The organism is Streptomyces sp. NPDC001401, from assembly GCF_042895385.1.
Taxonomy (GTDB): Bacteria; Actinomycetota; Actinomycetes; order Streptomycetales; family Streptomycetaceae; genus Streptomyces.
Genome location: NZ_JBIAWI010000020.1, coordinates 54296 through 109428, shown reverse-complemented (window position 1 = coordinate 109428; position 55133 = coordinate 54296). Strand labels below are relative to the sequence as shown.

Sequence of the window (55133 nt, the reverse complement as noted above, 5' to 3'; positions counted from 1 at the left end):
GGCGGGCTGAGCGGCCGTGACCACGCGACTGGACCACGTGGGCGTCAACGTCCGTGACCTCGCCGCCCAAACCGCCTGGTACACCAAGGCGTTCGGGCTGACGACCGTCTTCGAGTTCCACCTCGAAGGCCCCGGCCTGAGCGGCATCGTCCTGGCACACCCGCACGGCTGGCGCATCGAACTGCTCGCCAGACCCGGCTCCGCGCCCGGCCTCAGGGCGCCGGACCCGCTGACCGCCGCCCTCACCGAGGGATACGGGCACTTCGCGGTCACCACCCCCGAACTCGACCCCGTCTACCAGGCCCTGGTGGCCCATGGAGCGGGCGAGGCCGTACCGCCGGGGCCGTCCCCCGAGCCCGGTATCCGTATGGCCTGGGTCACCGACCCCGAGGGAAATCTCATCGAACTCATAGAGAAAAACGCAGAGTGAGGGCACGCGCGATGACGGATTCGATTTCCTTGAAGAAACTCGACACAGGGACGCTCATAGCGTGCTGTCTCGCGGTGGCCGCGGCACAGCTGTGCATTACGGTGCCCTCGCCGATCAACGGCAATATTCAGGCCGCTTTCGGTGCCTCCGGTTCCCAGGTGGCCTGGGTGACCTCCGCCTTCATTCTCCCCACCGCCATTCTCGAGCTGAATTTCGGCGTGGTCGGCGACCTGTTCGGCCGTAAGCGGCTGCTGGTGTTCGGCGGATTCGTTCTCGCGCTCGGCGAACTCCTCAACGCCACCTCCCAGAACGTCACCATGCTGTGGATCGGCCAGGCCCTGGCCGGTGTCGGCGCCGCCGCGCTCTTCCCCAGCTCCCTCGCGGTGATCGCGGCCGCCACCCCCGGGGAGAAGGACCGCGCCAAAGCCGTCTCGACCTGGGCGCTGAGCATCTCCCTCGCCTCGGCCGCGGGCCCGCTGTCCTCCGGCATCCTGGCCACCGTCGCCGACTTCCGCTGGGCGTTCGTGCCGCCGGTCGTCCTCGGACTGGCCGTCGGTGTCACCTGCTGGATCCTGGTCACCGACTCCAAGGCGCCCGAGGGCCGCACCCTGGACTGGCCTGGCCAGATCACCATCGCCGTCGGTCTGACCGCCCTGCTGTGGGGCATCATCGAGGGCGGTGACCGCGGCTGGAGCAGCCCCGCGATCGTCGGCTCGCTCTCCCTGGCCGCCGTCGCCCTGATCGGCTTCTTCCTTGCGGAGAAGCGGTCCGCGTCCCCGATGTTCAACCTGGATCTGCTGAAGATCCCGTCGTTCGCCGCCGCGGCCGTCGTCGCCCTGGCCGGCATGTTCGGGTTCATCGGCACCGCCTACTGCGTCTCCATCCGCCTCGGCGCCGTGATGCACCTGAGTGCGCTCAGGGCGGGCATGCCGTTCGTGATCCTGCAGCTGATCCCGCTCCTTCTGGCACCGGTGCTGAGCAAGATGCTCACCCGGGTCGAGCCGCGCTGGCTGCTGATGGGAGGGCTGCTGCCCATGGCCGCGGGCCAGTTCTGGATCGCCGCGCTGCCCATCACCACCACCTCCCTGGCCGCGTTCATCGGCCCGGTGCTGCTGCTCGGCGTCGGCTTCATCTGCGTCGTCTCCTCGCTGACCTCCGCGGCCGTGAACGCCGTGCCGATCAACATGACCGGCATGGCCAGCGGCGCCACCAGCCTGGTCCGCGAGTTCGGCCAGGCCCTCGGCCCCGCCGTGATCAGCACCGTCGCGATGAGCGCCGCCTCCTCGGTCCTGGTCGGCAAGCTCAGCGGAGCGGACGCCGGCATGGAGGCCGCCGCCGGTCCCCTTGCCGTCGTCAACGCCGGCAGCAACAGCGCCCGGGCCGCCGCCCAGACCGCCCTCGGCCATGGCATGGCGGTCGGCGTGGTGATCTGCGGCTGCGCCTCCCTGCTGGGCGCCCTGGTCACGCTCCTGCTGGTCCGCAAGAACACCGCACGCTCGGCGGTGGGTGCGGGCGAGCCGACGGTGCAGACAGCGTCGGCGTAGCGGGAGCGGAGGGGGAGAGGCCGGGGTCCGTGACCCCGGCCTCTTCTCGTGTGTGCGGGACGTTGCGGTCAGCCGCCTTGGCGAGGGAGGTCAACCTGCCGATGACGGCCCCTTGTTGGACAGCCCGGGTCAGCAGTAGAGGTTGTTGTCGGGACTCACGCCGAGGATCGCCGTGAAGCGCTGGTAGGCGTCGACGCGGCTCTGCACCTGCGCCGGATTCTTGCCGTCGCATTCCAGGGAGCCGTTGATGGAGCGGATGGTCTGGCCGAAGCCGGCGTTGTTGACCATGGCGTTGTGCGGGGTCATGGTGCCGGGGCCGGACTGGGTGTTCCAGTACCACAGGCCGGTCTTCCAGGCCACGGACGCGTCGTTCTGTACCAGGTAGGGGTTGTCGAGCAGGTCGATGCCGAGGGCGTCGCCCGCGGCCTTGTAGTTGAAGTTCCAGGACAGCTGGATCGGGCCGCGGCCGTAGTAGGCGGCCTGGCCGGCCGGGCAGCCGTAGGGCTGGCTGGCGTCGCAGTAGTGGGGGTAGTTGGAGGTGTCCTGCTCGACCACGTAGACCAGCCCGCCGGTCTCGTGGCTGACGTTGGCCAGGAAGGCAGCGGCCTCCTGCTTCTGGACCGTGTCGCTGCCGGTGGTGGCGAAGCCGGGGTAGGCACTGAGGGCGGCCGTGAGCCCGCTGTAGGTGTAGAACGAATTCCGGCTCGGGAACATCTGGTTGAACTGCGACTCGCTGACGACGAAGCCCGACGGATTGCCTCCGCCTCCGCCGCTCGCGGGCGCGTTCCACTTCTGGTTCGCGGTGCCCGCGCAGGTCCAGATCTGCAGACGCGTGCCGTTGGCGCTGGTGTTGTCGCGTACGTCCAGGCACTTGTTCGCGGCCGGGTTCACGATGTCGTGGGCGCCGGTGACCACCCACTGCTGGTTGGCGCCGCCCGAGCAGTCCCAGAGCTGGACGGCGGCCCCGTCGGCGGTGCTCCGGTCGACCACGTCGAGGCACTTGCCGAGCGCCCGCAGGGTGCCGTCGCCGGGGTTGGACCAGTTCTGGGCGCTGGTCCCATTGCAGTCGTAGAGCTGTACGGCGGTTCCGTTGGCGCTGTTGGCTCCGGCCACGTCGACGCACTTTCCGGCCAGGCCGGTGATCTGACCGTCCGCCGCCAGGGCGGGCGTGACGTTCAGCAACGCGGTGAGGAGGGCGGCGAGAGCGGCGACGAGGGTGAAGCGTCTGAGGCGGAACCAACCGAGGTGGGGGGTGGGCATGAGGGACCTCGCTCCTTGGCAGTGCTGCGGAAGGTGAGGGTGATGCAAGTTGGTCCAGACCATGGCAGGTGCTGTCGACTACCGTCAAGGCTTAAGGAAAGAAGTGAAGTTGATGGCCGAAACCGGGGCGGCCGGTCCGGCCCGGTCCCGCTTGCCGCCGCAGTTCACCAGCTGGGTCTCAATACCGGACTGGCTATGGTGAGGGCATGAAACGGACGTCGTTCTCGAACTGGCCGTGCTCGATAGCCAGAACCATGGACCTGGTGGGTGACGCCTGGACGCCCCTCGTGCTGCGCGAGGCCTTCTACGGGATCAGCCGTTTCGACGAGTTCCAGAAGGAGTTGGGCATCGCCCGCAACACGCTGGCCGACCGGCTGCGCCTCCTCGTGGACGAAGGCCTGCTCGACAAGCGGCTCTACCAGGACGAACCCCGCCGCCACGACTACGTGCTGACCGAGAAGGGACGGGACTTCTTCGGTGTGCTCGCCGCGATGTCCCGGTGGGGCGACCGGTGGCTGGCGGAGGAGGCGGGCGCCCCGGTCGTCTTCCACCACGACGCATGCGGCCACGACACCGAGGCCGAGGTGGTCTGCGCCGGGTGCCGGGAGCCACTGCGGGCCGAGGACACCTCCATGCGGATGGGCCCCGGCTACCCGGAGCGGTTGCGGCAACGGCCGGACATTCAGCGCCGGTTCGGTGCGGTCTGACGATCGCCGGCAGCGCCGCGCCGGGCGCCCCGGCCCCCTTGACACGTTGAGTCCTATAAAGCAACTCTGATGGTCAGACCCCTTAATGGCGAGGAGGCTGACCGGTGTGAAGTGGACCGGCGCGCACTACACGGACAAACCCACCGTCGAGGTCCGGACCTGGATCGACGCCCCGCCGGAGCGCGTGTGGGCACTGGTCTCCGACATCGGGCTGATGCCGAGTCTGAGCGACGAACTCCAGTCGGTCGAATGGCTCGACGGCGCCACCGGACCGGCGCTCGGCGCCCGGTTCCTCGGCCGCAGCAAGCACGCGGCGTTCGGCGAGTGGGCCACCACCTCGTACGTCATCGAGTACGAGCCGGGGCGCGTCTTCGCCTGGGCGGTGCAGGATCCCGCCGATCCCTCGGCGATCTGGCGCTTCCGGCTGCACGCGGGAGGCGGCGGCACCGAGCTGTCGGAGTGGATGCAGATGGGTCCCGGCCGCTCCGGTCTCTCCGTGGCGATCGACCGGATGCCGGAGAAGGAGCAGAAGATCGTGTTCGTGCGGATGCGGGAGTTCGAGCACAACATGACCGTCACCCTGAAACAGATCAAGAAGCTGGCGGAGGCGGAGTGATGCGTACCGCGACCACGATCGAGGCCTCCGGCGGTGAACACTGGTCGGAGCAGGCCGACTTCGTCGTCGAGGCCGAGAAGCTCGGCCTCGACATCTGCTGGGTCGCCGAGGCCTGGGGCTCCGACGCGCCCTCCGCCCTCGGCTACTACGCGGCCCTCACCGACCGGATGCTGCTGGGATCCGGTGTCATCCAGGTGGGCACCCGCACCCCGGTGGCCGTCGCGCAGACCGCGATCACGCTGTCGAACCTCTCCGGCGGACGGTTCCTGCTGGGCCTCGGGGCCTCCGGACCGCAGGTGATGGAAGGGCTGCACGGGGTCCCGTTCGCCCGGCCGCTGTCCCGGGTGAGGGAGACCGTGGAGATCGTGCGCCGGGTGCTCGACGGCGGCAAACTCGCCTACTCCGGCAGGGAGTTCACCATCCCGCTGCCCGGCGGCGAGGCGATCCCCATGCGCCTGTCGATGCGGGCCGAACACGACATCCCCGTCTACCTCGCCGCACTGTCACCGGCCATGCTCCGGCTGACCGGCGAGCTCGCCGACGGCTGGCTCGGCACCAGCTTCGTCCCCGAGGGCGCGGCGGGGGCGTACTTCGCCCACCTCGACGAAGGTCTGGCCCTCGGCGGCCGCGGCCGTGGCGACCTGGACGTCTGCCAGGGCGCCGAGGTCGCCTTCGCCCCCGACGAGGAGGCACTTGGCGCGATGGTCGCCGGCCGCAAGAAGGAGCTGGCCTTCAGCCTCGGCGGCATGGGCTCGGCGTCGACCAACTTCTACAACCGTGCCTACAGCCGCCAGGGCTGGGCGGAGGCGGCCGCCGAGGTGCGCGAGCGGTGGCAGGCGGGCGACCGGGACGGTGCGGCCGGCCTGGTCACCGACGAAATGGTGCTCGGTACGACACTGATCGGCACCGCGCCGATGGTGCGCGAACGGCTGCGCGTGTGGCGGGAGGCCGGAGTGAACACCGTACGTCTCTATCCGGCCGGGCAGACCCTGGACGACCGGCTCGCCACCCTGAGCCGGGCGATCGAACTCGTGCGGGAGGCCGACGGCCCTGAGTGAGCCCGTCCAGGGGACGGCTCGCCGGGGGTGTCGATTGCGGCGGTTCCCGTTCGTCGGTGGGGTGTAGGAAGCTCATGACGACCGGGAGGACCCATGAAGTACATGCTGCTCGTCTGCGGCGACGACACCAACGACGCCTCGGGCATGGCACCCGTCGAACCCTGGGTGGAGGAACTCGGCGACCGCAGCGTCCGTCTGCACGGCCACCGGCTGGCCCTGCCCTCCGAGGCGGTCACCGTGCGGGTGCGCGGCGGTGAGGTGCTGCGCACCGACGGCCCGTTCGCGGAGACCAAGGAGTACGTCGCCGGATACGACGTCCTCGACTGCGACAGCCTGGAGGAGGCCGTCGAGGCCGCCGCCAGGCACCCCGTGGCCACCATCGGCGCCATGGAGGTGCGCCCCTTCTGGCCCATGTGGGAGGGGGAGGACCCGGAGACCGCCATCCGCGCCCTCGACGCCGACCTCACAGAAGCCGTCCGGGAGCGCGACCTCGACCGGGTACTGGCCTGCTACGCCGCGGACGCGGACGTCTTCCACCTCGCCGACGGCCACGAACGGCAGGGCCTGGACGCCCACCGCAAGGCCCTGCAGGACCTGTTCGCGTCGGTCACCGGACCCGTCACCCGCGAAGTGCTCGACCTCCGTGTCCACGTCGACGAGAGCATCGGCTTCGCCCACTCCCTCGTCCGGCTCACCGGCACCCGCACCGACGGCAGCCCGCTCGACGACACACTGCGCGTAACCACCGGCTACCGCGACATCGGCCTGCGCCGGCTGATCACCCACGAGCACGCCGTGTCCCTCAAGGATCTGAAGGAACTGAAGGTGCCGGGGGAGGCGCGATGAAGTACGCCCTACTGTTCTGCTCCCCGGCCGGAGGCGAGGAGCACAGCCCGGCGCAGCACGCCGCCGACCCGCGGTACGCCGCCTACTTCCAAGAGGTACGGGCGGGCCGGGTCACCGGCGGCGCACGGCTGCGGCCGATCACCGACGCCACCACCGTGCGCGTCCGGGGCGACGAAGTCCTGCTCAGCGACGGCCCGTTCGCGGAGACCAAGGAGTACCTCGCCGGCATCGCCTTCATCGACGTCGCGGACCTCGACGAGGCCATCGCCCTGGCCGCCAGGCATCCGGCCGCCTCCGACGGCGGCTGCGTCGAGGTGCGGCCGGTCTGGGAGTGAACGTGCCCGATGTCGAGGAGGCCGTCGCCGCCGCCTTCCGCGAGGAGTGGGGCCAGGTCGTCGCCACCCTGATCCGGGTGACCGGCGACTGGGACCTCGCCGAGGAGTGCGCGCAGGACGCCTTCGGCCAGGCCCTGGACCGGTGGCGGCGCGACGGAGTGCCGCGCCGCCCCGGAGCCTGGCTGACCACGACCGCCCGCAACCGCGCCCTCGACGTGCTGCGCCGGGAGGCGGTGGGGGCGGCGAAACTGCGGGAGGCGGCAGTGCTCGCGCGCGACGAGGAACCGTACGACCCCGACTACGACGGCGACGACAGCGGTGTCCAGGACGACCGGCTGCGGCTGATCTTCACGTGTTGCCATCCCGCGCTGCCCATCGAGGCGAGGGTCGCCCTGACCCTGCGCACTCTCGCGGGACTGACCACACCGGAGATCGCCCGCGCCTTCCTGGTCCCCGAGGCGACCATGGCGCAGCGCCTGGTGCGCGCCAAGAAGAAGATCCGCAACGCCGGCATCCCCTACCGGGTGCCGCCCGCGCACCTCCTTCCCGAACGCACCACCGGCGTACTGGGCGTCGTCTACCTCCTGTTCAACGAGGGGTACGCCGCCACCTCCGGCGCCGACCTCGTGCGCACCAACCTGTGCGCCGAGGCCATCCGCCTCGCGCGCGTGCTGGCCCGCCTGATGCCCGACGAGCCCGAGACGCTCGGCCTGCTCGCCCTCCTGCTCCTGCACGACGCCCGCCGGCACACGCGCGTGGACGCGGCCGGAGAGCTGGTGACCCTGGAGGACCAGGACCGCAGCGCCTGGGACCGCGCCGAGATCGACGAGGGCGCCACCCTGCTGGAGACGGCACTGCGCCGCGGCAGCCCCGGCCCGTACCAGATCCAGGCCGCCATCGCCGCCTGCCACACCACCGCCGCCACGGCCGAGGACACCGACTGGGCCGATATCGCCGCGCTCTACGGCGAGTTGGCCCGGTTCGTGCCGTCCGCCGTGGTCCGCCTCAACCGCGCCGTGGCCGTCGGCATGTCCGAGGACCCCGACGCGGGACTCGCCCTGGTCGCCGAACTGGAGGCCGAAGGCGACCTGGACGGCTACCACCTGCTGCCCGCCACCCGCGCCGACCTGCTCCGCCGCAGCGGACGTACGACGGAAGCCGCCCTGGCGTACGAGCGGGCGCTGGAACTGGCGGAGAACGACGCCGAGCGGAGGTTTCTGGAAAAGCGGCTCGCGGAGTGTCGATCCACGTAGGGGCCGTTCGTCGGTGGGGTGAAACAACCCCACGACACCGGAGGCCCCGATGACCGCCCACGCCCCCCGCCCCCGCAGGCTCCGCCGGCTCCTGGCCTCGCTGCGGCGGCCGCGTCCGACCATCGGAGCCCCCGGCACGCCCGACTTCTGGCCGGCGGGCCTCCGCCTGGGAGGCTGACCATGATCGCCGACAAGGCCCGCCGCTGGTACGCCCTCGCCCTGCTCTGCGTCGCCGGGTTCATGGTGATCCTCGACGCGCAGATCGTTCTGCTCGCCCTGCCGTCCATCACCCACGGCCTCGGCCTGTCCGCGGACGGCGCCCAGTGGGTGATGAGCGCCTATCTGCTCAGCTTCGGCGGGCTGCTGCTCCTCGGCGGCCGGACCGCCGACCTGCTGGGTCGCCGCCGTGTCTTCATGACCGGAACGCTGCTGTTCGGACTGTCCTCGCTGCTGTGCGGGTGCGCCTGGGCCCCCGGAGTGCTGATTGCGGCACGCGCCGTACAGGGTGTGTCGGCCGCCGTCATGGCGCCCAGCGCGCTCTCCCTGCTGGTGAACACCTTCGAGGAGGGCCACGAACGCAACAAGGCCCTCGCCATCTGGTCCGGCAGCGGCGGCTTCGGAGCCACGGCGGCCCTGCTGATCGGCGGACCCCTGACCGACGTACTCGGCTGGGAATGGGTCTTCTTCCTCAATGTCCCCGTCGCGCTGCTCCTGCTGGTCCTGAGTCCTCTCCTGCTGCGCGAGAGCCGCGCCGGGGCACGCTCTGGCGGCTACGACCCGGCCGGCGCACTCACCGCCACCGCGGCGCTCGTCGTCTGCGTGTACGCCGTCGTCGAGGCGCCCCGCGCCGGATGGCTGTCGGCGCGCACGACCGGCCTGCTGGCCGCGGCCGTGCTGCTCGCCGTGGTCTTCATCCGCATCGAGGCCCGGTCCACGGCACCCCTCGTTCCCCCGCGCCTGCTGAGTGCGCGCACGGTGAGCGGCGGCAACCTGGTCGTCTTCCTGCTCGGCGCCTGCGCCTTCGGGATGTCGTACACCCTGTCCCAGTACGGGCAGGGCGTCCTCGGCTACTCGCCGCTGCAATTCGGCCTCGCCAACGTCGTGATGCCGGTCGGCGCCGTCGTCGGCTCCTACGCCGGGCAGGCCCTGGTCACCCGCATCGGCGCCCGCCCGGTCGCCGTCGGCGGACTGGCCCTGGTCGGCGCGGGCAGCCTGCTGCTGGCCAGGGTGCCGGTGGACGGCGGTTTCGTCCGCGACCTGCTGCCCGGACTGCTGCTGTTCGGACCGGGCCTCGGCGCCTGCGCGGTGGCCGGTTCCATCGCCGCCCTGACCGGCGTGGGGGAGCGGGAGTCCGGGGTGGCCTCCGGCATCAACACCGCGGCCTTCCAGATCGGCGGGGCCTTCGGGGTCGCCGTCGTCACCTCCGTCGCCCTCTCCCACAGCGGCGGCCCGGAACGGCTCGCGGCCCTGACCGAGGGCTACCGGACGGCGTTCACGGCATGCCTCGCTCTCGCGGCGGCCGGGCTGGCCTGCGCGCTCGTCCTGCTCCGCACGCCGCGCGTGCAGCAGACGCAGCCCGCTGCGGCCGCCGAGGTCCGCAGGCCTCGAGTGCGTTCGTGATCGCCTGGCTGGGGCGGAGTGGAACCTTCGCACGGATGCGGGGCGTTGTGGTGCCGGGAGGTGAGCCATGCGGGAGTGGCGGCCGGGCGAGACGGCGGTGCGACGTGATGTGTTCCGTGGCCAGGTGTGGAGCGCGCACGCGCTGCGCGTGGTCGAGGACGGCACCCAAGCGCTCGTCCTGGGGTGTCGGCCGGGCGCGGAAGCGCTGGCGCCGACGACCTGGATCGAGTGGCTGCTGACGGGCGACGAAACCGCACGGGCCCGGGCGCTGCCGCACCTGGCAGGCGGGCACTGGCAGCTCGACCGCTGGTCGTGGCGGAGCACGGCCCTTCTGCAGTGGGTCCCACCGGAGGCCTGGTTCAGCGTGAACGCCTTCTACGATCCGTCCGACGGCCATCAACTGTCGTACTGGTACGTCAACTTCCAGCAGCCGATGCGCCGCACAGCCATCGGGTTCGACACCTTCGATCTCCTCCTGGACCTGGTGATCGCCCCCGACCTCTCGCAGTGGCGATGGAAGGACGAGGACGAGTACGCCCACGGCCGCCGGCTGGGTGTCGTGAGCGAGGCCGATCACCGGGCGGTCGAGAAGGCCCGCGAGGAAGCCACGGCGATGATCGAAGAGAGAACGGGCCCCTTCGCGGCCGACGCGGTCTGGCGGAACTGGCGCTCGGAGCCCCACTGGCCGTCCCCTTCGCTGCCGACAGGCACCCTGACCGTCGGCCTTCCCTGACTACGCGTCGAGTGCGTTCGTGATCGCCTTCACCCCGCCGTGCGCCGCGTACCCGCCGTCGACCGTGATCTCCGCACCGTTGACGTACGACGCCTCGTCGGACAGCAGATAGACCACCAGCGGAGCCACCTCGTCGACGGTGCCGCCGCGGCCCTGGGGCGTCATCGAGAGATGCGCCTGGACGAACACCGGGTTCGCGGAGGCCATCAGCGGGGTCTCGATATAGCCCGGGTGGATCACGTTCGTACGGATGCCGCGCGGCGCCAGCTCCAGCGCCGCGACCTTCGACAGGCCCCGCAGCGCCCACTTGCTGGTCGTGTACGCGACCGCGTGGTGGGCCGTCAGGCCCGCGACCGAGCCGACGTTCACGATGGCCGATCCGGCCGGCATCAGCGGGGCCAGGGCCTGGATGCCGAGCAGGGCGCCCGTCGTGTTCACCGCGAACGCCCGGTTCCAGTCAGCGAGTTCGACCTCGCCGAGGCGGGCCCGCATCGGGATGCCCGCATTGTTGACCAGGCCGTGCACGACCTCCAGATCGCCGGCCAGCGACGCCCAGTCGTCCGGCGACGACACGTCCAGGTGCCGGTAGGCGACGTCGAGGCCGTCGGCGCGCAGGGCCGCGGCGAGCTTCTCGCCCGCCTCGTCCAGGACGTCGGTCGCGATCACCGTCGCGCCCTCCTGGGCTGCCGCCGTCACCTCGGCGGCTCCCTGGCCCTGCGCGGCTCCGGTGACGACGACGGTGCGGCCCGCCAGACGCGTACGGCTCACGGCTCCTCCTGGGGGTACGGGGGTGTCTCCCGTCCACGCTAGGAAGCCGCGGTCAGCTCCGGAAACGCGTGTTCGTCATGGTTGGCATCCACGGCCGCGATCTCCTCGGCCGGGGCGGCCGCGGCGGCCGACGGCTCGTCCAGCGAGGCCCCGACCCGGCGCACGGTCTCGCGCAGCCACCGGTGGGCGGGGTCGGAGTGCCGGTTGTGGTGCCAGTACATGGCCTCCACGAGCGGTACGTCCGGGAACGGCGTGGGTACGACGGCACAGTGCGCGAAGCCCTCGTAGCGCCGTGCGAGCCGCTCGGGCACCATCGCCACCAGGTCCGTGCCGCTGACCAGGAACGGCAGCACGCTGAAGCCGGGCGTGCTGACCTGCACCTTCGGTGTGATGCCGAGGGTTTCGAGCTGGCGCTCGGCGGGTGTGTGGCTCTTGCCGAGGGCGCAGGCGGCGTGCGGCATCTCGGCCAGGTCGCGCAGGCCGAGCCGCCCGTCCACCAGGCGCGGGTTGTCCGGGTCGACCAGACACACGAACCGGTCGTGCATCACGGCCTCGCTGACTCCCGGCAGCTGGTAGCCGAGCGGCACGATCATCAGGTCGTGGCAGCGCAGATGCGTCTCGTTCTCCAGCTGCCCGTCCACGATGGGGTGGAAGTCGATCCGGACCCCGGACGCCTCCTCCGCGATCACCCGCAGCAGCGGCTCCACGAGCACCGTCATCACGTAGTCGGACATCACGACGGAGAAGCGCTGCCGGCTGCGGTGCGGGTCGAAGTGCCGGGTCAGCGACAAAGCCTCCTCCGCCTTGTGCAGCGAGGCCTGCACGACCGGCAGCAGCCGCTCCGCCAGCGGCGTCAGCTCGTACTCCCGGCCCACCCGCACCAGCAGCTCGTCGTTGAAGTGCCGGCGCAGCCGGGCCAGCGAACCGCTCATCGCGGACTGGCTGGTGGACAGCCGCATGCCCGCGTGCGTGACGTTCTTCTCCTCCAGGAGGGCTTCCAGCGCCACCAGAAGATTCAGGTCGATGGCTCCCAGACCCATGGGTGTTTCCTTCCGGCCGCGTCGTTGAAGCTCGGTGAAACCGGAGCGTAACCACGCCCCTCCCGTCGAGGAAGGGCCCTGGAGGCAACTCACAGGGATCCGATAGCAGCCATCGGATCCCTGGATGTGTGCAGGTCAGGAGGGCGGTGGCGCTACGGCCGGGGAGTGCGCCCGCGCTTGCGCGCCCTGGGGAGGTAGGCGTCCGTGCGTCCGGGCACGACGCGGTTGGACAGGCTGCCCAGCCCCTCCACGCTGAGCGTGACCTGGTCGCCCGGCGACAGGGGCGGCGGAGTGCGCTCCCCGAGACGGCCCCAGAACTCCGCCAGCGCTCCCCAGCCGCATGTGCCCGAGCCGAGGATGTCCCCGGGGCGCACCCAGGTGTCGCGGGCGGCGTAGGCGATCATCTCCTCGAAGGTCCATGAGCAGTTGGCGAGCGTGTCGCGGCCGATGAGCTCGCCGTTGAGGGTGACGGTCATTTCCAGGTCGAGGAAGCCGTCCGCGTCCCGCCGGTCCTCGACCTCGTCCGCGGTGACGAGACAGGGGCCGATCGTGTTGGCGAAGTCCTTGCCCTTGGAGAAGCCGAGGCCCAGGTTCTTCTCCGGTTTCTGCAGGTCGCGCGCCGACCAGTCGTTGAAGACCAGGTAGCCGACGATGTGCTCGCGAGCCTGCTCGGGCGTGAGGTCCCGGCCGGCGCGTCCGATCACCGCACCCACCTCCAGCTCGAAGTCGAGCACTGAGCAGCCTGATGGGACGGGTACGTCGTCGTGGGCGCCGTAGGCCGCATGGGGGTTGGTGAAGTAGAAGTTGGGCGCCCGGTACCACTCCTCGGGCACATGCTCCAGCCCGTCCAGGGACTTGGACACCCCCTCGATGTGCGCCTCGAAGCCGACGAAGTCACGGATGGACGGGGGCTTCAGCGGCGGCAGCAGCCGTACCTGATCCACCGTCAAATCACTGGCATTCTGCAGTGCTTCGACTCCGGCGGCGTACAGGACCTCCTGCTCGATGAGCGTCAGGACGGTGACCCCCTCGGGAAACGGATGGATCACTCCGTCCCGCACCACCCCGGCGCGCTCCTCGCCCTCGTACTCGTATGTCGCGAAACGCATGCCTCAGTGCTCCCAGTGGTTGGTGTTGGTGACGGCCCCGGCGCTCAGATAGCCCGCGAACAGGCCCTTGGGATCGCGGGCGGCGCGGATCTCCTGCAGGCGCCGCCACTGCTCCTCGCCCATGAACCTCAGCTGCCGCACGGTGAAGTCGCAGTCCCCGAGGTACTGGCCGGCGGTCACCGGCTGCATCGCCGCCATCGCCTCGTCCAGCCAGGCCCGCAGCTCCGCGTCGCGCCCGGGCTCGTCGTGGACGACGTAGGTGGCGCAGTAGATCTCGGACTGCAACGAGAAGGCCATGTCCGGCAGTTCGCGCAGCGGCGCCATGGAGAACCAGATGGTGAAGGTCTGCCGGGTGGGGTGCTCGGTGAACGCCTTGCGGATGGCCGGCACCACCTGTGACGCCGGCCCGGTCAGCCAGGCGTTGTCGACGAGATAGCGGTGGCCCTCGGGGTTGGCGGTGCGCTGGCCCGCCAACTGTTCGGCGAGCGTGGTGGGTTGGGCCTCGATGCGGAACAGGGCCCGGTCCGCGTACGGGTTGGCGTGCAGCGGGGCCAGCGCCTCGGCCGCCTGCTCCGGGGTGTCGGTCATCGACACGCCCGTGACCAGCAGTACGGGCTCGTCGAGGCCGGGCGGTGTCTGGGTGAGGGCGACGATCTCCACCAGGTCCGAGACCGTGTGGTGCATGCCGTGCAGCCAGGTCATGACCTCGTCGAAGAGGTCGAGCGGATACGCGTGCACCGTGTGGCCCAGGTGCCTGGGCAGCGGGCGGGTGCGCAGGTGGAAGCGGGTGACCACGCCGAAGAAGCCGGGCCCCGCCCCGCGCGCCGCCCAGAACAGATCGCTGTGCTGCGTCTCGTCGGCACGCACCAGCTCGCCCTCGGCGGTGACCACGTCGATCGCCACGATGTTCTCCGCCGCCCACCCCCACCCGCGCGCATTCCAGCCCTGCCCGCCCTGCAGAAGAAAACCGCCGATACCGACGGAGGGACAGTGCCCGCCGTTGAAGAACCGCCCGAACTCACCGAGATACGGGTTGAGTTCGTCGCCGCCCCGCACGCTGGGCGTCGCGGTCACGAGCCCGGTCGCCGGGTCGTACGCCAGCTCACGAAAGCCCCCGAGATCGATCAGCAGCGCGTCCTGGCGCACCGACCAGGCGGCCCAGCTGTGCCCGCCGGAGCGCACGGCGACCTGCCAGCCGCGCTCCAGGGCCAGCCGGACGCCCTCGACCACGTCCTGTTCGGTGATCGCCTCGAGCACGGCGGCCGGTGAACGGTCCGACGGGCGGCGGGCGTTGAAGACCCGCCCGAAGCAGGCCTCCTCGAAGTCCTCGTCGCCGGGGAGGTGGAGGGTGCCGGTGAAGCGGTTGTCGTGCGGGGGTTCGGGGGTCGTCCCCCGATTGATTGCAGTCACAGGCGTACTCACTTGATCGCGATCGGGTTGACGGGCGCGCCCACCGCGCCGGTGACCGGCAGCGGCGCCGCCACCAGCAGGAACTCGTAGACGCCGTCGGCCGCGCAGTCCTCGGCCAGCGCCTCCAGGTCCCACATCTCGCCCAGCGGGAGCCCCATGTTGGGGATCGCGATCTGGTGGAGCGGGGACATCGCGGACTCGGCGAACTCGTACGGGCGTACCTCCAGACCCCAGGTGTCGGAGGCGATCGCCGCGATCTCCGTACGGTGCAGCCAGCCGAGGGTGGTGAAGGAGAGGCCGGGCGCGTCACCGGCGGCGTAGGTGCCCCATGCGCCCAACCGCCGCACCCGGCCGATCTGTCCGGTCCGCACCAGGACGAGGTCGCCGCGGCGGACGCTGGACGTCGCGCCCTGCGCCTCGACGGTGGCCCGCAGGTGCTCCTCCAGGACGGGGAATCCGTCCGGGAGCTCACCCTGCTCGTCGCCGACCGCGCGGCCCACGTCCAGCAGGACCCCGCGCCCGGTGAACGCGTCCCTCATGTGCTCGATCCCCGTGACCGAGTCGCCGTCGCCGTTGACAATGGTGCACGGACGGCCGTTCCAGGCCTGCTTGTTGTCGTAGATGTGGCCCAGCCCGTCCCACTGCGTGGAGGCCTGCAGCGGCATCACGATGTGGTCGTCCGCGCCGCCGAAGCCGTGCGGGAAGCCCTGGGTGCCTGCCGCCGCGTCGGAGCCGGTGTCCTTCATGTAGTGGACGGGGTTGATGCGGCCGCGGAAACCGCGCTGCGGGCCCGACTCGTTGAACTCCAGCGCGAGGGAGAAGGACCGGCCCCGACGGACCAGCCCGGCGGCATGGGCGCGGATCGCGTCGTCGATGAAGTTGAGCGTGCCCAGCACGTCGTCCTCGCCCCAGCGGCCCCAGTTCCGGTACGCGGCACGGGCCTTGGCGAGCTCTTCCTCGATCGGGCCGAGGGGTGTGGGGGTCATCGGGTACGTCCTTTCAGCAGCAGGTCGAGGGCGTTGCCCCCGGCGACGGCGGCACGGTCGGCGGGGGCGAGGCCGGCGGCGTCCAGGCGGGCCAGCGGGTCGTCGACGCCCATGTCGAAGGGGTGGTCGGTGCCGAGTACGACCCGGTCGGCGCCCACCTCCTCGACCAGGTGGCGCAGGGCGCGCGGGGTGTACACCAGCGCGTCGAACCACATGCGCCGCAGATAGCTGCTCGGCACGTCGGCGCAGCCGCGCGCATCCTCGCGCACCCGCCAGGCGTGGTCGGAGCGCCCGATGCAGGTCGGCAGATAGCCGCCGCCGTGTGCGGCCACCAGTTTCAGGCGCGGGTAGCGGTCGAGCACCCCGGTGAAGATCAGGTGGGAGAGGGCGACCGTCGTCTCGACCGGCTGGCCGACGGTGTTGCCGAGGTAGTGGGTCGCCAGCCGCTCGCCGAGCGAGCACCCCCATGGGTGGACGAAGACGACGGCGCCCAACTCCTCGGCCTTCTGCCAGAGTTCGTCGTGGAGCGGGTCGGCCAGTTCCCGCCCTTCGACGGTCGTCGACACGCTGATCCCGTACAGGCCGTACTCGGTGACGGCCTTGTCCAGCAGGGCGACCGCGAGATCGGGATGCTGGATCGGGACCGTGCCCAGCCCGAACAGCCGCTCGGGCGCGCGGGCACAGTGCGTGGCCACCGCCTGGTTCACGGTGCGGGCCAGGCGGACCGCGAGGTCCGGGTCCGCCCAGTAGTGGTGCATCGGCATCGGTCCGACCACCTGGAGGTCGACGCCCATCGCGTCGAGGTCGGCGAGGCGCTCGGTGACATCGGTCAACTTCCCTGCCAGCCGCTGGAGTTGGGCCCGGTTGGCGGCCAGTGACGCGGGGGAGTGGGCGCGCTGTTCGGCCGCCAGCTCGGCGGCCAGTCCGGGTGTGCCGGCCACCAGGGCGTCGGCGGCGGGGACGGCCAGGTGGCCGTGGAAGTCGACGACCGGCGTGCTCATGCCGCCGCCGTCAGCGACTCGAGCGTCTCCGACATGATGCGGGCGGGATCGGCACCCGGCGTCCGGGGGTTGATCTCCCACTCGGCCAGCTGCAGCGAGTTCGCCAGCACCATCCGCACCCGCGGCAGCCGCCGGGACATGAAGTGCTCCAGGGCCTTTTCCAACGGCGCATCGCCCGTGACCAGTTCGGCCAGCAGCACCGCGTCCTCCATGCACATGGCGGCGCCCTGCGCGATCAGCGGCGGACAGGCGTGCGCGGCGTCTCCGATGACCATCGAGCGGCCCCGGTGCCAGGGCTCGTCGACCAGGACCGCCTCGATCCAGCGGTAGTCGACCGCCGTGTCCTCGGGCAGCGAGGCGATGACCTTTCCCCAGGTGCCGGCGTAACCGGCGCCGCGCTCCCGCATCAGCGCCAGCGGGGCGCGCGGGCCGATCAGCGAGGCGTCGAGGTTCTCGTCGAGGAGGTAGGCGTAGCACTGGTCGGCGGAGATCGGGCTGTAGCCGGCCTTGAAGCGGGGACCGCCGTAATACACCTCCGCGCAGTCCATCTCGGCGGGGCGCTGTGCGACCACCCGGAAGATCGACATGCCGACCGGTCGCGGCCTGTCCGTGATGCCGATGAGCCCGCGCATGGCCGAGTTGATGCCGTCGGCGCCGACCACGAGGTCGTAGCGGCCGACGGAGCCGTCGGTGAAGGTCGCGTCCACGTGGGTGGGCGAGTGGTCGAGCCGCTCGGCGGTCAGCCCGAGCCGGACCTGCACCCCTTGCGCGTAGACCGCGTCGCACAGCGCGTTCTGCAGGTCCGAGCGCAGCGCGCCCGCAGTGGACGGCAGGTCCGGCCCGCCGGTGTGCGGGGTGGACAGCTGCGTGATCAGACCGCCGTCGGCCCGGCGCAGCCGCATGAGGTCGAACGGCACTGCCCGGGCGAGCACCCGATCCAGCACCCCCACCGAGCGCAGCGCCTTGAGCGCGTTGCCCTGGAGGGTGATGCCGTGGCCCACACCGAACCACTGGGGGGAGATCTCGACGAGGTCCACTTCGGTGCCGCGCTGGGCGAGCGCGAGGGCGAGCACGCTTCCGGTGATGCCGCCGCCGACGACGAGCACCTTCTGTACGGGCATGGGCGATCCTTGCGAACGTAGAAGAAGAGGGGAGTCAGCCGGCGAAGCGCGGCCCGAGCTCGTGGTAGTGCTCGACGGCCGGCGGCTCGGCGAAGAACGGTCCGACCAGGGCCCGCCAGCGGCTGAAGCGTTCGGACTCCCTGAACCCGACCGTGTGGGCCTCGACCGACTCCCAGCCGACCAGCAGGAGATACGTCCGCGGTCGCTCCTCGCACCGCAGCAGCTCGGCCCAGCGGAACCCGTCGGCCTCCGCGAGCACCTCGCGGGCCTTGCCGAAGACCTCCTCGAACTCCGCTTCCCGGCCGGCCTCGACGGTCAGCTCGGCATGCTCGACGACCACGTGCTACTCCTCGGGTGGTGGGGTGCTCCGAGCCTGATCGGAGGTCGATGCAGGGTCAACGGATCGAGGCATCGGCAAGGGGGACGTCATGCATCCCGTACGGCGATGGAGGCCCAGTTCAGGGCCTGGGCGGGCCGCTGATGGCAGCCATCGTGAACGGCCATTTCCGCCGGCCCGCCCGGCTGCCTAGCGTCGACGGTGAGCCCCCGCATCCGTACGAGGAGAGCCGCCCGTGCCCGATCCACTACCGACCCACGCCGGACCGTTCGCGCTCGGCACCTTCAGCAGCAGCGCCGGCACCTTCCCCGGCCTGGTCAGCGGGGCACGCGTGCGTGGCCTGTCCGACCAGGTGCCCTCCGTGCGCGCGATCGTCGAGGACTGGGACGCCTGGCTGCCCCGCCTCCACGACCTCGCCGCCTCGGCCGACGGCACCTGGCACGACCTGGCCGGACTGCGCGTCCTGATCCCGTTCGAACCGGGCCAGATCCTGCAGAGCGGCGCCAACTACCGCAAACACGTGGTCGATCTGGTCGCCGCAGAGAAAGAGAGCGTGCACGGTGCCACCCCCGAGGAGGCCCGCGCCGACGCCGAGAAGATGATGGACGAGCGGATCCGGGGCGGGGTGCCGTACGTCTTCCTCGGCTCACCGCGCGCGATGACCGGCCCATACGACGACATCGTGCTCCCCGGGCTCGGTGAGCAGCACGACTGGGAACTCGAACTCGCCCTGGTCATCGGCAAGTCGGGCCGGGACATTCCGGTCGAGGACGCGATGTCCCACGTCGCCGCCTACACGATCTGCAATGACCTCACCACCCGCGACCGCCTCTACCGGCCCGATCTGAAGGCCATCGGCACCGACTGGTTCACCGCCAAGAACGCCGACACCTTCCTGCCGACCGGCCCCTTCCTCGTCCCGGCCGCCTTCGTCGGAGACCCGAACGACCTGCGGATCACGCTCCGCCACAACGGCGTCGTCCGCCAGGACGAGTCCACCAAGGACATGATCTTCGACATTCCGCGGCTCATCGCGTACGTCTCCACGACCACCACCCTGCGCCCCGGCGACCTGCTGCTCACCGGCTCCCCGGCCGGAAACGGCGCGCACTGGGGCGTCTTCCTCAAGCCGGGCGACGTCATGGAGTCGCAGATCACCGGTCTGGGCCACCAGCGCAACACCGTCAGGAGCCACGTATGAGCAGCTTCCAGCCCATCACCCATCTGCGCCATGTCGACCTGGCCGTACCGGACTTCGACACCCAGCGCGCCTTCTACGGCAGCACCTGGGGCCTGACGGAGGTCGCGAACGACAGCGGCATCGCGTTCTTCGCCGCCGAGGGCAGCCCCGAGCAGTACATCGTGCGGATCCGCAAGGACGAGCGGAAGCGGATGGACCTGGTGGCCTTCGGGGCCGTCTCCCCGGCCGCGGTGGATGAGCTGGCGGTGAGGCTGGGCCGGGCGGGAGTTCAACTCCTCGGTGAACCAAGGGTGTTGGACACCCCGGGTGGTGGATACGGCTTCCGGTTCTTCGACCCGGACGGACGCGTCGTCGAGGTGTCCGCCGACGTCGCCACCCGCACCCACCGCAGGATCGAGGAGCGCGAGGCCGTCCCGGTCCGGCTCTCGCACTGCGTGGTCAACTCCCAGGACCCGCAGGCGCTTCGCGACTTCTACCTCGAGCATCTGGGCTTCCGGCTCACCGACACCCTGTTCTCCACGCACATGGGCGACCTCATGTACTTCCTGCGGTGCAGCCCGCTGCACCACTCCTTCGCCATCGCGCGCGGCCCCCATGCCTCCCTGCACCACGCGTCGTTCGAGATGCGCGGCGTCGAGGAGTACATGCGCGGCACCGGGCGGGCGCTGCGGGCCGGGACCCGGCTCACCTGGGGTCCGGGTCGCCACCTCGCCGGCGACAACACCTTCTCCTACTTCCACGACCCGCACGGCAACACCGTCGAGTACACCACCGAACTCGCCGTCCTCGAAGAGGACGTGTGGCACCCGGGCCGCCACGACGTCGACGACCCGATCACCCAGGACCAGTGGGGCACCGCCGACCCGATGAGCGAGTCGGTCGCCAAGGAGCAGTTCAACGACCCCGACGTGCTCTTCGAAGCGCCGCCCGTCTGAGCAACCACCCGCAGAAAGGCCGCAGTTGTGGCAGAGATCCTGAAGCACGCCGTACCCAAGGCGGAGGTCACCGCCTCCCTCGGCCAGGTGCGCGAGACCGTCGCCGGCGTCATCGCGGACATCCGCGAGCGCGGCGACGCGGCCGTGCGCGCGTACTCCGAGAAGTTCGACAGGTGGAGCCCCGACTCCTTCCGGCTGTCCGCCGAGGAGGTCGAGAAGATCGTCGCCTCGGTGCCGCAGCAGGTCATCGACGACATCCGCTTCGTCCAGGAACAGGTGCGCACCTTCGCCCGCCATCAGCTCGACTCCCTGCGGGAGTTCGAGGTGGAGACGCTGCCGGGTGTCCGGCTGGGCCAGAAGCACATCCCGGTGCAGGCCACGGGCGCGTACATCCCCGGCGGCCGCTACCCGCTCACCGCCTCCGCCCACATGACCATCGTCACCGCCAACGTCGCGGGCGTGCCGCGCGTGGTCGCCTGCACACCGCCCATCCACGGCGAGATCCCGGCCGCCACCGTGGCCGCCATGCATCTGGCGGGCGCGGACGAGATCTGGCTGCTCGGCGGGGTCCAGGCGGTCGCCGCGATGGCCGTCGGCACCGACTCGATGCAGCCGGTGAACCTGATCGCCGGGCCCGGCAACGCCTACGTCGCCGAGGCCAAGCGGCAGCTCTTCGGCGAGATCGGCATCGACCTGTTCGCCGGACCGACCGAGATCCTCGTCCTCGCCGACGAGCACGCCGACCCCTTCGTCTGCGCCGTCGACCTGCTCTCCCAGGCCGAGCACGGCCCGGACTCCCCGGCGGTACTCATCACCACCTCCCGCGAGGTCGCCGAGAAGACCATCGCCCAGGTCGAGCGGATCCTGCCCGGCATGCCGACCCGCGACTACGCCGAGCCCGCCTGGCGCGACCACGGCCAGGTGCACATCGTCGACACGATCGACGAACTGTACGCACTCGCCGACGAGTTCGCCTTCGAGCACGTCGAGGTGCTCACCGCCGAGCCGCGCCTGGCGCTGGAGAAGATGACCCAGTACGGCGCCCTGTTCCTCGGCGAGGGCACCTGCGTGTCCTTCGGCGACAAGGTCATCGGCACCAACCATGTGCTGCCGACTCGTGGCGCCGCCCGCTACACCGGCGGCCTGTGGGTGGGGAAGTACCTCAAGACCGTGACCTACCAGGAGGTCACCGACACCGAATCGCAGGCCCTGCTCGGCCGGCTGTGCGGGCGCGCCGCCCGCGTCGAGCTGTTCGAGGGCCATGCGCGCTCCGGCGACGTACGCGCCGCCAAGGCCGCCGGGGACGAGCTGCCGTGGAACAAGGCGTGAACCTGGACGGGCGTACGGCGCTCGTCACCGGCGGGGGAGGCCCGCTGGGGCGGGCCTTCGCCCTGGCCCTGGCCGGCGCGGGTGCCCGCGTGATCCTCGTCGGCCGCGGCGAACAGGCCCTCGCGGACGCCTCGGCCCGGGTGGCCGAGGAGGGCGGCAAGGCCCGTACGGCGGTGTGCGACGTCTCCGACCCCGCCTCGGTCGGGCGACTGGCCGCCGAACTGGCCGACGAGGACGTGTCGTTGCTCGTCAACAACGCGGGCATCGCGGGCCCGGTGCGGCCGCTCGTCGACGTCGAACCGGACGAGTGGGACGACGTGTTCGCGATCAACGTCCGCGGCGTCTACCTGATGTGCCGCGCCTTTCTGCCCCCGATGATCGAGGCCGGCCGGGGCGACGTCGTCAACGTCGCCTCGGTCAGCGGCAAGCGCCCGCTGCTTAACCGCACCCCGTACACCGCCTCCAAGATGGCGCTGCTGGGGCTGACCCGGACGCTGGCCGGGGAGGTCGGCCCGCGGGGCGTCGCGGTCAACTCCCTTTCCCCCGGCCCGGTCCGGGGCCCGCGCATGGACCGCAACTTCCGGCTGACCGCCGACCTGACCGGCTGCACGGTCGAGGAGGCCGAACGCGACTTCGCCTCCCGCGCCGCCCTGGGCCGGCTGGTCGAGGAGGACGAGGTGGCGAGCGCATTGCTGGCGATGCTCGCGATGCCCGGGCTGTGCGGTGCGGACATCGACCTGTCGGCGGGGATGATCGCACCGGCGTAGACGGACAGGGCTCTGCTAACGGCGAGGTGGACGGCGTGTCAGCCGCCCGCCTCGCCGTTCTGCATGCCCACGATCAAGCCCTGTGACCACTCTGTGTCATCGCCATGAACCAGGCCGCCCGATCCGAGGCATCGGGTTCCGCAATGCGTGTGTGAACCGCCTATTCCCTGTTCCCCGGGGCTGCTTCACTCCCTCATGTGCACCTCAGGTGCCCAGGCCCGAGCCGTCGCAGCCGCGCATCGGACGGCTGGTTCGTCACACTCCGCAACGGCTCACCCTCTCCGTGGGAAGGCATGCAATGACGCTGATCACCCGACGCTCCCTACTGATCGCCGGTACGGCGACCGCCGGAGCCCTGCTCGTCCCGGTCGGCTCCGCGACCGCCGCTCCGACGGCGTCCGGCACGCAGATCACCGTCGGCTCCGGCGAGACGTACGAGCTCTCCGCGACCACCCGGGTGAGCCGGCTGACCATCGCGGACGGCGGCAGGATCGTCGCCCCGGACGGCCACAGCATCTCCCTGACCGTCGACGGCGTGGAGACCGGCCAGCTCCTGACCGAGACCGGCGGCACCGCGACCCTCATCCGGGCGGGCACCTACCAGGGCGATGTCGTCCTCACCGTCGCCGCGGCGAACGAGGTGACCTATGAGACCCTCACCTTCCCCTTCCGGCAGGCGCTGTACGTCGACGGCGAGGGAGTCGTGCGCGACAAGTCCGTCCTCGCGGCCGTCCTCGGCGGCAAGCTCACCGACACCCTCGCCAGAAACGTGTCGATCACCTCGACCGGCGAGTGCTTCGACGGCGTGTACGTGAAGGACGCCACCTACACCCTCGATCGGCCCGCCATCTCCCTGACCGGCAACGGCCGTTGCGACTTCGCCGGGTACGGTGCCGCGGTGGTCGGCGACGGCTCCTCCACCAGGCTGGTCGTCGACGGCGCCCGCATCAGCAACAAGGGTGTGGTGCGCACCGGAGTCATCTCCAACGACGGCGCGAGCGTCGTCGTGAAGAACTCCTCCGTCCGCTGCCGCAACGGCGTCCTGCCCGCCGACTACCAGGCCACCGTCGAGACCCCGTACATGGAGTCGGTGCCCTGGATGCTCGGCCTGGACGGCACCGTCCGCGCCACCAACCTCATCGGCAAGAACAGCACCGCCACCTATCTCAACTCCACGGTGTTCTCGGAGACTTGGGGTGCCCTGTCGGTCGAGGGCGGCAGCGGCCTCAAGCTGACCGCGGTCAACAGCCACGTCGGCAACACCGGGGAGTACGGCTACGGCACCTACGCCATCGGCGACGCCACCGTCCGCGTCCTGGGCTCCCGCTTCGACGTCGGCAGCTACGCCACCATCATCGCCGGGCCGGCCGCGGTCGTGCACTACGGCGACAGCACCGCCGACGCCGTCGCCGCGCTCGACACCGAGCTGGAACTGGGGCTGACGGCAGGCGAGTTGGCGTCGATCCCGGCCCGAAACACGGTCGTGAACTCCGGCCACTTCGGCTACATGTTCTTCGGCGCCGGCACGCTCACCCTCGACGGCGGCACCGTCATCAATTCCGAACGGGCCACCTTCCTCAACAAGGGCCAGCAGACCGCCATCACCGTCGACGGCTCCAAGGGCGCCCGTCTCAACCCGCGCGACGGGATCATCCTTCAGATGATCGAGCTGGACGACCCGGGCCCGGTCAACGTCAACGGCAAGATGATGAACACCGGCGTCTACACCGAGCCCACCGGCGAGCCCACGAAGGACTCCACCTTCGACACCACCGCCGTCCACACCGCCGACGCGGCCGCCACCTTCGCTTCCATCGCGCTTCGGGGCGACTTCTACAACGGCATGCGCAAGGGCAAGAACATGGTCCTGACCTTCGAGGACGCGACGGTGGAGGGCGTCATCTCGGCGACGAAGGCCAAGCACCGGGTCTCCAGCATCGACTCGTCCACCTTCTACGAGCTGGGCATCGTCACCAACACCGTGCAGGCCGCCGTCAACAACGGCGCCATCGTCAAGCTGAACAGCGGCTCCAAGTGGACGGTCACCGCTACCTCGTACCTGACCGCGCTCACCCTCGCCTCCGACGCCGCCGTGGGGGCGCCGCTCGGCAAGTCGGTGACGATGACCGTGGACGGCACCGAGGTTGCCATCACCGCCGGCAAGACGTACACGGGGGCGATCACGCTGACCGTCGCCTGACCTCGGCGCACCGGCCGGAAACCGTCCCGCCTCGGGCGCCCACGGTTCCGGCCGGTCCCCGGTGCTTGCCGCGGTGGGTTTGCGGCTATATCTCCGGTGCGGGACTCGATCCGAGGAAGGCGGGCAGCATGGATCGCACGGATCCCTTCACCGGTGATGTGGTGGTCAAGGCGACGGTGGCCGGAAAGCTGTGGGAGCTCCAGCAGGAGTTCTCCTACAAGAACCCGGAGGATCTCGAGCACGGGGGCAGGACCGACCCCATTCGGATCCCCGTCCCGCTCGAGACGGACTTCGCGTCGGTGCCGCGTGCCTTCGTCTGGCTGTTTCCGCGCTACGGCGTGTACACCCGATCGGCCATTCTGCACGACTACCTGTGCGGGCAGGACTCGGTGCGGCGGGCCGAGGCCGACACGATCTTCCGCGTCTCGATGAAGGAACTCGACGTGGCGCTGGCCCGCCGCTGGGTGATGTGGGCCGGGGTCCGCGCCGGTGGCATGTGGGAGGCCGTGCGAAACGGCGGGATGTGGCGGGCGGTCCGCTCGCGTGCGGTCTTGCAGAGGGCCGCGGGATGGCTCCTGGTCGCCGTTCCGACCGCCGCGTTCCTGGCCGTGCCGGCCGTCGTGATCAGCGTCTGGCTCGTCCTGTTCTGGCTGATCGAGAAGTTCCTCTACCTGGTGCTGAAGGCCTTCAGGAAGGAACCGAACCACCCCAAGCTGCTCTTCAGGACCGGCTGAGCCGTCAGGACCGCGCCTCCGCCTCCTTGGCGATCCGGTCGAACTGGGCGCCCATGGCCGCCGCCAGGGCCTGCGCACCGGACAACGGGCGCACCATGACGGTCAGTTCGTCGATCAGGCCCTCCTCGTCGAGGTGGATGAAGTCGCAGCCGCTCAGCTCGCGGTCGCCCACCCGCGCCGTGAACACCAGCGCGTGGTCGCGCCCGTCGGCCCCGGCGAGCTCGCGCTCGTAGCGGAAGTCCTCGAAGACCTTCGAGACCGCGCGCAGGATCGCCGCGGTGATCGCCCTGCCCGGGTAGGGCTTGAACACCACCGGGCTGGTGAAGACGACGTCTTCTGCCAGCAGCGCCTCGACGGCGTCGAGATCACCTGCCTCGACCGCCTCGCGGAACGCGCGCATCGGATCACCTCATAGTGAACTAGTGGAGTAGGTGCCGATGAGAATAATCAGCCGTGGGGGGCGTGTCCAGCGGTGCGTTCCCCTAAGCTGGCGCTGATGTTCAGCCCCGAAGGTCCCAGTCTGCGCGAGCTCGCCGTCCAGGCGCTGTCGTCCGTCGAGCACGGCTACGACCTGCTCGCCCCGAAGTTCGACCACACCCCCTTCCGGACGCCCGACTCCGTGCTGGACGCCGTCGCTGCGGCGCTGGCGCGGACCGGGCCCTTCGACGCCGGGCTCGACCTGTGCTGCGGCACTGGTGCGGGAGCTGACGTGCTGGCGCGGGTGTGCCGGCGAAGCGTCACGGGCGTCGACTTCAGTGCGGGCATGCTCGCCGTGGCCCAGCAGGGCGTACGGCCGGCGGGGCCGAGGGTGTCCTGGGTGCGGGGGGACGCCCGCGCGCTCCCCTTCGGTCCCGGCGCCTTCGACCTGGTGGTGAGCTTCGGGGCGTTCGGGCACTTCCTGCCCGGGGAGCTGCCGGGTCTGTTCGCCCAGGTCCACTCCGTGCTGCGGCCCGGAGGCCGCTTCGCCTTCCCCATCCTCGCCCCGCCGAGACTTGCGTCCCCCGCCTTCTGGATGCTGCTCGGCTTCGACGCGGTGATGCGGGTGCGCAATGCCCTGTGGCGGCCGCCGTTCGTCATGTACTACCGGGCCTTCCGGCTCGCGGACGTGCGGCGGGAGCTGGAGTGGGCCGGGTTCCGAGTGGGCCTTCAGACACTGCCGGAGTTCGGGCGGCGCAGTGACGGCAGCCCGCGCGTACGCATGGTCGTGGCCGTCCGCTCCTGACGAGGGCGAAGCCGGCGGTCACGGTCCGGGTACGTCGGCCACGCCGCCCAGCGCCAGCGCGATCGCCGCGTCCGGCCCCAACTCCCGCCCCTCGCGCACCGCTTCGGTGAACCGGGCGTCTCCGAGGGAGGCGCGCAGCCGGCGCTCGTACTCGCGGTGGAAGACCGTCCGGTCGGGTCTGCCGAGCTGCGGCAGGCCGGCCGCGTGCCACAGGCGCCTGCTGATGCCCAGGAGACGGGCGGCGAGTTCCTCCTCGCCGCGCGCAGCCTGTGCGGCCACCAGCAGGTCGGCGACCGCGGCGGCGCCGAGCCGGTCGTGCACCCGCCACTTGGCGGCCAGCGCCTCGCGCGACGAACGCACCGCCTCGTCCAGATGGCCGAGACCGATCGCGGCGAGCGCGAGGAAGAAGTCGCCCCAGGCTCGCATCCACAGCTCCCCGAGCTTGGCGCACTCGGCGCGCAACCGGTCGGCGACCGCCGCGCACCGCTCGAACGCGGCCTGGCTGGCCAGCAGATACGCTTGCAGGGCGAGCGTCAGCAGCTGGAAGAACTCGGCGCCGCCGTCGGCCGCAGGCGCCTGTCCGACCCTCCCGTACAGCACCGCGGACCGTGCCGACTCGCCCCGCACGGCAAGGCTCGCCCCCGTCAACGGCAAAGCGGGCACGGGCAGTCGACGCTCCTCGGCCAGCCAGACATAGGCGGCGCTGACCGACTCGGCGGCCTCCAGATCTTCTGGGACGACCGTGACCAGCCGATGGGCCCAGACCGCGAGTGTGTGCTCGGGCCCCGGGCCGTCGGGGGCGCGGCGCAGCGCCCGCTCCAGATAGCCGCGGCCCTCCTCGGTGAAACCGCAGGCGAACCAGAAGAACCAGAGAGAACCCGTGAGTTCGAGCGCTGTATCGGGTTCCGGCGCCGCAAGACACTCCTCGATCGCCAGACGCAGGTTGGCGCGTTCCGAGGTCAGCCGCTCGGCCCACATCCGCTGGCCGGGCCCGAGCCACTCCGCCTCGCCCTGGCGGGCGATCCAGCGGAAGTAGTCGCGGTGGCGGCGCCGCACCGCCTCCGCCTCGCCCAGTCCGGTCAGCCACTCGGCGCCGAACGAGCGGACCGTGTCCAGCATCCGGTAGCGCACCGCCACCCCCTCACCGTCCCGGGTGACGATGGACTTCTCGGTGAGCGAGGCGAGCAGGGCGAGGATCTCCTCCGCGTCCAGGGGGCCGCCGTGGCACACGAATTCGGCCGCCTCCACGTCCCAGCCACCCGCGAACACCGAGAGCCGGGCCCACAGCAGCCGCTCCAGCGGGGTGCACAGCTCATGGCTCCAGCCGATCGCGGTGCGCAGCGTCTGGTGCCGGGCAAGACGCGGCCGGGCGGGCGAGACCAGCAGGTCGAAGCGGGAGTCCAGGCCCTCCAGGAGCCGGTGCAGCGGGAAGCCGCGCAGCCGTACGGCGGCCAGTTCCAGCGCCAGAGGGATCCCGTCGAGGCGGGCGCAGACCGCGGCCACATGGGCCCGGTTGGCGTCGGTGAGCGCGAACGACGGCACCGCGGCCGCCGCCCGGGTCGTGAACAGCGCCACAGCGTCGTCGCGCTCCCCCAGCGGCAGCGGCGCCACCGTCAGCAGATGCTCGCCCGGCACGCCCAGCGGCTGCCGGCTGGTGGCCAGCACCCGCAGCTCCGGAACATTCGCGAGGAGCTCCTGTACGACTCGTGCGCCCTCGTCCAGGACGTGCTCGCAGGTGTCCAGCACAAGCAGTACCGGCGCCCCCGCCAGGTGCTCGCAGACCGCCTCCAGCAACGGGCGCAGTGTCTGCTCCGTCAGCCGGGTCGCCTGCGCCACCGTGTTCGTCAGCAGCTCCGGGTCGCTGAGCTCCGACAGCTCCACCAGCCATGCCCCGCCCAGGAACCCGGCCTTCGCGGCGTGCGCGGCCCGCAGCGCCAGCCGGGACTTGCCCACACCCCCGGGCCCCGTCAGCGTCACCAGCCGTTCGGTCCCCAACAGCCCCGCGATCTCGGCGAGTTCGAGCTGCCGGCCGACGAAAACGTTCGCCTCGGCGGGAAGGTTGCCGATCCTGCCGCCCTGCACAGAGGCCGCCATCGTCCCCCCTCACCCGGAACCGATGGCGGACACGATAACCCCTCACGGCAGGCCTGCTTCCGGCGTAGCGTGGAAGCGGTCCGTCCACCGAGGGAGGTACGGGGATGGCCGTCACACCCACCCTGAAAACTGTGGGACAGATGCGCCAGGGAGACCACCTGCTCCTCGGCTACGACACGGACGAGGAGCGCGAGACCGTCCTCGTCGCCTTCCTGCTGGACGGCCTGGCCAGCGGGCAGCGCGGACTCCTGCTGCCGCCCGTCGACATCCCGGCCGGCGTCGCCCTGTCCTTCCTGGAGGCGCACGGCTGCCGGGTCGACGAGGAACTCGCGGCCGGTCGGCTGCGCGTCGATCCGCACCTCGCCGGCCCCGAGGGGCTGTGGGACCTGGACGAGGTGATCCGCCGCGAGACCCGCCGCGCCGTCGGCGACGGCTTCCTCGGCCTGCGCGTGTGCACGGAGATCCTGCGCGCCCAGGCAGGAAGGGAACTCAAGACCCTGCACGACAGCGAGCTGTTGCTCGACCCCGTCTTCTCCTCGCTGCCGGTCCTCGGCATCTGCCAGTACGACCGCCGGATCTTCGACGAGACGGAACTCGCCCCGCTCGCCGGGCTGCACCACGGGCGGGTCGGCGCCGACGAGGTGTGGCGCGACGACCTCCTGGCCATCACCCGCACCTTCGCACCCCCGGGCCTCGCCCTCGCCGGAGAGGTGGACGACAGCAACGTCACGGCCGTCGCCCGCGCCCTGCACGCCGAGACCGCCCGCGCCCGGGCCCGTACCGCGGATCGTGGCCACACCCATCTCGACCTGCACGAGCTGCGTTTCATCGACGTCGGCGCGCTGCGCCTGCTCGTGTTCACGGCACTCGGCCTGTATTCGGCGGGCGGCGCCCTCGAACTGGCGGGCGTCGCCCCGCACATCCAGCGGGTGATGCGGGTGACCGGCTGGGACCGGGTCCCGGGCCTGCACATCGAGCCGGAAGGGCAGGAAGGAGGAGGACCCTGACCGACTTCGTCCACCAGGCGCTGCGCTACGCCTCGGACGATCAGTTCCTGGACACGACCACCGGCTTCGTCCGCGACGGCGTGGCGACGTTGACGAGGGATTCGTAGCGCGTCCATTCCCGTACGACACGGTGTCGTACGGCTGTCCTTCCGGCGCCCGGGGCGCGGTCACCCCGCGGCGGGCAGCGTGAACTCGTAGACCAGGGCATCCGGCTGGGCGTCCACCACCAGGTCGGTGATCTCCAACGGCCGTGCGTACTGGTCGTGCACGCGCCGCCTGACCCGCACCGAGGGGGCGTCCGCGAGCGGGGTGATGGAGTCCCGGTGGTGCAGGGCCAGGCCCGCCCTGCGCATCCAGTCGTAGGCGCGGTGCAGCTGGGCAGAGGCGGCGCCGTCGGCGCGGTCGCGGTAGCGGGCCAGTTCCTCGACCTCGGAGAGGGCCACGGCCGAGAACGACGTCACGGCCGTACGGCGTCCGCGGCCGTCGGCGCCGGCCGACTCATAGCGGTGTACGAGGGTCGGGCGGTGCGGGGCCAGTCCGAGGGCCGCGGCGTGCTCCGGCGGGGGAGTCTCCCAGGTGACCGTGGCCCGGTCCACCGTGCCCGGATCCGCGGCGCGGGCGCCGACCGGGAAGGCCAGCGAGGATGCCGTCTCCACCGGCAGGCCGGGCAGCGTGGCGTGGCTGCCCCGCCGGTCGGTGGCGACCAGACCGTCCCGGCGCAGCACCTCCAGCGCCTGCCGGACGGTCTCCCGGCTGACGCCGAAGTGCCCGGCCAACTGCCGCTCGCCCGGCAGGCGTTCACCGGGCGGGACGCTGCCGTCGCGCAGCTCGCCGAGCAGCTGCATGGCGACGCGCCAGTACAGCGGATCCCCTGCGCGTTCGTCTTCGGTGAGGGGAAGGTCGTGCGGGGTGGTGCGGGCCATGCCGCGCCTCCTGTTTTGGTGACATGCCGTAGCCGTGCGGGCTGATTGCGTCACCAGATCTAGCATTGGTCTAAACCACGGGGGAAGACCGGCCTGCCGGTTCGGCCGAAACCGGCCCGCCCCGACTGCCGCTCACAGTGCGCCGTACAGGGCCTCGATCAGGGCCATCTTCCGTGGGTCGTCGGCGATATGAGGCCCCATCCGGTTCATCACATACCCCAGGGACACCCCCGCCTCCGGGTCGGCAAGACCGCAGGAGCCGCCGAAGCCGTCGTGTCCGAAAGCCCGCGGGTTGGGCCCGTACGAGCCGTTCGGGCCGCTCAGCCACAGGCCGAGCCCGATCTCCGTCTCATGACCGAGGCCGGTGCCGAGGACCAGGTCCCGGCAGCTGCCCTGCCCCTCACGCACCCGCTCGGCCGCCTCGGCGGACAGCACGCGGTGGCCGTCGTACGCGCCCCGGCCCGCGAAGATCCCGTACAGTGCGGCCACCGCCCGCGCGGTCCCGTGCCCGTTCGCGGCCGGGATCTCGGCGGCCCGCCACTCGGGCGTGTTGGCCTCGCCCGCGCCCACCAGCGGATTGGCCAGCGCGGCAAGGGCCTCCGGCGTCAACTGGCTGAAGATCGCGGCCTGTTCGCTGCTGGAGGCGGCCGGCGGATGCACCAGCTCGGCCGCTCGGTCGGCCTCCTTCTCCGGCAGTCCGACGGTGAAGTCGATCCCCAGCGGCCCGGTCACCTCCCGCTCCAGAAAAGCCCCCGGCAGCAGCCCCGAGATGCGCCGCACGACCTCACCGACCAGGAAGCCGTAGGTGAGCGCGTGATACCCGGACCGCGTCCCCGGCTCCCACCAGGGCTCCGTCGCCGCGAGCCGCTGCGTGGTCAACTCCCAGTCGTAGAGCTGCTCCAGCGAGTGCGGCTCGCGCAGCCCGGACAGCCCCGCCCGGTGCGACAGCAGATGCCGTACGAGGATCTTGTCCTTGCCGGCCGCGGCGAACTCCGGCCAGTACGCGGCCACCGGCGCGTCGAGGTCCAGCAGCCCCCGGTCGGCGAGGAGGTGCGCGCACAGTGCGACCGGACCCTTCGTCGTCGACCACACATTGACCAGCGTGTCGCGCTCCCAGGGCCGCGTGCGGGCCGCGTCGGCCCAGCCGCCCCACAGATCCACGACCGTCGTGCCGTCGACGGTGACGGCGAGCGCGGCGCCGAGTTCTCCCCGGTCCCGGAAGTTCTCCTCGAACGCCGTCCGCACCGCCGCGAACCGCTCGTCGCAGTGGCCGTGCACCTCTGGCTCGCGCTCCGACATGGGCCCTCCGTCGTCCGCAGGAAGCCCGGGCCGCGACGCTGCGGCCCGGGGTTCCCTGAACGTACCGACTGGTCGGACTGGAGGGAAGGTCAGAGGAGGAACAGCTTCCCGGCGGGCTCCTGGTGACCCTCGGCCGTGTGCCAGTAGTCCCGCGTCTCGGCCGCCAGGCCCGCGCCGTCGAACCGCACGAAGACGCAGCCGGCCAGGGCGGACGCGGCGCCGCCCTCCTCGGCCAGCACCCGGAACTCGGCCACGGCGACGCCGTCCTGGCCGACGACCGGCGGCGAGAACCGCACGTCCGTCACCCGCTCGTGCGCGAACGACCACCGTAGATACTCGGCCAACTCGCCCCGCCCCCGGTGCGGCTCGCGGAACGGCATCGAGCGGTGGACGCACTCCTCGGCATACAGCTGAAGCAGCGCGTCCACATCGTGCGCCGCCCACGCCCGCTCCCAGACCCGGACGAAGCGCTCGGCCGCCTCACGCGTCCCCATACCGCTCGCTCCTCACACGTACGACCGCAGCCACTTCAGCTTGGCCGCCTCCTGGTAAGGCCCGCCACCTTCATGGTCGTTGAAGTCGTACACCTCGATCGCCTTGTCGTCGTGCGCCCAGGCGTTGAAGGCGGCGAAGACGGTCGAGGGCGGGCAGGTCTGGTCCTCCAGGGCTGCCGAGAACAGGGCCGCGGCACGGCCGCGGGAGGCGAAGTGCACGCCGTCGAAGTACGACAGGGTGCGCAGGGCGTCCGCGCTACGGCCGCGGTGGGTCTTGAGGAACAGGCCGATCTCACGGTACGGGTGACGGTCCGTCAGTGTCGCGGCGCGTGGGTAGTCGCACAGGAACGGCACGTCCGGGGCGATCGCGGTCAGATCCGGGACCAGACCGCCCACCGCGATGGTGATGCCGCCGCCCTGGCTGGCGCCGACGGCGACCGTGCGGCTCGCGTCGGTCAGCGGGTGCGAACGGGCCGCCTCCACGGCACGCACCGCATCCGTGAACACCCGCCGGTAGTAGTAGTTCTCGGGCGCGTCGATACCGCGGGTCATGAAACCGGGGAAGGCCGGCGCGCCGCCCACCGGGTCGGCGGTGCCGCCGCCCCCGCCCCACGCGCTGCCCTGCCCGCGCGTGTCCATCACGAAGTGCGCCCGGCCCGTGGACGCCCACAGCAGGTGCTCGTGCGGCAGTCCGCGCCCGCCGCCGTATCCGATGAACTCCACGACCAGCGGTATCGGCTCCTCGGCCGCGGCCGGCAGCGTCAGCCAGCCCTTCACCGGGTGCCCGCCGAACCCCGCGAACGTCACGTCGTACACCCGGACCGTCGTCAGGCCCGTGTCGACCGGTTCGAAACGGGCGTCCAGGTCGTGCTCGCGGGCCTCCTGCAGGGTCTTGGACCAGAACGCGTCGAAGTCCTCGGGCTCGACGGACGTGCTGCGGTACTCGTGGAGCTCGTCGAGGGGGAGGTCGAACAGGGCCATGTAGGACCGCCTTTGCGAAGGGACAGCTACGAACGGAGAGTGCGGATGATCACACCGTACGTGGGTGGTCGGACGACTCGCCAGGTCTTTCCGGTCGTATCTGTCTACGATGGGCGGCATGTCGTCAGCCGTGGATCTGCTGGTCAAGGACGCCGGACAGCTGGTCGTCGACGGGGACCGCGAGATCCCCGGCGGCTGGGTGGCCGTCACCAATGGTCGGGTCACCGCCGTGGGCCCGGCCGGGACCGAGCCCGAGGCCCGCACGACCGTCCCCGCGGCCGGACGGCTGGTCACCCCTGGCCTGATCAACACGCACCACCACATCTACCAGAACCTCACCCGCTCCTACGCCCCCGCGGTCAACGGCACCCTCTTCGACTGGCTGACCACCCTGTACCCCCTCTGGTCCGCCCTCGACGAAGAGGCCGCCTACGTGTCGGCGTACGTCGGCATGGCCGAACTGCTGATGGGCGGCTGCACCACCTCCTCCGACCACCTGTACGTCCACCCCCGCCCGCACCTCGTCGACTCCGAGATCCGCGCCGCCCGCGACATCGGCTTCCGCTTCCACGCGACCCGCGGCTCCATGACCCGCTCCGTCGAGGACGGGGGACTGCCGCCCAGGAGCGTCACCCAGACCACCGACGAGGTGCTCGCCGACAGCGAGCGGCTGATCAAGGCCCACCACGACCCGAGGCCGGGCGCACTGATCCGTGTCGCGCTCGCACCCTGCTCGCCGTTCTCGGTGACCAAGGAGGTCATGACGGCGACCGCCGAACTCGCCGAGCGCCACGACGTACGCCTGCACACCCACCTCGCCGAGGACCACGACGAGGACACCTACTGCCTCGAGACCTACGGCTGCCGGCCCGTCGAGTACTTCGAGGACTGCGGCTGGATGAGCGACCGCACCTGGGTCGCCCACTGCATCTACCCCAACGACGACGAACTGCGCCGCCTCGCCGCCGCCGGTGTCGGCGTGGCCCACTGCCCCAGCTCCAACATGCTCATCGGCGGCGGCACCGCGCGCGTGAAGGAGATGCGCGCGCTCGGACTGCCCGTCGGCATCGGCTGCGACGGCTCCGCCTCCACCGACCACGCCTCCCTCTGGATGGAGACGCGCGGCGCCCTGCTGCTGGGCCGCTACCGCGGCGGACCCGGCGCGATGACCGCCCGCGACGCCCTCGACATCGCCACCCGCGGCTCGGCCCGCTGCCTCGGCCGCGCCGACGAGTTGGGGCATCTGCGCCCGGGCGCCTGCGCCGACCTGGTCGTCTGGGACCTCCACGAGGTCGCCCTCGCGGGGGCGTTGAGCGACCCCGTCGAGGCATGGCTGCGCTGCGGGCCGGCCCGCGCCTGGACGACGGTGGTCGGAGGCCGGGTCCTCGTCGACCGGGGCGAGCCGGCGCTGCCGGGGCTGGCGGAGGCGCTGCGGGATCACGGGCGGATTGCGCGGAGGATGCAGCAGGATGCGTAGCCGCCGAGTCGTGCGTCCGCGCGTGGTCGCATTGAGTTTCAAATGACCTCGCGCGCCCTCCTGGCAAGATGGCGGCATGGAACGTGTGCTTGGAATCGGTGGTTACTTCATGCGGGCCGCCGACCCGGCGGCCCTCAACGCGTGGTATCGCGATTGCCTCGGCCTTGACGCCGATGAGCACGGTCTGTGGCGTCAGGAGGCCGGGCCGACGGTGTTCGCGACGTTCGAGTCCGAGACCGACTACTTCGGGTCCCGCGCCCAGCAGGTCATGCTCAACTTCCGGGTCCGCGACCTGGATGCGATGCTCGCGCAACTGCGCGCCAAGGGAGCGGACGTGGCCAAGGAAACGCAGGACATGGAGGGTATCGGCCGATTCGGCTGGGTCACCGACCCCGAGGGCAATCGCATCGAGCTGTGGCAGCCCGCCTGACCTGGTCTGCACCGGCGGTGACGGACCGGCGGCCCACCGGGCCCTCGGCGGAGCAGGTCCGCGCGTGAATCACGCCCGACGCCGCGTCCACTCCGGCTCGGTCCTTGCCCACTCCCGCTCCCACTCGACCAGTCGGTGCCCGGTCGACACGCGGCGTACGACCGCGTTCGCGATCAGCACCATGGCGACCGCACCGCCCGTGGTGCAGATGCCGACGGTCACGGTGTGCTGCCAGATCTGGGTCTCGCCCGGCGGCGGAGGTACGGTCCTGCCCCGGGCGTCGAACCAGATGTCGACCATGTCCCCGTGCCGGGCGTCCGCCGGGACGCGTGCGTTGGTGGTGTGCAGGCCGGTGGCGGGATCCGTCCAGCGCACATCCACACGGTACGAGTGTTCCCGGCCGCCCTGCACCGAGGGCAGCATGTCGGGGGTCTTGCCGACGACTTCGGCCCGCACGCGGTGGCGATCGGCGCGCTCTGCCGCTACCACGGCCCGCGCCTCGTCATGGGCCCACCAGCCCGCGAGCGCCCCGGCCAGCGGCGCGCCCACGAACAGGAGAAGGGCGACGACCAGCGCCGTCCAGGTCTCGACCACGTCCGACCGACGCCGCAGCGGATTGCGCCGCCAGCGCCAGCCGCGCACCCGGGTTCGCATGTCGACCTCCTCGCCGTCGCCGGAGCCGGAGGGGCCGTACCGTGTTTGCTTCGTATTGTCCCTCCGTACCGCCTATGCGCGCGAGTGCCCAGGAAAATCGGGTACCCAGTGCGCCGGAGATCGCTCATTGCCGACTGCATCCGAACCCGCACGGGCCGGCGGACGTCGAGCGGACCGGAGTGGGGGACGGGTGCTTCCGCCGGGTGACGACGGCACGGTGGGTCGCTTCGTGGGCGAGAGCGCCACTCAGGCGCGATCGGGACGGTCGGCAATTCGGTGCCGACCGGAATCCGCCGCTCACATGGCCACCGCCCTGGGCCGGCGGGCGGGCACCTCGTGGATCAGCCGGACCTCAGGCGGCACCGAACCTGTCCGCGTGACCGGGGCCCCGAAGCGCTCTCCCCGCAGCAGGCCGCCCACCCCGAGGCGGTGTTCGCCGCCGATGGCTCACTGGTCCCGCACACCGTCAAGCCCCGCCCGGCATCCGGGTCCCGGAACCGGCCACGTGGAATAGGCGCCCTTCGAACCGTCAGCCGAAGCGTTCGATCCGGATCCGGGCCACGGGCTGGCCGGCCTCGACGAGCAGCCGTGAGGCGTGCTCGGCGAAGGCGTTCGAGCCGCACACATACGCCTCCCACCCACCCGGAGGCCGCTCGGCCAGGAGCGGGGCCACATGTGCGGCCGCCAGACGTCCCACGGGCACACCGTCCGGCGCGCTCCGGGTGAACACCGGCGTCGTCTCCGCGCCCAACTCCCGCGCGTAGATGAGCTCTTCGGGACTGCGCGCGGACACCAGCAGCCGCAGCGGCACGTCCAGACCGCGCGCCCGGTGGTGCCGCACCATCGACATCAGCGGTACGACGCCGGAGCCGGCCCCGACCAGCAGCGCGGGCCGGTCGCCCGGCCAGGCGAAGAAGCCGCTGAGCGGGCCGCGCACCTCGACCTGGTCGCCCGGCTCGGCCACGGTGTGGAACCAGCCCGAGACCTCGCCGCCCTCCACATGGTCGAGGGTCAGCTCGATGTGCCCCGGGTCGTCGGGCGCGGACGCGATCGAATAGTGGCGCTGGGCCACATAGCCGTCCTGCGCGGTCAGCCGCAGCATCAGATGCTGGCCGGGCAGATGCCCCGCCCAGGCGGGCACCGCGAACCGGAAGGTGGCCGCATGCGGGGTCTCGCGGCGGATCTCGGTGAGCGTCGCGGTCTGCCACACCGCGGCGGCGCGGTTGCTCACCGCGATCCGGCCGGGCACGGCGAAGCGCGTCGGGGGAGTGAAGCCGGGGACAGGGGAGGGCTGCGTCACTTGCTCAGTCACCGGAGTACCGCTGCTCCTGCCAGGGGTTGCCGCGCGCGTGGTAGCCGTTCTGCTCCCAGAAACCCGGCTCGTCGTGGTCGAGGAGCGTGAGGCCCGCGATCCACTTGGCGCTCTTCCAGAAGTACAGGTGCGGCACCAGCAGCCGGGCGGGCCCGCCGTGCTCGGGGGCAAGGGGCTGCCCGTCGTACTCCCAGGCGATCCAGGCGCGCCCGCCGGTCAGGTCCGCGAGGGGGAGGTTGGTGGTGTAGCCGGTGTGCGAGTAGGCGACGGCATGGGTGGCGGACCCATGGGGCCGCACCGCATCGAGGAAGGCGTCCAGGGACACGCCCCCGAACCGCACCCCGAACTTCGACCAGCTCGTCACGCAGTGGATGTCGCCCTCGTACGCCGACGCAGGCAGCGCGTGCGCCTGCTCCCAGTCCCAGGTGTGCGGCCGTTCCACCAGCCCGTCGATGCGGAAGGTCCAGTCGGCGGGCGCCAGTTCGGGCGTGACCTCCGCGGACAGGACGGGCCAGTCGTCGCCCGCGTCGTACTGGCCGGGCGGCAGGCCCGGATTGTCGACGCGGGCGCGCCCGGTGAAGCCTCGGGTGACGTTCATGTGGATCCAGCGGGACGGAAGTGATTGCTTACGCATTCAACCGTACGTGGTCGTCAGGGGTGCTCCCGCCCCGGGCGGGCCCGCGATCATTAAGGCCGTATGAAGACTCCGGCGCCCCGGGAATAGCCGGCGCCTGATCCTCCTTGCCGACTGGTGCCGGAACCGGTGCCCCGTACAACCGGTGACCAGGCGGCAGCGAAGGAGAGTGGGAGCAGATGCCCAAGGCGTACGTCTTCACACGCTACGGCGGACCCGAGGCCGAGGCCCTCGTCGACGTTGACCGGCCGAACCCCGGCGCCGGTCAGGTCCTCGTCGCGGTGCGTGCCGCGGGGGTGAACCCCGTCGACTGGAAGCAGCGCACCGGCTACCGCCGCCCCGGCGAGAGCGGCGAGCGCGACTTCCCCTCCTACTTCGGCAACGAGGTCTCCGGCGTGGTGGAGGAGGTCGGTGAGGGAGCCGAGGGGTTCGCCGTAGGGGACGAGGTGTTCGGCCGGCCCGTCGTCGGCGGGTACTCCGAGTACGCGCTGCTGTCGGTCGACCTGATCGCGCGCAAGCCCGCCGCGCTGTCCTTCACCGACGCCGCGACCCTGCCCGTCGCAGCCGTGACGGCGTACGACGGAATCCGCCAGCTCGACCTGCCGTCCGGCGCGACCGTCCTGGTCACCGGCGCGGGCGGCGGGGTCGGAGTCGCGGCCGTGCAGATCGCCCGCGCGCTCGGCCTGCGGGTCGTGGGGCTCGCGAGCGAGGCCAAGAAGGACTTCGTCGAATCGCTCGGCGCGGTGCACGTGCCGTCCGGGCCGGGCTGGACCGGCCGCGTACCGGGCGGTGTCGACGGCGTGTACGACCTGGTGGGCGGCGAGGTCCTCGAGGAGGCGGCGACGCTGCTCACCGACCGGACCAGGCTCATCACGGCCGGGGCCCCGCCCGAGGTGGTGGAGAAGCTGGGCGGCGCCCGCGTCGCACGGGTGCGCACCTCCGAGCGGCTCGCGGCGGTGGCCGACCTGGTGGTCAGCGGCGACCTGGACCCGCATGTGACGCAGACCTTCCCGCTGGAACGGGCCGGCGAGGCGCTGCGCACCGTCGAGGAGGGCCACGCCCGCGGCAAGATCGTGATCGAGGTCGCCCGATGAGCAGCAGCGCACCGCATGTTCTCGACAACCCCGCCCGTGCCGCCCTGACCGGCCCGCACGCCCACTTCGCCGAGCGGCGCGGCCGGCTGCTGCGCTACCCGGTCGACGTGTCGCCGTGGCTGGCGCTGCCGGACGAGCTCGAGGCCGAGGACTGGGCCGACCTCGCGGCCTTCGCGGGCCCCGGGGGCGAGGTCCCCCTGCTCGGCTTCCGCGGCGAGATTCCCGACGGATGGGAGGTCACCTTCCAGGTCGAGGGCGTGCAGCTCGTCGACGACGGCCTGGCCGCCGCGCCGGAGCCGGAGGCAGTCCGCCTCGGCCCCGCCGACGTGCCGGAGATGCTCGACCTGGTCCAGCGGACACAGCCCGGCCCGTTCCTGCCCCGCACCATCGAAATGGGCACCTACCTGGGCATCCGGCGGGAGGGCGCGCTGATAGCGATGGCGGGGGAGCGGCTGCACCCGCCGGGCTGGACCGAGATCAGCGCCGTGTGCACCGATCCCGCCTTCCGCGGCGAGGGTCTCGCGACCCGGCTGATCCTCGCGGTGGCCCATGGCATCCGCGAGCGCGGCGAGACCCCGTTCCTGCACACCGGCGCGGGCAACACCAACGCCATCCGCCTCTATGAGTCCCTCGGCTTCCGGTTGCGCCGCAGCACCGTCTTCGGCGCGGCCCGCGCACCCGAACACCTCACGGACGAACGGGAGTTGGCCGTCTCCTAGCCCTCACCCTCCGGCCGTACCCACGCGTTGTAGCGCACGAGATAGTCGGCGAACCGCTCCAGATCCTCCTTCGGCCACCTGGCCAGCCGCTCCCGGAAGGCCGCCCGGCGGCTGTCGGTGACCTGGGCGAGGATCTGGCGCCCGGTGTCGGTCAGGTGCAGGACCTGGACGCGGTGGTCGTCCGGGTCCAGGCGCCGCTCGATGAGGTGGGCCCGCTCCAGGGCGGCCACCTGGCGGCTGACCGTGGACTTGTCCAGGGCGTAGTGCGCCGCCAGGTCGGTGGCCCGGCAGCCGCCGCTCTCCTCCAGGTGTCCGAGCAGCGTGTACGAGACCAGCGACAGCTCGGGGTGCATCCGGCCCGCCGAGGCGCGGGCGCGGCGGGCGAAGGCCGTCATCTCGCGCTGGATCGTCTCCACGGCTTCGTCCGCTTCCATCGGACCTCCCTCGTTCTCCACGGAATACCACCCCGCCCCGTTTGGTTGTATAGTACAACTTGAAGTGAGAGTTGTATAAGCCAACTACCTGGAGGTTGTGAGCGATGAGGTCCCCGGCCCTGCGCCACGTGATCACGCACCTGATCACCCCGCTGCTGATGTGCATCGGCATGGGACTCGCGTACATGGGGGCGTTCGTCACCCCGGAGCCCCACCACCTGCCCGTCGCGGTCCTCGGCTCCGGCCCGCAGGCAAAGGTGTTCGCGCAGACCGTCAAGGACAGGGCGGGGGACAGGCTCGACGTCCGCACGGTCGCCACCCGCTCCGAGGCCGTCGGCCTGCTCGAGTCCCGTGACATCACGGGCGCCTACGTGCCCAGCGCGAAGACGCCGGAACTGGTGGTCGCCAGCGCCGCCTCCGACATGGACGCCACGGCCGTCGAGAAGGTCTTCACCCCCATCGCCGCCGGCCAGGGCGTCCCGCTGAAGGTCACCGACGTGGCCGCACCGGTCGACGACGACCCCACCGGGCAGGGCCTGTTCTTCCTGCTGATCGCGCTGAGCATCGGCTCCTACGCCTCCGTCGCCGCGCTCGGCGCCGCCGGCGCCGGCCTGCCCATGCGGCTGCGTGCTCTGCTGGCACTCGGCGTCTCCGCCGTCGTCAGCGGCATCGGCGCGCTGCTCGCCGGGCCCGTCTTCCACCTCGCCCACCACGACCTCACGAGCCTGTGGGGGATGGCCTGGCTCTACTCCGCGGGCATCCTCTTCGTCGGCGTCGGCCTGCACACCTTCCTCAAGCGCTGGACCACCCTCGCCATGATGGTGCTGTTCGTCATGCTCAACTTCACCAGCTCCGGCGGTTTGTTCCGCCCCGACCTGCAGAACGGCTTCTTCGGCACCCTGCACGCCTTCTGGAACGGCGCCGGATTCGTCGAGGGCGCCCGCAGCCTCCTGTACTTCCACAGCGACGGCCTGTCCCGCAACGTATGGACGCTCACCGTGTGGCTGCTGCTGGGCCTCGCCGTCACGGCGATCGCCGCCGCGTACGAGCGGGCGCGCGGCCGGGCCGAGGCGCCCGTGGCCGCCGCATCGCCGGTCCGCGTGGCCGAGGAACACAAGGCCGAAGAGAAGGCCGCAGAGGAAGTGGAGGAGGAGGTCGAGGAGACGGTCGGCGTCTGACGCGTTGCGGTAGTGTTGGCGCCCGGCCGTGGAAATTCCCGGCCACCGAAGACCGAGGAGGTGAGACCCATTACCGCAGTGTCAGGTCGGGTGCTCACACCTCGAGTCGACGCGGACCGCCGGCAGTAGGCGACCGCGAGAGCGCCCTTCGACTTACCGAAAGGCTCTCGGCTTTCATGCCTCCCTTGTCTTCCTCACCTTCCTCCCTGCCGTCCTCCTCCACCCGTGAAGCCGTCGTCGCCGCGCTGCGCATCGCGGGCTGTGTCTTCGCCGAGGACGAGGCGGAGTTGATCCTGGCCGCCGCGCGCACGCCGGAGGAACTGGCCGCCCTGGTCGACCGCAGGGTCTCCGGGCTGCCCCTCGAACTCGTCGTCGGCTGGGCCGAGTTCCGCGGGCTGCGCATCGCCGTGGAAACCGGCGTGTTCGTGCCCCGCCGCCGCACCGAGTTCCTCGTCGAACAGGCCCTCGCCCAGGCCCCCGGCGCATCTGTCGTCGTGGACCTGTGCTGCGGCTCGGGCGCCGTCGGCGCGGCCCTGGCCACCGCGCTCGGCCAGGTCGAACTGCACGCCGCCGACATCGACCCGGCCGCGGTGCGCTGCGCCCGCCGCAATGTCGGCGCCGTCGGCGGCCGGGTCCACGAGGGCGACCTGTTCGCGGCGCTGCCGGACGAACTGCACGGCCGTATCGACATCCTCGCGGCCAATGTGCCCTACGTTCCCACCGGCGAGGTCGGCCTGCTGCCCGCGGAGGCCCGCGACCACGAACCGCTGGTCGCGCTCGACGGCGGCACGGACGGACTCGACGTCCTGCGCCGGGTCGCCGCCGAAGCACGCCGCTGGCTCGCCCCGGGCGGCTGCCTCCTGGTCGAGACGAGCGAACGGCAGGCCGCGGCCGCCGTCGACGCCTTCACCACCGGCGGGTTGAGGGCACGCCTGGCGGCCTCCGAGGAGCTGTACGCCAATGTCGTGATCGGCGTGCGTCCCTGAGCCTGCCTTCGCGGGCTGACCCCGCTCCCGGTCACGCGGAAGGCGAGAGCTGCTCGCGCACCCATTCCGGATCGGGGTTGACGTGCGGCCGGCCCGCCACGACGACGGTCGGCACGGTCTCGTTGCCGTCGTTGGCCGCCCGCACCGCCGCCGCGCCGACCGGGTCGCGACAGATGTCGACCCAGTACAACTGACGGGCGCTGCGCCCTGGTCGGATGCGCAGTCGCAGACAGTACTTGCAGCCCGAGCGCCACAAGACGACCGGTCGGCCGTCAGCGGCGCTGCGGCGTTGTGCGTCCAGCCAACCGATCGACTTCGGGAAGACCAGAGGCGAGTTCACGCCTGCGAGCAGCACGAACACCAACAGGAAGGCCACGGCCGCGGCCGGGCTGCCGCTGAGGAGCAGCCCGGCCGCAACGACTGAGCCGCAGAGCACCAGCAGAAGCGGCAAGATCCAAGGGCGCGTCATGACGACGCAGGCCATCGGCGCCTCAGGTCGTCGCGCCGCTGCCCGACGGGCTCGGGGACGGTGCGTGGCCCCGCCAGTCCCTGTGGCCGGGGTCCGGGAACCTGCCGTGCCAGTCGCCTGGGCCCTTGCGGTCGAAGGTGCCGGAGATCGCACGGGTGGCCGTCCGGGTGCCGTCGGCGGAGCGGGTGCCGGCTAGGAGGGCCATCTCACCCTGCTTGAGGTCGCCGGCACCCGAACCCTTCGTACCGTCGCGGAAGACGGTGGTGTCGGAGTTCACGGTCCATGTCCACCGGGCGCCGTCGTCGCTCTTGAGCGTGACCTGGTCGCCGGAGACCTTTTCGACGGTGCCGCGCTGCCAGATCCGTACGACCCACTTGCCGGTGTCCTGGTCCTTGACCGTCGTCTCGCCATGCACCCCCATGCCGCCGAAGCCGAAACCGAACCAGGGGGCGACGTCATGCCGGCCGCGGGGGCCGTCCGGGGACGGGGAGGCGGACCCGGACGCGGAGGGCGAGGCGCCCTGGCCGGAGCCGCCCGAGGTGGCCGCATAGGCGACCGTGCCGCCGAGGGCCAGCACGGCGACCGTGGCCGCCGCGGCCACGGCACGCGCCCGGCGGGAGCTGCGCCGCCACGGCCCCGGCTCGCGGTCCGGGCCGCCCGGACCGGTCATCACTTCCATGTCCGGGGTCGTCCCGAAGCGCCCGTCAGGCGGCTCGCCCCCGGCGGTGGGTTCCTGGTCCGGCTCGTGCATCACGGCTCGCTCCCATCGGCCACGGCAGGCGGCATCTGCATGCCATGCCTTGCTGTGATTGTCGAATGCGGGCGATAAGGAACCCGTAATCATTGACTTGCTCCTCGGGCTGAAGCCCGAGGATTCTGGCCTTCCGGTCCGGTGCTGTGCCGCTACGCGGCACGGGCTCCGGACCGGATTCCATGGCTTCCTGCTTCACCGCGCGGTGCCGGAACATGTTCCGGTCTTACCCGCGCTCCACAGGCTGTCACCGCCAGTCCGGCGGCCTTGATGTTCTTCGCGGCGTTGTGGTCCCGGTCGTGGACCGTCCCGCACGCAGGGCAGGTCCACTCCCGCACGTGCAGGGGCTTGGGCCCGTCCTTGATCCCGCAGGCGGAGCACACCTGACTCGTGGGCTGGAACCGTCCGATCACGACAAACGTCCGGCCATAACGTGCCGCCTTGTATTCGAGCATGGACACGAACGTGGACCAGCCCGCATCATGCACGCTCTTGCCCAGCCTGGTACGCGCCAGCGCCTTGACCGCCAGGTCCTCCACCGCGACCGCTTGGTTCTCGCGGATCAGCGTGGTGGAGAGCTGGTGGTGGAACTCGCGGCGTGCGTCAGCCACTTTGGCGTGGGCGCGGGCGACCTTCAGCCGGGCCTTGGCCCGGTTCTTGGATCCCTTCTGCTTGCGGGACAGCTCCCGCTGGGCCCTCTTCCGTTTCTTCTCCGCGCGGCGCAGGAACCGCGGAGAGTCGATCTTCGTGCCGTCGGACAGGACGGCGAAGTGGGCCAGGCCCAGGTCGACGCCAAGGGCACTATCGGGGTCCGGCTCGCTGAAGCGGGCCCGGTCCTGCTCCGGGTCGGTGTCGATGACGAAGGAGGCGAAGAACCGCCCGGCCGCGTCCTTGGTGAGCGTGACGCTGGAAGGGGTGGCGGGCAGCATGCGCGACCAGCGCACTTTCACCTCGCCGATCTTCGGCAGCAACAGCCTTCCGGTCTCGTTGATCTTCCAGCGTGCGTTCGCGGTGAACCGGACCGCCTGCCTTTCGTCCTTACGGGACTTGAAGCGGGGCGCCCCTACCCGCGCTCCTTTCCGGGCTCCCCTCAGGGAGGCGAAGAAGTTCTGGTACGCGCTCTCCGCATCCCGCAGCGACTGCTGCAGCACCACCGCCGACACCTCGCCCAGCCAGTGCCGCTCACGAGTCCTCTTCGCCTCGGTGACCAGCGTCTTCGACAGCACCGCCGCCGTGGGGAACGCCTCTCCCGCCGCCCGCGCCCGCTCCCGCGCCGCGATCGCGTCGTTGTACACCACCCGCGCGCATCCGAACGCCCTGGCCAGCGCGATGCGCTGACCAGGCGTCGGGTCGAGACGGAAGGCACACCGAAGCTGCACGATCCGGACGCTAGCACCAGTCACTGACAGCCCGGGACGGAGCAGCTGAATCCAGCTCCGCTGGAACGATTCGGCGATGCTCCGCGTCGCCACGTCCAGATTCGCTGCACCACCGGCGTGAACGCCGGTGCACTGCGAATGAATCCCGGCAGCTGTGAGAGCGCGGCTGCCCGCTCAGTCGCAATCGACGATCAGCTCGGCTTCTGCACGCGCGCGATGAGAAGCGCCACGTCGTCGGAGTTGTCCGGCTGGTGCAGAGTGCGCAGCAGGAGGTCGCAGACCTCCTCCAGAGGGCGGTCGGGTCCTTCGAGGAGGGACAGGAGGGCGTCCAGGCGCTCGTCGAGGGGGTGCTGCCGGGTCTCGACCAGGCCGTCGGTGTAGAGCACGAGGCGATCGCCGGGCTCCAGGTCGACCGTGGTGGTGGAGAAGGCGACCCCGCCCACGCCCAGCGGTACCCCGGTGGGCAGTTCCAGCAGCTCCGGGGGATGCCCGGCCCGCAGCCGGACCGGCGGCAGGTGCCCGGCGTTGGCGATCCGGCACTGCCGCAGCTGCGGGTCGTGGACGGCGTACACACAGGTGGCGATCGAGTGGTCCAGACCCTCGGTGATCTTGTCGAGGTGTTCGAGGAGCCGGGCCGGATCGAGGTCGAGGGAGGCGAGGGTGTTGGTCGCGGTGCGCAGCCGGCCCATGGTCGCGGCGGCGTTGATGCCGCTGCCCATCACATCGCCCACCACCAGCGCCGTCTTGCCGCCCTCCAGGGGAATCACGTCGAACCAGTCGCCGCCGACCTCGCTGGTGGCCCCCGCGGGCTGGTAGCGGGAGGCGACCTCGAGGCCGCCGGTCACCGGCGGGTGACTGGGCAGCAGGCTGCGCTGGAGGGTGAGGGCGGTGTCGCGGGCGTTCTGGTACCAGCGGGCGTTGTCGATCTGCACGGCCGCGCGGGACGCCAGCTCGCGGGCGAGCAGCAGGTCGTCCTCACTGAACGGCTCCGGATTGTGCGTGCGCTTGAGGTCGAGGGCGCCGAGCACCTCGCCGCGGGCGATCAGCGGCACCGCCAGATACGAGTGGACGCCCGCGTCGGCCAGCAGCTGCGCCGCCTCGGGGGAGCGGGCTATGCGCGGCAGGTCCGCCGGCTCGACCTGCGCCACCATCACCGGCCGGCCGGTGCGCACACACTCGGTGACGAGGCGGTCGGGACCGTACCGGGTCACCTGCCCGGGCGGGTCGGCCGCCCGCAGCGCCTCCGGGGCGCCGTCCGCCTGCACGGCGAGGGCCCGGATCACCGCCGGCTCCGTGGGGCCCAGGCTGCTGCGCCTGCCCGCCACCACCGCCTCGAGCAGGTCCACGGCGGCGATGTCGGCGAGTTCCGGCACGGCGACGTCGGCCAGTTCGCGGGCGGTGCGGTCCAGCTCCAGGGTGGTGCCGATCCGGGCGGAGGCGTCCGCGATGACCTGCAGCCGCCGGCGGGCGGCCTCGGCCTCGACACTCGCCCGGTGCTGCTCGGTGACGTCCATGACCGAACCGGCCAGGCCCAGCACGGCGCCGACTGCGTCGTCCAGCCGGTAGAGCGAGACCGACCAGGCACGCTCCTCGTCCGGATGGGCGGGAGTCCGGCCGGTCGTCTGCTGGTCGACGAGCGGACGGCCGGTCGCCAGCACCTGACGTGCCGCTGCCTCGAGGGCATCGACGTCGAGGTGCGGCAGGACGTCACGGATCGACCGCCCGATGTGGTCCTCGGCGGCAATCCCGTTGAGCCGCTCAAGGGCCGGATTGACCGAGACGTACCGAAGATCGGTGTCCAGGACGGCCAGCCCGATGGGGGACTGCGCGACCATCCGGGTGGAAAGCGCCACGTCCCGCTCCAGCCGCCGCACGGTCGAGCGGTCGGCGCACAGCCCCAGCGCATAGACGTCGCCGTGGTCGTCCAGCAGCCGCATGTTGCGGAACTCCACCAGGCGCGTGCTGCCGTCCTTGCGCCGAATGGGGAAGGCCCCGGCCCAGCTCTGACCGGTGACCATGACATCGGCGAACAGTTTGACCACCAGGTCGAGGTGCTGTTCGTGCACCATGATCCGGGCCGCGTACTGGCCGAGGGCCTCCTGCGCCGGATAGCCGAACAACTCCTCGGCCTGCGGGCTCCACAGCACGATGCGTCCCTCGGCATCCAGGACCACCGAGGCCACGCCCAGCACGTCGAGCAGCCCGCTCGGCCGTACCGACTCCTCGCCCTCGGCCACCGGAAACCCAGGTGCACCCATTCCACGCACCGCCTTCGCCCGTTCACGCGGCACGTCGTCCCCCGTGCCGACTCCCCAAGTTCTACCGCGCTCAACCGTCCCTGTGACGACCCCGTCGCCCACCTCCACCATCCCTCAACACAGCAGGGGCCGTCCCCCGGAGCCGTGACGACAGTACCCGGTACGGACCGTCACCGAGCCGACAGCCCCCGTTACCGAATTGGTCTGTACATGACTACGCCACCGGGTCAGACTGTCCGCCGAGCACGCCCCACCCCCCACGGAGGAGCCCTCCCATGCCCCTGCGCGCCCGGCAACGTTGTCATGCAGCCCTGACCGCGGCCCTCGCCCTTGCGGCCGCTGCCGTCCTGTCCGCCGCCCCGCCCGCGTCGGCGGCCGACACCTGGACGGAAGTGGGCTCGGACCGCGCCGATCCGCTGACCGAGAGCCAGGGCCTGACCTCCGTCGAGGTCCCGGCGAACAGTCCCAACCACTACACGGGCATCGGCACGATCCCCGCCGACGTCTCCAGCCGCGGCTGGAACCACGTCGGCGACCCCGACGCCTCCTACAACGGCTACTACATCGAGCCCTACCAGGCCGACTCGGGCAACGCGAAGATGTTCCGCGTGCAGGCGCCGGGCGGGACCTGGTCGGAGTACGGCCACACGCTCAGCTCCGGCGAGGCACTGAACAACTCCTGGGTCGCGATCTCGCCCGACGGACAGTGGATGCTGGCCGGCGAGTACGGCACCATGAGCCGCTTCCTGGTGTTCCCGACCCCGGGCGTCAACGCGAGCACCTCGCCCTCGGCCAACCTCCCGCAGGCCTCCACCGTCAACCTCGACCACGCCGTACGCGACGTGCAGGGCTGCGACTTCTCCGGCCCCACCACGCTGCTGTGCTCCTCCGACGACCCGGCCGGCACGCTGTTCGGCATCACCAAGCCGCTCCTCCAGGTCGACCTGTCCGCCCAGCCGGGCGGCACGTCGGACGTCTCCGGCCATGTCACGGCGCTGCGGCAGCTTCCGCTGCGGAGTTCCTGCTCGGGCACGTTCGAGGTGGAGGGCATCGACTACGACCGCCGGGACGGCACCCTGCGTGTGATCGTCGTGTCGCCGGGCTTCTGTGTCCTGACGGACAGCAAGACGTACCGGTTCAAGCGGAGCTGATCCCTCGCTGGTCCGGTGCGGCCAGTGGTGCTTTTCTGGGGGTGTGGCGCGGTTCGCGGGGAACTCGCGGTACCGCGCCACAGCCACGAGAGGAGCGATCACGATGGATCGTCAGCGCTCGCACGAGGAGCCGGTCTCCCTCGAGATCAGCGGATGCAGCAAAGAGGACGCCCGGATCGTGTTCGACACGCTGTGCGCGTGCTTCGAGTCCGACCGGCGCCCGGACGAGGTGCCGGAGCAGCTCCACGAGACCCGGCCGATGGTGTGGCTCGGCACGTTCGAGGTCACCGACGCGCACGAGTGTCCTGCTCCGGGCCGGCTGTCGTCCTCCGTCGAGGTCGATGCGCAGGGGGGTTACTGGGCGATTGAACGGCTGCGCAGCACGTTGGATCCCCTGTTCACGGTGCGTGACCTCTCGTCGGCCTCGGGAGATCAGGAACGGGAGTTGCACGTGATTCTCGAGAGGCGGTGAGGTTTCGTCTGCGGCGCCGTCGTGGCTGGTCGCGCCCGCGCGGCGGCAACCGCATGTCGACACGGCCCCGCGCCCCTTCACGGCAGTGCAGATCCGGCGGTCAGCAGGCGCAGCACGGCCCGCAGGTAGACGGCGTGGACCGTGGGCAGGTCCGCCAGGTACGCGCGTTCGTTCGTGCCGTGCAGGCCCTCGTAGCGCACGCCGAAGCCCGCTGTCGCCGGGATGCCCTCCCCCGCCAGCAGGTTGCCGATGTTCGAGGGGCCCGCGGTTTTCGGCCGGACCGTGAGGCCCTCGTGGGTGGCGGCGGCCAGTAGGGCGGCGGCGGGTTGCTGGTCCTCGGCCAGACGGTACGGCGGCCAGGAGGCCATCGGGGTGATCACGGTCGGCCTCGGGCCGGGAAGCAGCGCGTCCAGTTCGGCGACCGCTCCGCGCACCAGGGCCTCGGCCGCGTCGGCGTCGAAGGCCGGCGTGGTACGGATGTCGAGGCCCAGTTCGCACAGGCCGGGTACCACCGAGAAGCCCTCGCCGCCGTGGCAGGAGGTGACTGTCAGCTTCGGGGGCAGCGGGAACTGGCCTACGGGGCCCGGGAGTTCGGCCTCGTCCAGCAGCTCCACCAGCCGCGCCGCACGGGAGACGGCGCCGACCGTCCTGCGGCTCGATCCGGAGTGGCCGGAGCTCGCGTGCACCGCGATCGTGGCCCGCCACAGGCCCCGCCCGCCGACCACGACCTCGTCCCGCCCGGGGTAGCCGATCATCACCCCGGCCGGGCGGACCGCCGCCGTATCCGCGAGATAGGCGCGGGCGCCGCCGAAGCCGCCGGTGTGCTCGTCGGCGTCGAGCAGTACGGCGAGGCCGCCGCGCAGCTCGGCGGCGCGGGCGTGCGCCTCCGCCGCGATCCGGCAGAACATCGCCGCCGCCAGCTTGGAATCGGCCGCCCCCCGCCCCCGCAGCCACCCGTCCACGACGTCCCCGCAGTCCGGCGGGAACGACCAGGCGCCCTCGTCGCCGTACGGGGCGGTGTCCACGCAGGCATCCAGCGCCCACCACGGCCCCGGCCTGCCACCCGCGACCTCCACCAGCAGGGCGACCGGCCGGCCCGCGTCGTCGTAGAGGCGGCGACAAGGCAGGTCACGGGCGTCGAGCCAGTCCTCGAGGACGGCGAGGACAGGCCCGTAGTCGTCGATCCCGGCCCGGCTCGGGCGGCGGATCAGCGCCTGCGCGAGCTCGATCACCTCGGTGTCTTCGGGGCTCATGGGGCCACTGTGCCCGCGAGTGGTCCGTGTCACCCCTTCCCGCTTATGCAACTAGTTGCAAAACATGGTCGGGGTCCTCTACAACAGAGGCACCACACCGCGCACGGAGGGGCCCGATGAGCCGTTACCCGCATCTGCTGAACCCGCTCGACCTGGGCTTCACCACGCTGCCCAACCGCGTCCTGATGGGCTCCATGCACGTCGGCCTGGAGGAGGCCGAGCGCGGCTTCGAGCGCATGGCGGAGTTCTACGCCGCCCGGGCGCGCGGGGGAGTGGGTCTCATCGTCACCGGCGGCATCGCCCCCAACGACGAGGGGCGCCCGTACGAGGGCGGCGCCAAGCTCACCACCGACGCGGAGGCCGAGCAGCACCGGCAGATCACCGACGCCGTGCACCGCGAGGGCGGCCGGATCGCCATGCAGATCCTGCACTTCGGCCGGTACGCCTACCACCAGGACCTGGTCGCCCCGAGCCCCCTCCAGGCGCCCATCAGCCCCTTCCCGCCCCGCGAACTCACCGACGCCGACGTCGAGCGGACCATCGACGACTACGCCCGCGCCGCCCGTCTCGCGCGGCAGGCCGGGTACGACGGCGTCGAGATCATGGGCTCCGAGGGCTACCTGATCAACGAGTTCATCGCCGCGCAGACCAACCAGCGCACCGACCGCTGGGGCGGCTCGTACGAGAACCGCATGCGCTTCCCGGTCGAGATCGTCCGGCGGGTGCGCGAGGCCGTCGGCGAGGACTTCATCATCATCTACCGCCTGTCCATGCTGGATCTGGTCCCGGGCGGTTCGACGTTCGACGAGGTGATCACGCTCGCCAAGGCCGTCGAGGCGGCCGGCGCGACGATCATCAACACCGGCATCGGCTGGCACGAGGCCCGCATCCCCACCATCGCGACCTCCGTGCCGCGCGGCGCCTACGCCTGGGTCACCAAGAAGCTCATGGGCGAGGTGTCCCTCCCGCTGGTGACCACCAACCGCATCAACACCCCCGAGCTCGCCGAGGAGTTGCTCGCCGAGGGGTACGCGGACATGGTCTCCATGGCCCGCCCGATGCTCGCCGACCCGGACTTCGTCGCCAAGGCCGCGGAGGGCAAGCCGCAGGCCATCAACACCTGCATCGGCTGCAACCAGGCCTGCCTCGACCACACCTTCAGCCTCAAGATCACCTCCTGCCTGGTCAACCCGCGCGCCTGCCACGAGACCGAACTGGTCCTCTCCCCGACCCGGCTGCGCAAGCGCGTCGCCGTGGTGGGCGCCGGACCGGCCGGACTCGCCTGCGCGGTGTCGGCGGCCGAGCGCGGCCACGAGGTCACCCTCTACGACGCCGCGGGCGAGGTCGGCGGCCAGCTCAACGTGGCCCGCAAGGTGCCCGGCAAGCAGGAGTTCGACGAGACCCTGCGCTACTTCCGCCACCAGCTCGACGCGCACGGCGTGGACGTACGCCTCAACACGCTGGTGACGGCAGGTGACTTGGAGGGCTACGACGAGGTCGTCGTCGCCACCGGCGTCTCGCCCCGCACGCCCGACATCCCGGGCATCGACCACCCGAGCGTCGTCGGCTACCTCGACGTGCTGCGCGACGGCACGCCCGTCGGCGACCGTGTGGCGATCCTCGGCGCGGGCGGCATCGGCTTCGACGTCGCCGAGTTCCTCACCGACGGCGGGGACAAGGCGAGCGAGGACCCGCAGACGTACTTCCGCCAGTGGGGCGTCGACATGGACTACAAGGCGCCCGGCGGCCTCGCCGTTCCCGAGCGGCCCGCCCCGCCGCGCACCGTCCACCTGCTGCAGCGCAAGACGACCAAGGTCGGCGCGGGCCTGGGCAAGACCACCGGCTGGATCCACCGCGCCGAGCTCAAGCACCGCGGCGTCACCATGGTCCCCGGCGTCCGCTACGACCGCATCGACGACGCCGGACTGCACGTCACCGTCGGCGAGGAGAGCACTGTGCTGCCCGTCGACACGATCGTGCTGTGCACCGGACAGGAACCGCGTCGCGGCCTGTACGAGGAGCTGGTCGCCGCCGGCTTCAGCGCGCACCTGATCGGCGGTGCCGACGTGGCCGCCGAACTGGACGCCAAGCGGGCCATCAAGCAGGGCACGGAGCTGGCGGCGGCCCTCTAGGGGGCCTAGCGGCCGTCCCTAGGATGACTCCATGTCACTCCCGCACGCGATCCTCACCGCCCTGCTCGAAAAGCCGTCCTCGGGGCTGGAGCTGACCCGCCGGTTCGACAAGTCGATCGGCTACTTCTGGTCGGCGACGCATCAGCAGATCTATCGCGAGCTGGGACGACTGGAGGCCGACGGCCACATCCGGGCGCTGCCGTCCGAGCAGCCGGCCCGCGGGCAGAAGAAGAGCTACGAGGTCCTGCCCGCGGGCCGCGCCGAACTGGCCCGCTGGACCGCCGCGTCCCAGGACCCCAAGCCGCACCGCGATGTGATGCTGCTGCGGCTGCGCGCGGCGGCCGTGGTCGGCACCGCCGGCATCGAGGCCGACCTGCGCCGCCATCTCGACCTGCACCGGCTGCAGTTGGCCGAGTACCAGGAGATCGAGAAGCGCGACTTCCCGCCCGGCAGGGACGCTCCCCAGGACCGGCTGCGGCACCTGGTGCTGCGGGCGGGCATCGACCTGGAGACCTTCTGGACGCAGTGGCTCACCCACGCCCTGGAGGAGTTCGCCGAACTGCCCGGTTCCGAACCGGCCTGAGCTCCATGGCTCTTCGCGGGCGCGGCGGTCCTCAGAGCCGGTTCGGCCTGGCGCGCCGGCGCAGGTACCAGCCCGTCGCGATGACGCCCGTGCCCACCAGGGCGGCGCCCACCCCCAGCGTGAGCGGGCCGTAGTCCTGGACGGCGCCGCCGAGTCCGCCCTTGACGCCGAGCGAGGGCGAGGGCTTGGCGGTGGCCGAGATGGTCGGCTTGGTGGTGGGGGTGGAGGCGGCGGAGACGACGACGGACTGGGTGCCTGCGGTGGTGTTGTTCGCACACATGACGATCACGGTGTACGTGCCAGGGCTCACGTTCGACCAGGCCGCCGACTGCAGGGCGGCGGTGCCCGACAGCGCCACCTGACGGCCCTGGGCGAAGTTCGCCTGGCTGCTGTTGAGCAGCGAAGCGGTGCCCCAAGCCCCGCCGACCGGCGGTGAGCACGCGCTGGTGGTCACCGAGACGGTGGACCCGCTGGTGCTCACGGAGATCCCTGACCCCTGCGCCGCGGCCGGCGCGGCGGCCAGGGCGAGCGGAAGCGCGACGGCGGCTGCCGCGGTCAGGGCCGAGCGAACGAATGGCTGAGAGTTGCGCATTGGACTGCCCTCCGACGGCACGGTTGGCGGAACATCCCTTGCGCCGCCGAGGGTCGGGAAACGTCCGTGCTGCCTCAGGGGCAGCCAACGTCCCCGCGGCCCGCCCCGCATGCGGACCGCCTCCGGGCAGGTGACGGATTCCTTCGTCCGGCCCATGCCGCAGGGCCGGCACGCCCGTCAGCCGCCGGTCGTCACCGTCCGCTCCGCCGAGAAGCCTCCCCAGGTTCGGTCGGGAAGCCTGGCCCGGATCCGCACGCGATGGGTCACGCCGGCGTCGCGTCCGACGTAGAAGGAGTACGACCCCCGGTCGCGCGGCGCGTCCCCGCCGTACACCAGGGAGGTGGCCGCCCGGCCGTCGAGGCGGATCTGGTACTCGGTGACCACGCCGTCGGTGCGCGGCGGGATCCAGTGCAGATCGAGGTAGTACGCCCCGTCGGCGCGGTGGCTCGTCGCGCGGAAGGCGGTGGGCGCCGTGTTCCGTCCGTCGTCGGAGCCCGGGGTGGTGAGGCGGACGGTGGTGCCGGGAGGCGAGAGGTTGTCGGCCGCGTCGCGGGCCCGGACGGTGAAGGCGTAGCGGGTGCCCGGTCGCAGCCCGGTGACCACGGTCGCCGTCTGCGCCCCGCCCACACTGTGGATCTTCGCGGTGCCCTGGTAGATGTCGTACGACAGCACCGCCCGGTCGTCCCTCGATGCCGACCAGGACAGCTCGACGGCCCGGTCGGCGACCGCCCGGCCGCGCACCTTTCCCGGGCGGGTCGGGGCCGTGTCGTCCGCCGCCACGGCCGCCGCAGTCGTCGCCCGCACCGGGCGGCCGGGCGGCCCGAGCCGGCCCTCGGTGTTGCGCGCCCGCACGGTGAAGACGTACGAGGTGGACGGCCTGAGCCTGGTGACGTCCACCATGTGTTCAGAACCGGGCACTTCCTCGACCTTCGTGGTGCCGCGATACACCTCGTAGACGCGGACGCGCGGGTTCGCGGACACCGCGTTCCACATTACGTGCACGCTGCTCGAGCTGCCCGCCGCCGCGGTCACGCCCGCGGGCGCCGCCGGCAGCCCGCCGTCGTCGTCCCCGGCGTCGCCGCTCCGACCGCAGGACCCGAGCAGGGTCAGTGCGGCGCAGAGCGCGAGGGATCGGTACACGAGCACGGTGTCGCGACGCACGGCTCCGCCTCCCCGGACGACACGTCGGCAATGGTCCGGACCAATATGGCGCGAGTGTTGCGGTCACATCAAGAGGCTGTGGTGCGGTCGCGGGGCGTTGGTGACCGCCCGCCGGAGTTACGTATGCTGAAGCTCCTCACGGCTGAACTCTCCCTGAGGGCTGGTGAGTTCATGCCGGTGGCGCGGGCCGCTGTCGTCGCTGTTCCCGCGCCGGACGCGGGTGGCCGGGCCGCCGGAGCCGACACGGGCTCAGGCGCCCGGCCCCTGCCGGACGTTCGAAGACACGCCACGCTGTGACCCGCCTGGAGCCGTGCGGCGTCCGGTCCGCCTACGGTGGCCCAATGATCGCTACGGAGCCGGAGCGGGCTGACCGCCCGTCAGTGCCCCTTCGGGAAAGGGCTTCTTATTGTGCGTGTCCAGTCGCTGACCCTGGCCCTGGCCGGTGCCGCCCTGCTCGCCCCGCCGATGCTGTCCGACGCCGCGGCCCACGTCCGGGCGGAGCCGGCGGCCTGGCGCGAGGGCGACGTCCGGGCCGCCGACCTGCTGGCCAGGGTGCGTGACTGCACCCAGATCTCCCACGGCCGCTTCCGCAGCGACGCCGGCCGCCCGGCCTCCGTCGCGGTGTGCGGCACCCGGCGCGCCGTCTTCTGGAAG

Annotated in this window: 56 protein-coding genes (2 of these 56 running past the window's edge); 30 read left to right on the top strand and 26 right to left on the bottom strand. The window is 71.5% G+C overall.

All coding sequences use genetic code 11. From position 1 onward, the window contains the following. The 3 genes in view from ACFY10_RS44385 to ACFY10_RS44375 are tightly spaced (at most 11 nt apart) and all read left to right on the top strand, a layout consistent with a single transcriptional unit that may run on beyond the window. Positions 1 to 10, top strand: partial view of an SDR family NAD(P)-dependent oxidoreductase gene (locus tag ACFY10_RS44385; protein ID WP_390671052.1) — the 3' end only. The gene continues 761 nt to the left of window position 1, outside the view; 10 of the gene's 771 nt are visible here — the last part of the coding sequence; the start codon falls outside the window, past its left edge; the stop codon is at positions 8 to 10. 6 nt (positions 11 to 16) lie between these two features. Continuing rightward, positions 17 to 430 carry a VOC family protein gene (locus ACFY10_RS44380; protein ID WP_390671051.1) on the top strand — a complete coding sequence of 138 codons (414 nt, stop codon included), beginning with the start codon at positions 17 to 19 and terminating at the stop codon, positions 428 to 430. 11 nt (positions 431 to 441) lie between these two features. Continuing rightward, complete coding sequence (locus ACFY10_RS44375; RefSeq protein WP_390671050.1) at positions 442 to 1974, top strand: MFS transporter; 1533 nt, start codon at positions 442 to 444, stop codon at positions 1972 to 1974. A gap of 129 nt (positions 1975 to 2103) precedes the next feature. Here ACFY10_RS44375 and ACFY10_RS44370 read toward each other — a convergent pair whose 3' ends face one another. Then, positions 2104 to 3234, bottom strand: a complete 1131-nt coding sequence (locus tag ACFY10_RS44370; RefSeq protein ID WP_390671049.1) for a glycoside hydrolase family 19 protein — start codon at positions 3232 to 3234, stop codon at positions 2104 to 2106. A gap of 206 nt (positions 3235 to 3440) precedes the next feature. Between ACFY10_RS44370 and ACFY10_RS44365 the strand changes: the two genes are divergently transcribed. From ACFY10_RS44365 to ACFY10_RS44330, 8 genes are all read left to right on the top strand, one after another. Then, on the top strand, positions 3441 to 3941 hold the full coding sequence (locus tag ACFY10_RS44365; RefSeq protein WP_390671048.1) for a winged helix-turn-helix transcriptional regulator: 501 nt from the start codon (positions 3441 to 3443) through the stop codon (positions 3939 to 3941). Positions 3942 to 4047: 106 nt separating this feature from the next. Further along, positions 4048 to 4557 carry an SRPBCC family protein gene (locus ACFY10_RS44360; RefSeq protein ID WP_390671047.1) on the top strand — a complete coding sequence of 170 codons (510 nt, stop codon included), beginning with the start codon at positions 4048 to 4050 and terminating at the stop codon, positions 4555 to 4557. Continuing rightward, positions 4557 to 5615: an LLM class flavin-dependent oxidoreductase gene (locus tag ACFY10_RS44355; protein ID WP_390671046.1), complete on the top strand. Its 1059-nt coding sequence runs from the start codon at positions 4557 to 4559 to the stop codon at positions 5613 to 5615. Before ACFY10_RS44360 ends, ACFY10_RS44355 begins: the two co-directional genes overlap by 1 nt. A 93-nt stretch (positions 5616 to 5708) precedes the next feature. Further along, entirely contained in the window at positions 5709 to 6461 is a 753-nt protein-coding gene (locus tag ACFY10_RS44350) for a YciI family protein (RefSeq protein ID WP_390671045.1), read from the top strand. After that, the gene (locus ACFY10_RS44345) at positions 6458 to 6796 is read left to right on the top strand and encodes a YciI family protein (protein ID WP_390671044.1); all 339 of its coding nucleotides are present in this window, start codon (positions 6458 to 6460) and stop codon (positions 6794 to 6796) included. Before ACFY10_RS44350 ends, ACFY10_RS44345 begins: the two co-directional genes overlap by 4 nt. After that, positions 6793 to 8049: an RNA polymerase sigma factor gene (locus ACFY10_RS44340; RefSeq protein WP_390671043.1), complete on the top strand. Its 1257-nt coding sequence runs from the start codon at positions 6793 to 6795 to the stop codon at positions 8047 to 8049. Before ACFY10_RS44345 ends, ACFY10_RS44340 begins: the two co-directional genes overlap by 4 nt. Before the next feature lie 180 nt (positions 8050 to 8229). Then, positions 8230 to 9669 carry an MFS transporter gene (locus ACFY10_RS44335; RefSeq protein ID WP_390671042.1) on the top strand — a complete coding sequence of 480 codons (1440 nt, stop codon included), beginning with the start codon at positions 8230 to 8232 and terminating at the stop codon, positions 9667 to 9669. A gap of 67 nt (positions 9670 to 9736) precedes the next feature. Then, positions 9737 to 10402 carry a DUF402 domain-containing protein gene (locus tag ACFY10_RS44330; protein ID WP_390671041.1) on the top strand — a complete coding sequence of 222 codons (666 nt, stop codon included), beginning with the start codon at positions 9737 to 9739 and terminating at the stop codon, positions 10400 to 10402. Here the strand turns inward: ACFY10_RS44330 and ACFY10_RS44325 are convergent, their stop codons facing one another. From ACFY10_RS44325 to ACFY10_RS44290, 8 genes are all read right to left on the bottom strand, one after another. Continuing rightward, positions 10403 to 11170, bottom strand: coding sequence for an SDR family NAD(P)-dependent oxidoreductase (locus ACFY10_RS44325; RefSeq protein WP_390671040.1), 768 nt, complete (start codon positions 11168 to 11170; stop codon positions 10403 to 10405). Between the two features lie 38 nt (positions 11171 to 11208). Further along, positions 11209 to 12210 (bottom strand): LysR family transcriptional regulator, encoded by a 1002-nt coding sequence (locus ACFY10_RS44320; RefSeq protein ID WP_390671039.1) that lies wholly within the window; start codon positions 12208 to 12210, stop codon positions 11209 to 11211. Positions 12211 to 12362: 152 nt separating this feature from the next. Beyond that, positions 12363 to 13319: a fumarylacetoacetate hydrolase family protein gene (locus ACFY10_RS44315; RefSeq protein WP_390671038.1), complete on the bottom strand. Its 957-nt coding sequence runs from the start codon at positions 13317 to 13319 to the stop codon at positions 12363 to 12365. 3 nt (positions 13320 to 13322) lie between these two features. Continuing rightward, positions 13323 to 14729 (bottom strand): FAD-binding oxidoreductase, encoded by a 1407-nt coding sequence (locus ACFY10_RS44310; protein ID WP_390671037.1) that lies wholly within the window; start codon positions 14727 to 14729, stop codon positions 13323 to 13325. Between the two features lie 8 nt (positions 14730 to 14737). Continuing rightward, entirely contained in the window at positions 14738 to 15715 is a 978-nt protein-coding gene (locus ACFY10_RS44305) for a cyclase family protein (RefSeq protein ID WP_390671036.1), read from the bottom strand. Then, the gene (locus ACFY10_RS44300; protein ID WP_390671035.1) at positions 15712 to 16716 is read right to left on the bottom strand and encodes an amidohydrolase family protein; all 1005 of its coding nucleotides are present in this window, start codon (positions 16714 to 16716) and stop codon (positions 15712 to 15714) included. The genes ACFY10_RS44305 and ACFY10_RS44300 overlap by 4 nt, the downstream gene beginning before the upstream one ends. After that, entirely contained in the window at positions 16713 to 17837 is a 1125-nt protein-coding gene (locus ACFY10_RS44295; protein ID WP_390671034.1) for an FAD-dependent monooxygenase, read from the bottom strand. The genes ACFY10_RS44300 and ACFY10_RS44295 overlap by 4 nt, the downstream gene beginning before the upstream one ends. A gap of 34 nt (positions 17838 to 17871) precedes the next feature. Then, positions 17872 to 18177: an antibiotic biosynthesis monooxygenase family protein gene (locus tag ACFY10_RS44290; RefSeq protein ID WP_390671033.1), complete on the bottom strand. Its 306-nt coding sequence runs from the start codon at positions 18175 to 18177 to the stop codon at positions 17872 to 17874. Positions 18178 to 18409: 232 nt separating this feature from the next. Between ACFY10_RS44290 and ACFY10_RS44285 the strand changes: the two genes are divergently transcribed. From ACFY10_RS44285 to ACFY10_RS44260, 6 genes are all read left to right on the top strand, one after another. After that, a complete protein-coding gene (locus tag ACFY10_RS44285; RefSeq protein WP_390671032.1) occupies positions 18410 to 19375 on the top strand; it encodes a fumarylacetoacetate hydrolase family protein in 966 nt (321 codons plus the stop codon). Further along, positions 19372 to 20310 carry a VOC family protein gene (locus ACFY10_RS44280; protein ID WP_390671031.1) on the top strand — a complete coding sequence of 313 codons (939 nt, stop codon included), beginning with the start codon at positions 19372 to 19374 and terminating at the stop codon, positions 20308 to 20310. The genes ACFY10_RS44285 and ACFY10_RS44280 overlap by 4 nt, the downstream gene beginning before the upstream one ends. Before the next feature lie 27 nt (positions 20311 to 20337). After that, on the top strand, positions 20338 to 21639 hold the full coding sequence (gene hisD / locus ACFY10_RS44275) for a histidinol dehydrogenase (protein WP_390671030.1): 1302 nt from the start codon (positions 20338 to 20340) through the stop codon (positions 21637 to 21639). Continuing rightward, the gene (locus ACFY10_RS44270) at positions 21636 to 22406 is read left to right on the top strand and encodes an SDR family NAD(P)-dependent oxidoreductase (protein ID WP_390671029.1); all 771 of its coding nucleotides are present in this window, start codon (positions 21636 to 21638) and stop codon (positions 22404 to 22406) included. The genes hisD and ACFY10_RS44270 overlap by 4 nt, the downstream gene beginning before the upstream one ends. A 298-nt stretch (positions 22407 to 22704) precedes the next feature. After that, positions 22705 to 24606, top strand: coding sequence for a hypothetical protein (locus ACFY10_RS44265; RefSeq protein WP_390671028.1), 1902 nt, complete (start codon positions 22705 to 22707; stop codon positions 24604 to 24606). A 128-nt stretch (positions 24607 to 24734) separates the two neighbouring features. Beyond that, entirely contained in the window at positions 24735 to 25340 is a 606-nt protein-coding gene (locus tag ACFY10_RS44260; protein ID WP_390671027.1) for a DUF1353 domain-containing protein, read from the top strand. A gap of 4 nt (positions 25341 to 25344) precedes the next feature. Here the strand turns inward: ACFY10_RS44260 and ACFY10_RS44255 are convergent, their stop codons facing one another. Further along, positions 25345 to 25740, bottom strand: coding sequence for a nuclear transport factor 2 family protein (locus ACFY10_RS44255; RefSeq protein ID WP_390671026.1), 396 nt, complete (start codon positions 25738 to 25740; stop codon positions 25345 to 25347). Positions 25741 to 25836: 96 nt separating this feature from the next. On the opposite strand from ACFY10_RS44255, the gene ACFY10_RS44250 reads away from it, so the two are divergent. Continuing rightward, positions 25837 to 26562 carry a methyltransferase domain-containing protein gene (locus tag ACFY10_RS44250; RefSeq protein ID WP_390671025.1) on the top strand — a complete coding sequence of 242 codons (726 nt, stop codon included), beginning with the start codon at positions 25837 to 25839 and terminating at the stop codon, positions 26560 to 26562. A gap of 18 nt (positions 26563 to 26580) precedes the next feature. On the opposite strand, the gene ACFY10_RS44245 is transcribed toward ACFY10_RS44250, so the two are convergent. Then, complete coding sequence (locus tag ACFY10_RS44245; protein WP_390671024.1) at positions 26581 to 28656, bottom strand: ATP-binding protein; 2076 nt, start codon at positions 28654 to 28656, stop codon at positions 26581 to 26583. 104 nt (positions 28657 to 28760) lie between these two features. Here ACFY10_RS44245 and ACFY10_RS44240 point away from each other — a divergent pair, with 104 nt between their 5' ends. Then, the gene (locus ACFY10_RS44240) at positions 28761 to 29663 is read left to right on the top strand and encodes an MEDS domain-containing protein (RefSeq protein ID WP_390671023.1); all 903 of its coding nucleotides are present in this window, start codon (positions 28761 to 28763) and stop codon (positions 29661 to 29663) included. A gap of 167 nt (positions 29664 to 29830) precedes the next feature. On the opposite strand, the gene ACFY10_RS44235 is transcribed toward ACFY10_RS44240, so the two are convergent. The 4 genes from ACFY10_RS44235 to ACFY10_RS44220 all read right to left on the bottom strand — a co-directional run bounded on the left by ACFY10_RS44235 (position 29831) and on the right by ACFY10_RS44220 (position 33360). Then, positions 29831 to 30586: a GntR family transcriptional regulator gene (locus tag ACFY10_RS44235; protein WP_390671022.1), complete on the bottom strand. Its 756-nt coding sequence runs from the start codon at positions 30584 to 30586 to the stop codon at positions 29831 to 29833. A gap of 132 nt (positions 30587 to 30718) precedes the next feature. Next, positions 30719 to 31885, bottom strand: coding sequence for a serine hydrolase domain-containing protein (locus tag ACFY10_RS44230; RefSeq protein WP_390671021.1), 1167 nt, complete (start codon positions 31883 to 31885; stop codon positions 30719 to 30721). 89 nt (positions 31886 to 31974) lie between these two features. Next, positions 31975 to 32379, bottom strand: a complete 405-nt coding sequence (locus ACFY10_RS44225) for a nuclear transport factor 2 family protein (RefSeq protein WP_390671020.1) — start codon at positions 32377 to 32379, stop codon at positions 31975 to 31977. Positions 32380 to 32391: 12 nt separating this feature from the next. Continuing rightward, complete coding sequence (locus ACFY10_RS44220; protein ID WP_390671019.1) at positions 32392 to 33360, bottom strand: acetylxylan esterase; 969 nt, start codon at positions 33358 to 33360, stop codon at positions 32392 to 32394. 118 nt (positions 33361 to 33478) lie between these two features. On the opposite strand from ACFY10_RS44220, the gene ACFY10_RS44215 reads away from it, so the two are divergent. Then, complete coding sequence (locus ACFY10_RS44215; RefSeq protein ID WP_390671018.1) at positions 33479 to 34837, top strand: 8-oxoguanine deaminase; 1359 nt, start codon at positions 33479 to 33481, stop codon at positions 34835 to 34837. A 76-nt stretch (positions 34838 to 34913) separates the two neighbouring features. After that, on the top strand, positions 34914 to 35267 hold the full coding sequence (locus ACFY10_RS44210) for a VOC family protein (RefSeq protein ID WP_390671017.1): 354 nt from the start codon (positions 34914 to 34916) through the stop codon (positions 35265 to 35267). A gap of 69 nt (positions 35268 to 35336) precedes the next feature. Here the strand turns inward: ACFY10_RS44210 and ACFY10_RS44205 are convergent, their stop codons facing one another. The 3 genes from ACFY10_RS44205 to ACFY10_RS44195 form a co-directional block, all read right to left on the bottom strand. Further along, positions 35337 to 35921: a hypothetical protein gene (locus ACFY10_RS44205; protein WP_390671015.1), complete on the bottom strand. Its 585-nt coding sequence runs from the start codon at positions 35919 to 35921 to the stop codon at positions 35337 to 35339. A gap of 529 nt (positions 35922 to 36450) precedes the next feature. Then, complete coding sequence (locus ACFY10_RS44200; protein ID WP_390671014.1) at positions 36451 to 37233, bottom strand: ferredoxin reductase; 783 nt, start codon at positions 37231 to 37233, stop codon at positions 36451 to 36453. Next, complete coding sequence (locus ACFY10_RS44195; protein ID WP_390671013.1) at positions 37226 to 37831, bottom strand: sulfite oxidase-like oxidoreductase; 606 nt, start codon at positions 37829 to 37831, stop codon at positions 37226 to 37228. The genes ACFY10_RS44200 and ACFY10_RS44195 overlap by 8 nt, the downstream gene beginning before the upstream one ends. 215 nt (positions 37832 to 38046) lie before the next feature. Here ACFY10_RS44195 and ACFY10_RS44190 point away from each other — a divergent pair, with 215 nt between their 5' ends. Together ACFY10_RS44190 and ACFY10_RS44185 are read left to right on the top strand one after the other, a co-directional pair. Beyond that, entirely contained in the window at positions 38047 to 38961 is a 915-nt protein-coding gene (locus tag ACFY10_RS44190; RefSeq protein ID WP_390671012.1) for an NADP-dependent oxidoreductase, read from the top strand. Beyond that, positions 38958 to 39680, top strand: a complete 723-nt coding sequence (locus ACFY10_RS44185; RefSeq protein ID WP_390671011.1) for a GNAT family N-acetyltransferase — start codon at positions 38958 to 38960, stop codon at positions 39678 to 39680. The genes ACFY10_RS44190 and ACFY10_RS44185 overlap by 4 nt, the downstream gene beginning before the upstream one ends. Here ACFY10_RS44185 and ACFY10_RS44180 read toward each other — a convergent pair. After that, positions 39677 to 40114 (bottom strand): MarR family winged helix-turn-helix transcriptional regulator, encoded by a 438-nt coding sequence (locus ACFY10_RS44180; protein ID WP_390671009.1) that lies wholly within the window; start codon positions 40112 to 40114, stop codon positions 39677 to 39679. The two genes, ACFY10_RS44185 and ACFY10_RS44180, sit on opposite strands and share 4 nt — an antisense overlap. 104 nt (positions 40115 to 40218) lie before the next feature. On the opposite strand from ACFY10_RS44180, the gene ACFY10_RS44175 reads away from it, so the two are divergent. Continuing rightward, a complete protein-coding gene (locus tag ACFY10_RS44175) occupies positions 40219 to 41292 on the top strand; it encodes a hypothetical protein (protein WP_390671008.1) in 1074 nt (357 codons plus the stop codon). A gap of 176 nt (positions 41293 to 41468) precedes the next feature. Continuing rightward, positions 41469 to 42278, top strand: a complete 810-nt coding sequence (locus ACFY10_RS44170; RefSeq protein ID WP_390671007.1) for a putative protein N(5)-glutamine methyltransferase — start codon at positions 41469 to 41471, stop codon at positions 42276 to 42278. Positions 42279 to 42309: 31 nt separating this feature from the next. On the opposite strand, the gene ACFY10_RS44165 is transcribed toward ACFY10_RS44170, so the two are convergent. The 4 genes from ACFY10_RS44165 to ACFY10_RS44150 all read right to left on the bottom strand — a co-directional run bounded on the left by ACFY10_RS44165 (position 42310) and on the right by ACFY10_RS44150 (position 47135). Beyond that, a complete protein-coding gene (locus tag ACFY10_RS44165) occupies positions 42310 to 42747 on the bottom strand; it encodes a hypothetical protein (RefSeq protein ID WP_390671006.1) in 438 nt (145 codons plus the stop codon). A 22-nt stretch (positions 42748 to 42769) separates the two neighbouring features. Beyond that, entirely contained in the window at positions 42770 to 43498 is a 729-nt protein-coding gene (locus ACFY10_RS44160; protein WP_390671165.1) for a DUF5666 domain-containing protein, read from the bottom strand. Positions 43499 to 43650: 152 nt separating this feature from the next. Continuing rightward, positions 43651 to 44877, bottom strand: a complete 1227-nt coding sequence (locus tag ACFY10_RS44155) for an RNA-guided endonuclease InsQ/TnpB family protein (RefSeq protein WP_390671005.1) — start codon at positions 44875 to 44877, stop codon at positions 43651 to 43653. 191 nt (positions 44878 to 45068) lie between these two features. Next, the gene (locus tag ACFY10_RS44150) at positions 45069 to 47135 is read right to left on the bottom strand and encodes a SpoIIE family protein phosphatase (RefSeq protein WP_390671004.1); all 2067 of its coding nucleotides are present in this window, start codon (positions 47133 to 47135) and stop codon (positions 45069 to 45071) included. 275 nt (positions 47136 to 47410) lie between these two features. On the opposite strand from ACFY10_RS44150, the gene ACFY10_RS44145 reads away from it, so the two are divergent. After that, positions 47411 to 48286, top strand: coding sequence for a hypothetical protein (locus tag ACFY10_RS44145; RefSeq protein WP_390671003.1), 876 nt, complete (start codon positions 47411 to 47413; stop codon positions 48284 to 48286). Positions 48287 to 48389: 103 nt separating this feature from the next. Continuing rightward, positions 48390 to 48758 carry a hypothetical protein gene (locus tag ACFY10_RS44140; RefSeq protein WP_390671002.1) on the top strand — a complete coding sequence of 123 codons (369 nt, stop codon included), beginning with the start codon at positions 48390 to 48392 and terminating at the stop codon, positions 48756 to 48758. 77 nt (positions 48759 to 48835) lie between these two features. Here ACFY10_RS44140 and ACFY10_RS44135 read toward each other — a convergent pair whose 3' ends face one another. After that, positions 48836 to 50011: a M20 family metallopeptidase gene (locus tag ACFY10_RS44135; protein WP_390671001.1), complete on the bottom strand. Its 1176-nt coding sequence runs from the start codon at positions 50009 to 50011 to the stop codon at positions 48836 to 48838. A gap of 116 nt (positions 50012 to 50127) precedes the next feature. Here ACFY10_RS44135 and ACFY10_RS44130 point away from each other — a divergent pair, with 116 nt between their 5' ends. Then, positions 50128 to 52143 (top strand): FAD-dependent oxidoreductase, encoded by a 2016-nt coding sequence (locus tag ACFY10_RS44130; protein WP_390671000.1) that lies wholly within the window; start codon positions 50128 to 50130, stop codon positions 52141 to 52143. Positions 52144 to 52174: 31 nt separating this feature from the next. After that, positions 52175 to 52726, top strand: coding sequence for a PadR family transcriptional regulator (locus ACFY10_RS44125; RefSeq protein WP_390670999.1), 552 nt, complete (start codon positions 52175 to 52177; stop codon positions 52724 to 52726). Between the two features lie 31 nt (positions 52727 to 52757). Here ACFY10_RS44125 and ACFY10_RS44120 read toward each other — a convergent pair whose 3' ends face one another. Both ACFY10_RS44120 and ACFY10_RS44115 read right to left on the bottom strand, forming a co-directional pair. After that, positions 52758 to 53318 carry a hypothetical protein gene (locus ACFY10_RS44120; protein WP_390670998.1) on the bottom strand — a complete coding sequence of 187 codons (561 nt, stop codon included), beginning with the start codon at positions 53316 to 53318 and terminating at the stop codon, positions 52758 to 52760. A 177-nt stretch (positions 53319 to 53495) separates the two neighbouring features. Next, positions 53496 to 54479 carry a fibronectin type III domain-containing protein gene (locus ACFY10_RS44115; RefSeq protein WP_390670997.1) on the bottom strand — a complete coding sequence of 328 codons (984 nt, stop codon included), beginning with the start codon at positions 54477 to 54479 and terminating at the stop codon, positions 53496 to 53498. Positions 54480 to 54887: 408 nt separating this feature from the next. On the opposite strand from ACFY10_RS44115, the gene ACFY10_RS44110 reads away from it, so the two are divergent. Further along, positions 54888 to 55133 carry the start of a glycoside hydrolase family 75 protein gene (locus ACFY10_RS44110; RefSeq protein WP_390670996.1) on the top strand. The gene runs 450 nt beyond the window's last position, so the window shows 246 of its 696 coding nt (coding positions 1-246); it begins with the start codon at positions 54888 to 54890; the stop codon falls past the right edge of the window.

Excerpts from the sequence above, each read along its gene's own strand:
- ACFY10_RS44215 (WP_390671018.1), top strand. The coding sequence starts at position 33,479 with ATGTCGTCAGCCGTGGATCTGCTGGTCAAGGACGCCGGACAGCTGGTC.
- ACFY10_RS44255 (WP_390671026.1), bottom strand. The coding sequence starts at position 25,740 with ATGCGCGCGTTCCGCGAGGCGGTCGAGGCAGGTGATCTCGACGCCGTC.
- ACFY10_RS44345 (WP_390671044.1), top strand. The coding sequence starts at position 6,458 with ATGAAGTACGCCCTACTGTTCTGCTCCCCGGCCGGAGGCGAGGAGCAC.
- ACFY10_RS44235 (WP_390671022.1), bottom strand. The coding sequence starts at position 30,586 with ATGGCCCGCACCACCCCGCACGACCTTCCCCTCACCGAAGACGAACGC.
- ACFY10_RS44240 (WP_390671023.1), top strand. The coding sequence starts at position 28,761 with ATGGCCGTCACACCCACCCTGAAAACTGTGGGACAGATGCGCCAGGGA.
- ACFY10_RS44335 (WP_390671042.1), top strand. The coding sequence starts at position 8,230 with ATGATCGCCGACAAGGCCCGCCGCTGGTACGCCCTCGCCCTGCTCTGC.
- ACFY10_RS44355 (WP_390671046.1), top strand. The coding sequence starts at position 4,557 with ATGCGTACCGCGACCACGATCGAGGCCTCCGGCGGTGAACACTGGTCG.
- ACFY10_RS44295 (WP_390671034.1), bottom strand. The coding sequence starts at position 17,837 with ATGCCCGTACAGAAGGTGCTCGTCGTCGGCGGCGGCATCACCGGAAGC.
- ACFY10_RS44180 (WP_390671009.1), bottom strand. The coding sequence starts at position 40,114 with ATGGAAGCGGACGAAGCCGTGGAGACGATCCAGCGCGAGATGACGGCC.
- ACFY10_RS44135 (WP_390671001.1), bottom strand. The coding sequence starts at position 50,011 with ATGAGCCCCGAAGACACCGAGGTGATCGAGCTCGCGCAGGCGCTGATC.
- ACFY10_RS44260 (WP_390671027.1), top strand. The coding sequence starts at position 24,735 with ATGGATCGCACGGATCCCTTCACCGGTGATGTGGTGGTCAAGGCGACG.
- ACFY10_RS44130 (WP_390671000.1), top strand. The coding sequence starts at position 50,128 with ATGAGCCGTTACCCGCATCTGCTGAACCCGCTCGACCTGGGCTTCACC.
- ACFY10_RS44220 (WP_390671019.1), bottom strand. The coding sequence starts at position 33,360 with ATGGCCCTGTTCGACCTCCCCCTCGACGAGCTCCACGAGTACCGCAGC.
- ACFY10_RS44375 (WP_390671050.1), top strand. The coding sequence starts at position 442 with ATGACGGATTCGATTTCCTTGAAGAAACTCGACACAGGGACGCTCATA.
- ACFY10_RS44300 (WP_390671035.1), bottom strand. The coding sequence starts at position 16,716 with ATGAGCACGCCGGTCGTCGACTTCCACGGCCACCTGGCCGTCCCCGCC.
- ACFY10_RS44185 (WP_390671011.1), top strand. The coding sequence starts at position 38,958 with ATGAGCAGCAGCGCACCGCATGTTCTCGACAACCCCGCCCGTGCCGCC.
- ACFY10_RS44250 (WP_390671025.1), top strand. The coding sequence starts at position 25,837 with ATGTTCAGCCCCGAAGGTCCCAGTCTGCGCGAGCTCGCCGTCCAGGCG.
- ACFY10_RS44280 (WP_390671031.1), top strand. The coding sequence starts at position 19,372 with ATGAGCAGCTTCCAGCCCATCACCCATCTGCGCCATGTCGACCTGGCC.
- ACFY10_RS44165 (WP_390671006.1), bottom strand. The coding sequence starts at position 42,747 with ATGACGCGCCCTTGGATCTTGCCGCTTCTGCTGGTGCTCTGCGGCTCA.
- ACFY10_RS44320 (WP_390671039.1), bottom strand. The coding sequence starts at position 12,210 with ATGGGTCTGGGAGCCATCGACCTGAATCTTCTGGTGGCGCTGGAAGCC.
- ACFY10_RS44210 (WP_390671017.1), top strand. The coding sequence starts at position 34,914 with ATGGAACGTGTGCTTGGAATCGGTGGTTACTTCATGCGGGCCGCCGAC.
- ACFY10_RS44245 (WP_390671024.1), bottom strand. The coding sequence starts at position 28,656 with ATGGCGGCCTCTGTGCAGGGCGGCAGGATCGGCAACCTTCCCGCCGAG.
- ACFY10_RS44195 (WP_390671013.1), bottom strand. The coding sequence starts at position 37,831 with ATGAACGTCACCCGAGGCTTCACCGGGCGCGCCCGCGTCGACAATCCG.
- ACFY10_RS44330 (WP_390671041.1), top strand. The coding sequence starts at position 9,737 with ATGCGGGAGTGGCGGCCGGGCGAGACGGCGGTGCGACGTGATGTGTTC.
- ACFY10_RS44230 (WP_390671021.1), bottom strand. The coding sequence starts at position 31,885 with ATGTCGGAGCGCGAGCCAGAGGTGCACGGCCACTGCGACGAGCGGTTC.
- ACFY10_RS44190 (WP_390671012.1), top strand. The coding sequence starts at position 38,047 with ATGCCCAAGGCGTACGTCTTCACACGCTACGGCGGACCCGAGGCCGAG.
- ACFY10_RS44120 (WP_390670998.1), bottom strand. The coding sequence starts at position 53,318 with ATGCGCAACTCTCAGCCATTCGTTCGCTCGGCCCTGACCGCGGCAGCC.
- ACFY10_RS44145 (WP_390671003.1), top strand. The coding sequence starts at position 47,411 with ATGCCCCTGCGCGCCCGGCAACGTTGTCATGCAGCCCTGACCGCGGCC.
- ACFY10_RS44125 (WP_390670999.1), top strand. The coding sequence starts at position 52,175 with ATGTCACTCCCGCACGCGATCCTCACCGCCCTGCTCGAAAAGCCGTCC.
- ACFY10_RS44170 (WP_390671007.1), top strand. The coding sequence starts at position 41,469 with ATGCCTCCCTTGTCTTCCTCACCTTCCTCCCTGCCGTCCTCCTCCACC.
- ACFY10_RS44370 (WP_390671049.1), bottom strand. The coding sequence starts at position 3,234 with ATGCCCACCCCCCACCTCGGTTGGTTCCGCCTCAGACGCTTCACCCTC.
- ACFY10_RS44150 (WP_390671004.1), bottom strand. The coding sequence starts at position 47,135 with ATGGGTGCACCTGGGTTTCCGGTGGCCGAGGGCGAGGAGTCGGTACGG.
- ACFY10_RS44205 (WP_390671015.1), bottom strand. The coding sequence starts at position 35,921 with ATGCGAACCCGGGTGCGCGGCTGGCGCTGGCGGCGCAATCCGCTGCGG.
- ACFY10_RS44305 (WP_390671036.1), bottom strand. The coding sequence starts at position 15,715 with ATGACCCCCACACCCCTCGGCCCGATCGAGGAAGAGCTCGCCAAGGCC.
- ACFY10_RS44315 (WP_390671038.1), bottom strand. The coding sequence starts at position 13,319 with ATGCGTTTCGCGACATACGAGTACGAGGGCGAGGAGCGCGCCGGGGTG.
- ACFY10_RS44265 (WP_390671028.1), top strand. The coding sequence starts at position 22,705 with ATGACGCTGATCACCCGACGCTCCCTACTGATCGCCGGTACGGCGACC.
- ACFY10_RS44160 (WP_390671165.1), bottom strand. The coding sequence starts at position 43,498 with ATGCACGAGCCGGACCAGGAACCCACCGCCGGGGGCGAGCCGCCTGAC.
- ACFY10_RS44175 (WP_390671008.1), top strand. The coding sequence starts at position 40,219 with ATGAGGTCCCCGGCCCTGCGCCACGTGATCACGCACCTGATCACCCCG.
- ACFY10_RS44225 (WP_390671020.1), bottom strand. The coding sequence starts at position 32,379 with ATGGGGACGCGTGAGGCGGCCGAGCGCTTCGTCCGGGTCTGGGAGCGG.
- ACFY10_RS44140 (WP_390671002.1), top strand. The coding sequence starts at position 48,390 with ATGGATCGTCAGCGCTCGCACGAGGAGCCGGTCTCCCTCGAGATCAGC.
- ACFY10_RS44350 (WP_390671045.1), top strand. The coding sequence starts at position 5,709 with ATGAAGTACATGCTGCTCGTCTGCGGCGACGACACCAACGACGCCTCG.
- ACFY10_RS44365 (WP_390671048.1), top strand. The coding sequence starts at position 3,441 with ATGAAACGGACGTCGTTCTCGAACTGGCCGTGCTCGATAGCCAGAACC.